Source organism: Nocardia pseudobrasiliensis NBRC 108224 (assembly GCF_001613105.1).
GTDB lineage: Bacteria > Actinomycetota > Actinomycetes > Mycobacteriales > Mycobacteriaceae > Nocardia > Nocardia pseudobrasiliensis.
In genome coordinates, this window is record NZ_BDBS01000069.1 from 1 (window position 1) to 49,520 (window position 49,520).

46 protein-coding genes and 2 pseudogenes are annotated in these 49,520 nt (G+C 67.6%); 20 read left to right on the forward strand and 28 right to left on the reverse strand.

Features of this window, described 5'->3' with window-relative positions:
- The 10 genes from NP4_RS42230 to glf form a co-directional block, all read right to left on the reverse strand.
- The coding region (locus NP4_RS42230; protein ID WP_218024002.1) for a hypothetical protein at positions 1 to 256 on the reverse strand (256 nt) is incomplete at its 3' end.
- Between the two features lie 112 nt (positions 257 to 368).
- Positions 369 to 1,379: an alpha/beta hydrolase gene (locus NP4_RS37275; RefSeq protein ID WP_068008563.1), complete on the reverse strand. Its 1,011-nt coding sequence runs from the start codon at positions 1,377 to 1,379 to the stop codon at positions 369 to 371.
- A 291-nt stretch (positions 1,380 to 1,670) separates the two neighbouring features.
- Positions 1,671 to 2,741: an alpha/beta hydrolase gene (locus NP4_RS37280; RefSeq protein ID WP_068008567.1), complete on the reverse strand. Its 1,071-nt coding sequence runs from the start codon at positions 2,739 to 2,741 to the stop codon at positions 1,671 to 1,673.
- Positions 2,742 to 2,859: 118 nt separating this feature from the next.
- Entirely contained in the window at positions 2,860 to 3,930 is a 1,071-nt protein-coding gene (locus NP4_RS37285; RefSeq protein ID WP_068008570.1) for an alpha/beta hydrolase, read from the reverse strand.
- 162 nt (positions 3,931 to 4,092) lie between these two features.
- Positions 4,093 to 5,160, reverse strand: a complete 1,068-nt coding sequence (locus NP4_RS37290) for an alpha/beta hydrolase (RefSeq protein WP_245998622.1) — start codon at positions 5,158 to 5,160, stop codon at positions 4,093 to 4,095.
- Between the two features lie 173 nt (positions 5,161 to 5,333).
- Positions 5,334 to 7,280, reverse strand: coding sequence for an arabinofuranosyltransferase AftB family protein (locus NP4_RS37295; protein WP_245998620.1), 1,947 nt, complete (start codon positions 7,278 to 7,280; stop codon positions 5,334 to 5,336).
- A 4-nt stretch (positions 7,281 to 7,284) separates the two neighbouring features.
- A complete protein-coding gene (locus NP4_RS37300; RefSeq protein ID WP_068008575.1) occupies positions 7,285 to 8,232 on the reverse strand; it encodes a decaprenyl-phosphate phosphoribosyltransferase in 948 nt (315 codons plus the stop codon).
- 1 nt (position 8,233) lies between these two features.
- Positions 8,234 to 8,833 (reverse strand): phosphatase PAP2 family protein, encoded by a 600-nt coding sequence (locus NP4_RS37305; protein ID WP_082876562.1) that lies wholly within the window; start codon positions 8,831 to 8,833, stop codon positions 8,234 to 8,236.
- Positions 8,830 to 10,866, reverse strand: coding sequence for a glycosyltransferase (locus NP4_RS37310; RefSeq protein WP_068008578.1), 2,037 nt, complete (start codon positions 10,864 to 10,866; stop codon positions 8,830 to 8,832). The genes NP4_RS37305 and NP4_RS37310 overlap by 4 nt, the downstream gene beginning before the upstream one ends.
- Positions 10,867 to 10,868: 2 nt before the next feature.
- A complete protein-coding gene (gene glf, locus NP4_RS37315) occupies positions 10,869 to 12,071 on the reverse strand; it encodes a UDP-galactopyranose mutase (RefSeq protein ID WP_068008581.1) in 1,203 nt (400 codons plus the stop codon).
- A gap of 186 nt (positions 12,072 to 12,257) precedes the next feature.
- On the opposite strand from glf, the gene NP4_RS37320 reads away from it, so the two are divergent.
- On the forward strand, positions 12,258 to 13,484 hold the full coding sequence (locus NP4_RS37320; protein ID WP_068008586.1) for a hypothetical protein: 1,227 nt from the start codon (positions 12,258 to 12,260) through the stop codon (positions 13,482 to 13,484).
- A gap of 1 nt (position 13,485) precedes the next feature.
- Here the strand turns inward: NP4_RS37320 and NP4_RS37325 are convergent, their stop codons facing one another.
- From NP4_RS37325 to NP4_RS37335, 3 genes are all read right to left on the reverse strand, one after another.
- Positions 13,486 to 13,977 (reverse strand): hypothetical protein, encoded by a 492-nt coding sequence (locus NP4_RS37325; RefSeq protein ID WP_068008588.1) that lies wholly within the window; start codon positions 13,975 to 13,977, stop codon positions 13,486 to 13,488.
- A gap of 106 nt (positions 13,978 to 14,083) precedes the next feature.
- On the reverse strand, positions 14,084 to 14,740 hold the full coding sequence (locus NP4_RS37330; RefSeq protein ID WP_068008592.1) for an NAD(P)-dependent oxidoreductase: 657 nt from the start codon (positions 14,738 to 14,740) through the stop codon (positions 14,084 to 14,086).
- A 31-nt stretch (positions 14,741 to 14,771) separates the two neighbouring features.
- Complete coding sequence (locus NP4_RS37335) at positions 14,772 to 15,734, reverse strand: EamA family transporter (protein ID WP_068008596.1); 963 nt, start codon at positions 15,732 to 15,734, stop codon at positions 14,772 to 14,774.
- 106 nt (positions 15,735 to 15,840) lie between these two features.
- On the opposite strand from NP4_RS37335, the gene NP4_RS37340 reads away from it, so the two are divergent.
- Complete coding sequence (locus tag NP4_RS37340) at positions 15,841 to 16,341, forward strand: MarR family winged helix-turn-helix transcriptional regulator (protein WP_068008599.1); 501 nt, start codon at positions 15,841 to 15,843, stop codon at positions 16,339 to 16,341.
- Positions 16,342 to 16,344: 3 nt separating this feature from the next.
- Here NP4_RS37340 and NP4_RS37345 read toward each other — a convergent pair whose 3' ends face one another.
- Entirely contained in the window at positions 16,345 to 17,319 is a 975-nt protein-coding gene (locus NP4_RS37345; RefSeq protein ID WP_068008603.1) for a SpoIID/LytB domain-containing protein, read from the reverse strand.
- A gap of 348 nt (positions 17,320 to 17,667) precedes the next feature.
- Here NP4_RS37345 and NP4_RS37355 point away from each other — a divergent pair, with 348 nt between their 5' ends.
- On the forward strand, positions 17,668 to 19,920 hold the full coding sequence (locus NP4_RS37355; protein ID WP_281277690.1) for an N-acetylmuramoyl-L-alanine amidase: 2,253 nt from the start codon (positions 17,668 to 17,670) through the stop codon (positions 19,918 to 19,920).
- Between the two features lie 3 nt (positions 19,921 to 19,923).
- On the opposite strand, the gene NP4_RS37360 is transcribed toward NP4_RS37355, so the two are convergent.
- Both NP4_RS37360 and NP4_RS37365 read right to left on the reverse strand, forming a co-directional pair.
- Positions 19,924 to 20,763 (reverse strand): HAD family hydrolase, encoded by an 840-nt coding sequence (locus NP4_RS37360; RefSeq protein ID WP_068008615.1) that lies wholly within the window; start codon positions 20,761 to 20,763, stop codon positions 19,924 to 19,926.
- A gap of 28 nt (positions 20,764 to 20,791) precedes the next feature.
- Positions 20,792 to 21,457 (reverse strand): hypothetical protein, encoded by a 666-nt coding sequence (locus tag NP4_RS37365; RefSeq protein ID WP_068008620.1) that lies wholly within the window; start codon positions 21,455 to 21,457, stop codon positions 20,792 to 20,794.
- Between the two features lie 154 nt (positions 21,458 to 21,611).
- Between NP4_RS37365 and NP4_RS37370 the strand changes: the two genes are divergently transcribed.
- From NP4_RS37370 to NP4_RS37390, 5 genes are read left to right on the forward strand one after another with little or no spacing between them, the layout of a single operon-like run.
- Positions 21,612 to 22,589 carry an ABC transporter permease gene (locus tag NP4_RS37370; RefSeq protein WP_062503203.1) on the forward strand — a complete coding sequence of 326 codons (978 nt, stop codon included), beginning with the start codon at positions 21,612 to 21,614 and terminating at the stop codon, positions 22,587 to 22,589.
- Entirely contained in the window at positions 22,586 to 23,557 is a 972-nt protein-coding gene (locus tag NP4_RS37375) for an ABC transporter permease (RefSeq protein WP_068008625.1), read from the forward strand. The genes NP4_RS37370 and NP4_RS37375 overlap by 4 nt, the downstream gene beginning before the upstream one ends.
- 8 nt (positions 23,558 to 23,565) lie before the next feature.
- Positions 23,566 to 25,404, forward strand: a complete 1,839-nt coding sequence (locus NP4_RS37380; protein ID WP_068008696.1) for an ABC transporter ATP-binding protein — start codon at positions 23,566 to 23,568, stop codon at positions 25,402 to 25,404.
- 29 nt (positions 25,405 to 25,433) lie between these two features.
- Positions 25,434 to 27,107, forward strand: coding sequence for an ABC transporter family substrate-binding protein (locus NP4_RS37385; RefSeq protein WP_068008629.1), 1,674 nt, complete (start codon positions 25,434 to 25,436; stop codon positions 27,105 to 27,107).
- Positions 27,104 to 27,763: a hypothetical protein gene (locus NP4_RS37390; protein ID WP_114755886.1), complete on the forward strand. Its 660-nt coding sequence runs from the start codon at positions 27,104 to 27,106 to the stop codon at positions 27,761 to 27,763. Before NP4_RS37385 ends, NP4_RS37390 begins: the two co-directional genes overlap by 4 nt.
- A 1-nt stretch (position 27,764) precedes the next feature.
- Here the strand turns inward: NP4_RS37390 and NP4_RS37395 are convergent, their stop codons facing one another.
- Positions 27,765 to 28,775: an agmatine deiminase family protein gene (locus tag NP4_RS37395; protein WP_068008632.1), complete on the reverse strand. Its 1,011-nt coding sequence runs from the start codon at positions 28,773 to 28,775 to the stop codon at positions 27,765 to 27,767.
- A gap of 117 nt (positions 28,776 to 28,892) precedes the next feature.
- Positions 28,893 to 29,486, reverse strand: coding sequence for a TetR/AcrR family transcriptional regulator (locus NP4_RS37400; RefSeq protein WP_068008635.1), 594 nt, complete (start codon positions 29,484 to 29,486; stop codon positions 28,893 to 28,895).
- Between the two features lie 117 nt (positions 29,487 to 29,603).
- Between NP4_RS37400 and NP4_RS37405 the strand changes: the two genes are divergently transcribed.
- Positions 29,604 to 31,007: an MFS transporter gene (locus tag NP4_RS37405; RefSeq protein WP_068008638.1), complete on the forward strand. Its 1,404-nt coding sequence runs from the start codon at positions 29,604 to 29,606 to the stop codon at positions 31,005 to 31,007.
- Between the two features lie 3 nt (positions 31,008 to 31,010).
- On the opposite strand, the gene NP4_RS37410 is transcribed toward NP4_RS37405, so the two are convergent.
- Together NP4_RS37410 and NP4_RS37415 are read right to left on the reverse strand one after the other, a co-directional pair.
- Positions 31,011 to 31,769, reverse strand: a complete 759-nt coding sequence (locus NP4_RS37410) for a lysophospholipid acyltransferase family protein (RefSeq protein WP_068008643.1) — start codon at positions 31,767 to 31,769, stop codon at positions 31,011 to 31,013.
- 19 nt (positions 31,770 to 31,788) lie between these two features.
- Positions 31,789 to 32,571 carry a lysophospholipid acyltransferase family protein gene (locus tag NP4_RS37415; RefSeq protein ID WP_068008646.1) on the reverse strand — a complete coding sequence of 261 codons (783 nt, stop codon included), beginning with the start codon at positions 32,569 to 32,571 and terminating at the stop codon, positions 31,789 to 31,791.
- Between the two features lie 153 nt (positions 32,572 to 32,724).
- Between NP4_RS37415 and NP4_RS37420 the strand changes: the two genes are divergently transcribed.
- Together NP4_RS37420 and NP4_RS37425 are read left to right on the forward strand one after the other, a co-directional pair.
- Positions 32,725 to 33,537 carry a hypothetical protein gene (locus NP4_RS37420; protein WP_245998618.1) on the forward strand — a complete coding sequence of 271 codons (813 nt, stop codon included), beginning with the start codon at positions 32,725 to 32,727 and terminating at the stop codon, positions 33,535 to 33,537.
- A 44-nt stretch (positions 33,538 to 33,581) separates the two neighbouring features.
- A complete protein-coding gene (locus NP4_RS37425) occupies positions 33,582 to 35,120 on the forward strand; it encodes a Rieske 2Fe-2S domain-containing protein (protein WP_068008649.1) in 1,539 nt (512 codons plus the stop codon).
- Here NP4_RS37425 and NP4_RS37430 read toward each other — a convergent pair.
- The 5 genes from NP4_RS37430 to serS form a co-directional block, all read right to left on the reverse strand.
- Entirely contained in the window at positions 35,113 to 35,448 is a 336-nt protein-coding gene (locus NP4_RS37430; protein ID WP_068008652.1) for a BP74-related protein, read from the reverse strand. The genes NP4_RS37425 and NP4_RS37430 overlap by 8 nt on opposite strands.
- 194 nt (positions 35,449 to 35,642) lie before the next feature.
- A complete protein-coding gene (locus NP4_RS37435; protein WP_068008655.1) occupies positions 35,643 to 36,632 on the reverse strand; it encodes a MauE/DoxX family redox-associated membrane protein in 990 nt (329 codons plus the stop codon).
- 64 nt (positions 36,633 to 36,696) lie between these two features.
- The gene (locus tag NP4_RS37440; protein WP_068008658.1) at positions 36,697 to 37,725 is read right to left on the reverse strand and encodes a Gfo/Idh/MocA family protein; all 1,029 of its coding nucleotides are present in this window, start codon (positions 37,723 to 37,725) and stop codon (positions 36,697 to 36,699) included.
- A gap of 31 nt (positions 37,726 to 37,756) precedes the next feature.
- A complete protein-coding gene (locus tag NP4_RS37445) occupies positions 37,757 to 39,604 on the reverse strand; it encodes a putative bifunctional diguanylate cyclase/phosphodiesterase (protein WP_245998608.1) in 1,848 nt (615 codons plus the stop codon).
- 147 nt (positions 39,605 to 39,751) lie between these two features.
- Positions 39,752 to 41,014, reverse strand: coding sequence for a serine--tRNA ligase (serS, locus tag NP4_RS37450; protein WP_068008660.1), 1,263 nt, complete (start codon positions 41,012 to 41,014; stop codon positions 39,752 to 39,754).
- A gap of 89 nt (positions 41,015 to 41,103) precedes the next feature.
- Between serS and NP4_RS37455 the strand changes: the two genes are divergently transcribed.
- From NP4_RS37455 to NP4_RS37475, 5 genes are all read left to right on the forward strand, one after another.
- Positions 41,104 to 42,204: a septum formation family protein gene (locus tag NP4_RS37455; protein ID WP_068008663.1), complete on the forward strand. Its 1,101-nt coding sequence runs from the start codon at positions 41,104 to 41,106 to the stop codon at positions 42,202 to 42,204.
- Positions 42,205 to 42,209: 5 nt separating this feature from the next.
- A complete protein-coding gene (locus NP4_RS37460; protein WP_068008667.1) occupies positions 42,210 to 42,563 on the forward strand; it encodes a metallopeptidase family protein in 354 nt (117 codons plus the stop codon).
- Between the two features lie 166 nt (positions 42,564 to 42,729).
- Complete coding sequence (locus tag NP4_RS37465; protein ID WP_068008670.1) at positions 42,730 to 43,035, forward strand: PE domain-containing protein; 306 nt, start codon at positions 42,730 to 42,732, stop codon at positions 43,033 to 43,035.
- Between the two features lie 43 nt (positions 43,036 to 43,078).
- Entirely contained in the window at positions 43,079 to 44,269 is a 1,191-nt protein-coding gene (locus NP4_RS37470) for a PPE domain-containing protein (protein ID WP_068008673.1), read from the forward strand.
- The gene (locus NP4_RS37475; RefSeq protein ID WP_082876563.1) at positions 44,270 to 45,100 is read left to right on the forward strand and encodes an ESX secretion-associated protein EspG; all 831 of its coding nucleotides are present in this window, start codon (positions 44,270 to 44,272) and stop codon (positions 45,098 to 45,100) included.
- A gap of 6 nt (positions 45,101 to 45,106) precedes the next feature.
- Here the strand turns inward: NP4_RS37475 and NP4_RS37480 are convergent, their stop codons facing one another.
- From NP4_RS37480 to NP4_RS37490, 3 genes are read right to left on the reverse strand one after another with little or no spacing between them, the layout of a single operon-like run.
- On the reverse strand, positions 45,107 to 45,766 hold the full coding sequence (locus tag NP4_RS37480) for a histidine phosphatase family protein (RefSeq protein ID WP_068008675.1): 660 nt from the start codon (positions 45,764 to 45,766) through the stop codon (positions 45,107 to 45,109).
- Complete coding sequence (gene pheA, locus NP4_RS37485) at positions 45,763 to 46,683, reverse strand: prephenate dehydratase (RefSeq protein WP_068008677.1); 921 nt, start codon at positions 46,681 to 46,683, stop codon at positions 45,763 to 45,765. The genes NP4_RS37480 and pheA overlap by 4 nt, the downstream gene beginning before the upstream one ends.
- A gap of 53 nt (positions 46,684 to 46,736) precedes the next feature.
- A complete protein-coding gene (locus NP4_RS37490; protein ID WP_068008711.1) occupies positions 46,737 to 47,156 on the reverse strand; it encodes a hypothetical protein in 420 nt (139 codons plus the stop codon).
- Positions 47,157 to 47,261: 105 nt separating this feature from the next.
- Between NP4_RS37490 and NP4_RS37495 the strand changes: the two genes are divergently transcribed.
- From NP4_RS37495 to NP4_RS42235, 4 genes and pseudogenes are all read left to right on the forward strand, one after another.
- A complete protein-coding gene (locus NP4_RS37495; protein WP_068008681.1) occupies positions 47,262 to 48,023 on the forward strand; it encodes a DUF2470 domain-containing protein in 762 nt (253 codons plus the stop codon).
- Between the two features lie 131 nt (positions 48,024 to 48,154).
- Positions 48,155 to 48,385 (forward strand): annotated as a pseudogene (locus NP4_RS43495) (hypothetical protein); the annotation flags it as partial.
- A 127-nt stretch (positions 48,386 to 48,512) separates the two neighbouring features.
- Positions 48,513 to 49,271 (forward strand): CPBP family glutamic-type intramembrane protease, encoded by a 759-nt coding sequence (locus NP4_RS37505; RefSeq protein WP_068008686.1) that lies wholly within the window; start codon positions 48,513 to 48,515, stop codon positions 49,269 to 49,271.
- 55 nt (positions 49,272 to 49,326) lie between these two features.
- A pseudogene (locus NP4_RS42235) lies at positions 49,327 to 49,520 on the forward strand (LCP family protein); the annotation flags it as partial.

The window sequence follows — 49,520 nt, forward strand, 5'->3', positions numbered from 1 at the left end:
CTTGTGCGGGCGCCGGAGCGGGCTGAACCGAGGCCGGTGGGCCCGCGGCCGGGGCAGGTGTCGGAGCGGCCTGCGCGGGCTGTCCGGGGGCCGGGGCGGGCTGCGCGGCAGCGGGTGGCGCGGGCTCGGCCGCGGCGGGTGTGGAAAGTCCTGCGGTGAGCGGCAATACGATCGCCGCCGCCAGTACCGCCAGCCGCCCACGAGCTATCCGAGCGCGGCGCGCGCTCCCCCATCTCTCGCTTCCCTCACCAGCCACAGGTGATTTGTACCGCGCGACGGGCCGTTGCCGGGGTAGGACGCGCGGGGAGGCGGGGATAACGAAAGGCACCGCCCCTGCGGGACGGTGCCTTTCGTGCGGATATGTCCTACTAGCCCGCGTTCAACGCGGCCAGGATGCCCGGGCGGGCCTTGCCGAGCTCATCGATCCAGTAGTTCCAGCTGTGCGTTCCCTGCACGGGGAAGTCGTAGTTGGCCGGAATGTTCAGCGAGGCCAGCCGCGACTGGAACGACTTGCTGCTGATGAACGAGATCGCCTCGATACCCATGGCGTTGGCGGTGTTGAAAACGCCGACCGCGGAGTTCGGGTGGTCGTACTGACCGGGCACGCCGGTGGCCGAGGAGATGAACATCGGCAGCCCACGAAGCTGCGGCGCGAACACCATCGGATCCGAGCGCAGCCACTGCGGGCTCCACGGCGCTGCCATGGCGTCGACGTTGTAGTGACCGGCGTCGAGCATCATGACCCGGATCGCCTCGCGCATACCCGGAGCGTTCCAGTTCAGCGGGCCCGAGAACGACGCCGCGTACTTGAACTGATCGCGGTGGAACGCCGCCAGCCGCAGCGCGGCGGGACCGCTCATCGACAGACCGGCCACCGCGTAGTTGTTGCGCGCCACACCGTAATTGGTGAGGAAGTCGGGGAGCTCCTTGGTCAGGAAGGTCTCCCACTTGTAGGTGAACTTCTGACCGTTGAGGTTGCTCGGCTGCATCCAGTCGGCGTACCAGCTGGACTGACCACCCACCGGCATGACCAGGGTGACGTCGTCGTTGGCCCACTGCGCGGGCGCGTTGACGTCCTTGGTCCAGGCGTTGTAGTCGTCGCGGGCGCGCAGGCCGTCGAGTAGCAGCAGCGCGGCGTTACCGCCGTGCGCGGCCCACTGCACCTGAACCTTGACCGGGCCCATGGACGACGGAACCATCAACTCTTCGAAGCCGCCGGCCGGGGTGCGATGCACCGGGGCGCTGACCGGAGCGGCCAGCGCGACCGTCGGGGCGGCCACCCCCGCCGCGAGCGGAAATGCGAGAGCCGCGGCGCTCAGCGCGAGAAGACGTGAGCGCCAGCCGAGCTTCTCCGGCGCGGCGGACCTGCCGAAACGCATTGATACTGCTCTCTTTCTGCTGCTGTAAGTCTGCTGTTGTAGCTGTACCGCGCGTCGGCGTCCACCGGCACGGCACGATCAGCGCCCACCTCGGATCCCGACCTCCGATGTGAGCGATGGCGCGTCTACGAACTGGTCACACTTGCGCTCGCTGGACGATATGCGACAGCTCAATCGTTAGCAAGACGGGATGATACCCGTGACCGAAATCCGCCCGTGCACCTTTCGTAATCGTGCGGTGACCCTATCGCGTTCGCTCGGTGATGTCGCCCGAACGTGAAATCTCTTGCGCTAGCCGAGATTCGCACTCAGATCCGGAAGCATCTTGTAGACCTGATCGATCCAGTAACGCCAGAAGTGAACGCCGATCGGCGTGTAATCGAACACCGCGTTACCGCCGCCGAGACTGTCCCAACGAGCCTGGAATGTCCGGGTATTGGTGAATGCTATGGATTCCAGTACCGCCGCATTGGTCAGGTGGTAGGCGTCGACCGCACTGCGCAGTGGATCGCGCGGGCCCGGAATGCCGTTGCCGGAGGAGATCCACAGCCGCGTGCCGTGGTCGTGCAGCAACTGCGCCGAGTTGGTCGGATCGTTGCGCTGCCAGCGCGAATCCCAGGGCGGACCCCACATGGCGTCGATGTTGAAGCCGCCCGCGTCCACGAGCGCCGCGCGCAGGGCCTCGGGCATCCCCGGCCCGCTCGGATTCAGATATCCGGAATAGGATGCGGCATAACGGAATTGATCCGGATGATAGGCGGCCAGTGTGAGCGCGGCACCGCCGCCCATCGACAATCCGAATATGCCGTTGCCGGTCGGGGAGAACCCGAGCCGGTCGCGCAGCGCATTGCGCAGGTCCCGGGTCAGGTAGGTCTCCCATTCGTAGCGATAGCTCTTACCCGGCCCGCCCGACAACGCCTGGGTGCCACCGGATCCGGATACCGGGGCCCCGACCGGCGGCAGCGTCAGGAACGAACTCGGCGCGTTCCAATCCGAATAGAAGCTGGACTGCCCGCCGATCGGCATCACGACGTTGATGCCGGCCTGGGTCAGCGCCCGCTCGACATCGGTATCGATCTCCCAGCCGGACAGATCGTTTCGGGCCCGCAGCCCGTCCAGCGCGTAGACCACGCGGCGGGTGTTGCCGTCGGCGGCGCGAAAAATCCGGTTCTTCATCGGTCCCATACCCGAATCGACCCAGAAATCGAATCCGGCCGGATCATAGGCCGCGACGGCCGGACCCGTCGCGCCCACGATGAGCCCCAATGGCATCGAAATAGCCAGGGCCAGACCGGCGAACGCTCGGCGCAGTCGCCGGGCGCCGGTTACAGCAACTTTTCCGCACACCACTCGGGGATGCATTCGATCCGACCTTTCGCCCGCGCAATCACCATTGACCGTTCGGTATTTTCGACTCTCTTCTATATGCGGACAGGTCGAAACGGGCGCGTGCGAAAACGCGCCCTACACCGAATCGTGATCAACCGATATTGGCGGACATATCCGGAATCATCCGATATGCCTCGTTCTGCCAGTTGAACCAGTCGTGCACACCGACATCCGGGAACGAGTAGACCGCGTTCTGCGCGCCCAGGGTGAGCATGCGAACCTGGAACGCGCGAGTGTTGGCCAGCGCCAATGCCTCCAGCGGCGTACCGCGCACGATGTGGTCTGCGGCGGCCAGCGGCGGCAGGGCCAGATCCTCCGGTGAGGGCACGCCACTGCCCGCGGCGATCCACAGCCGGGTGTTGTTGGCGATCAAACGCGGTGCGAATACGAATGGATCCATCCGCAACCAGGACGGTCCCCACGGCGGCGCCATCGAATCCACGTTGTAGCCACCGGCATCGATCATCGCCACCCGGATGGCCTCGCGCATACCGGGTGCGGAGATATTGAGATAGCCGGAGAACGAACCGGCGAAGCTGAACTGATCGGGGTGATAGGCCGCCAGCGTCAACGCCGCGCTACCTCCCATGGACAGACCGAACACGCCGTTGCGATCGGCCCGGAATCCGAGTCTGTCGCGCAACGCGTTCCGCAGTTGCACGGTCAGGAAGGTCTCCCAGTCGTAGCGGTAGCTCTTGCCCGGACCGCCCAGGAACGTCTCGGTCGCACCGGATCCGGTGGCCGAACCGAATCCGGGCGAACCGATGCCGAAGAACGAACTCGGCGCGTTCCAGTCGTAATAGAAACTGGACTGGCCGCCGATCGGCATGACCGCGTTGATATTCCAGGAGGCCAGCACCTCGGCCACATTGGTCTCGTGCTCCCAGCCGCTGATGTCCTGCGTGGCGCGCATACCGTCGAGCACGTAGGCGACGCGATCGGTATTGCCGTCGGCGGCGCGCAGGACACGGGTCTTGATCGGCCCCATCACCGGGGAGTCGACCCAGAAGTCGAAGGCGGCGGGATTGAACGCGGCCCCGGCCGGGGCCGCGCCCAGACCTCCGATCGCGATCGGCAGCATCACCATCGCCGCGATCGCGAGCACCGATCGCCGCAGCCACCTCGCCCCTGGGGAGCCGGCCTCACTTCGCGCATATCGCATCGCTGTCGACCTTTCGCCCAGCGACCGGCACGCACACCTCGCACCGCACGATCCGGCCGCTCGATCCGGAACCAAGCTGTAGTTCGCTGAACTGGAGTATTACGGATGTCCGGTTGGTTCGCGGGCAGGCGAGCGGAATAAAACCGAAAAGTGATCTTGGAATCAGCCGATATTGGCGGACAGATCAGGAAGCATGCGGTAGACCTCGCTCTCCCAGTAGCGCCAGTTGTGCACGCCGACGTTGGGGAAGTCGTAGGTCACATTGCCCGCGCCCAGGGTGGCCATGCGGACCTGGAAGGCCCGGGTGTTGGCCAGGGCCAGTGCCTCGAGACCCATCGCGTTGAGGGTATTGAAGTTCGGGCCGTCCACCGGGCCGGGCAGGCCGCTACCGGCGGAGATCCACAGGCGGGTGTTGTTGTTCTTCAGCCGCGGCGCGAATACGAACGGATCCATCCGCAACCAATTGGGGCCCCACGGCGGCGCCATCGAGTCGATGTTGTAGCCACCGGCGTCGATCATCGCGATGCGCAGCGCCTCGCGCATACCGGGCGCGGAGACGTTCAGATAGCCGGAGTAGGAACCGGCGTAGCTGAACTGGTCCGGGTGGTAGGCCGCCAGCGTCAGCGCCGCGCTGCCGCCCATGGACAGGCCGAATACACCGTTGCGGTTGGCGTTGAAACCCAGCCGGTCGCGCAGCGCGTTGCGCAGATCGCGGGTCAGGAAGGTTTCCCAGTCGTAGCGGTAGCTCTTACCCGGACCCGCGGCCAGCACCTGGGTGGCGCCCGAACCGGAGGCCGAACCCGAGGACGATCCGGTGATCGGCGGCAAACCGAGGAACGAACTCGGCGCGTTCCAGTCGGCGTAGAAGCTGGACTGCCCGCCGATCGGCATCACGACATTGATATTGGCCTGGGTGAGCGCGCCGGCCACATTGGTCTCGTGCTCCCAACCGCTGATGTCCTGGGTGGCGCGCATACCGTCGAGCGCGTACACGACCCGGCTGGTGTTGCCGTCCGCGGCGCGGAAGATCCGCGACTTGATCGGTCCCATGGTCGGAGAGTCGACCCAGAAGTCGATGCCCGAGGGGTCGAACGCGGCCGCCGCGGTGCCCGCCTCGGCCACCGACGCTCCGAAGGGCACCAGCATCGCCAGCGCCAATCCGAGCACCGACCGCCTCATCCAGCCGGCCCGACGTTTGGTCTGCGCCCCGAGCACAGTTGCGCCTCGCATATTCTGTTCGGCCTTTCCCTTGTGCGGCCGGGGTGGCCGCGTACCGCTGTTGATCGCCCCCGCGCATGCCGAGATGCGCCCCCGACGGACGTACTCATGGGAGCTTATCGCGTCGGCTCCAGCGCGACGTTACCGAATCGAGACAAAGTGGCGAAGGCCTCGAGAGCACATCACTAATTCGGAGCCGTCGGGGCGGTCGGATCGACCAGCTTGCAGCGCTGGATCTCGTACTTGGGCACCCGATCGATGCGGTACTTGGCGAAGTGCAGCGATTGAATCAGATTGTGCCGGAATCGCTCCCAGGTCAGCGGCGCGCGTGAGCTCGCGAGCAGGTCCTGGGTGGCGGGACAGCTCAGTGCGGTACGGGCCTGGGTGACCCATTTCTCGTCCAGGAACCACGGCATCCAGGGGTGGCGATCGACCATGCCGGTATCGACGAGCACCCAGTCCGGATAGAGGTTCTTGTCGTGGCCGATGCGGCCGTCCTCGAGCCGGTCGGTATGCGCGGCCAACGGATATGCCAAGCCCTCTTGATCGATGACCCGGACGTTCAGCGGCACGTTCATGCTGGTCATTCCCAGATTCAGGAAGTAGACCGTATGGCCGGAGCCGCCCGGCGGAATGGGCAGCGGCGGCGGGGCGACGTACCACATCATGAACGACGGCGAGGTGATCAGCAGACCGCCGTCCGGGGTGCCCGCGATATCGCGAACCATGGCCCGCATGCGCGGATAGTCCAGATAGTCCTCGGCCAGGATCGGATGCGAATGACCGCTGTTGAGGACGTAGTACACGCGCTCGTCGACGATGCCGGTATCGCTGATTCCCGCGCCCGCGTTGGTCGTGGTGGTATTGGCGGCGAACAGGGACCAGCCCAGGGCCACCAGCCAGGCCACCACCGGAATCGCGACCAGCAGCAGCGAGCGCGGTGTCCGGTTCGCCCTGGCGGGCAGGCGAATCGGCAGCACCGAGACCGGCAGCATCAGGATGAACAGCTGCGGCAACAGCATTCGGCCGTGCATGAAGTCGCCACCGACGCGCAGATTGAACGCCACCAGCAACACGCCCGCGAAGATCATCAGCGTCACGACCGCGCGGGGTGAACGCAACCGTCGCCATTTCGCCACGGGGGCGGCCTCGTCGGCGGTCTCGTCGGCGGCCTCGGAACGCCGCGCGCGCAGGATCAGCACCGTGGCCACTACGAGCAGCAGCAGCGGCAGCCACAGGTAGTACGGGCCGACCAGATCCCACAGATAGGTGAAGCCCTGCTTCCACTTCGCACCGCCCGCCTCCTTGGCGACCGCGGTGTTCGGATAGGGCAGGCCGTAGTAGCCCATCCGCCAGATCTGATAGCCGACCGGCACCAGACCGCCGACCAGCACCAGCAGGGCCCGGGTCACGAACGGCCGCAGGCGGGTCCGCGGCATCGGCGCGAAGAACACCAGCAGCAGCGCCAATCCGCCGAGGATGGTCATCTCCGGCCGGATCACCCAGCACAGCCCGGCCCAGAACGTCACCCCGAAAAGGGTGGTGAGCCGGACCTTTTCGGCCTGACTCCAGCGCATCAGCAGCCACCACAGCACGCCCAGCCAGAAGATGACCAGGCAGTTCTCCAGTCCGGAGGTGGCGTAGTCGCGGGCCGGGGGCACCGCGATGTACACCAGCGCGCCCGCGGGCAGCAGCAGCTGTCCGGCGGCGCCGCCCCACAGTCGCGCCGCGCCGAGCATGGCGAACACGATCGCGAGTAGCGACAGCGTCAGGGCCACGGCCAGCACCACATACTCCAGCCGAGCCTGGGTGAGCCAGCTGAAGAACCAGACGACGTAGGTCCACGCGGCGCTGGTGTTGGTCTCCACCCGCTCGCCCGCGTTGAACACCGGTCCGTTGCCGGCCAAAAGATTACGCACCGTGCGCAATACGATCAGGCCGTCGTCGGCGATCCAGCGCCGTTGCCAGGCGCCGACGCCGAACAGGACCACGGTGAGTGTCACCCCACCGACGAAGGTGGCGCGGGACAGCAGCGAGACACGCCGCGCGGCTAGGGCCTGGCGCAGCGCTGCGCCGACCGGTAGGGCCGTCGTGGGCGTGTCCTCGTTCTGCTTGTCTCCCGCTACCACCATCTCGTCAGGTGAGATAGACAGCGACACCTACCGCTCCGATCCACGCTATGGCCAGGAACTGCAGGATGCGGTCTCCCAGCGCGATCTCTTCGGGTTCACCGGCCTCGCCGCCATCGACGTCGACCGCGTAGCGCAGGATCGCGACCGTGAAGGGAATCATCGAGATCGCGAACCACTGGTTGTTCTTGTGATCGTTTTCGAACGCCCACAACCCGTAGAACACGACCACCGCGGTGGCCGACAGGGTCCAGATGAAACGCAGATAGGTTGGTGTGTAGTACTGCAGCGACTTGCGGATCTTGGCGCCGGTGTCGAGCGCGATCTTGAGCTCGGCGTAACGCTTGCCCGCGGCCATGAACAGCGAGCCGAAGGCCATGATCAGCAGGAACCACTGCGACAGATGGATATTGGCCGCCGCGCCGCCCGCGACCGCGCGCAGCAGGAAGCCCGACGACACGATGCAGATATCGAGTACGGCCTGATGCTTGAGCCCGAAACAGTAGGCCAGCTGGATCACGATGTAGACGGCCATCACCGCCGCCAGCTGCCAGGCCGCCGCGAACGAGAGCAGAATCGAGGCGCCCAGCAGCACCACCGACAGCGCGTACGCCAGATTCACCGGCACCACGCCGGCCGCGATCGGACGGAAGCGCTTGGTCGGATGGGCCCGGTCCGCCTCGACGTCCAGGGCGTCGTTGACCAGGTAGATCCCCGAGGCCGCCATGCAGAACACCACGAAGGCGATGGCGATGTGCCAGTCCCGCGTGAAATCGGCGATGGCGTAGGTGTCGGTGCCGGGAATCTTGCCCGCGGCCAGCGGCGCGGCCAGCACCAGGACGTTCTTGACCCACTGACGCGGCCGCACGGCCTTGACGAGGCCGCCGACCAGAGTCTTGGGCGGACCCTTGATGACAGCCTCGTCCAAATCGACGCTGGTCGGTTCTTCACTCATATCAGCGAGGGTTCTTTCCTGTGCGGTCACTGGTGAATCTCTTTTCGACGGCTAGCACTGCGGCTGCGGACGCGGCGCCCAGCGCGGAACCGGCGAGCACGTCGGAAGGGTAGTGCACCCCGAGGACGACCCGGGACAGCAGCATCGGAGGTACGAGTACCGCAGGCAAGGGTAGCCCGGTGAGCCGTCCGAGCAACACCGCAGCCGCCGTAGTGGAGGTGGCATGCGAGGACGGGAAGCTCAGCTTGCTGGGGGTCGACACGTTGACCTGCACCGACGGATCGTTCGGGCGGGGCCGCCGGACAACGCGTTTGATGATCACCGAGGCCGCGTGCGCGCCGAAGGCGCCGACCGCGACGCCGGCCCACTCGCGGCGGCGCGGCTTGTCGAGCAGGGCGCCGACCGCGCCGATGCCCATCCAGCCCAGCGCGTGCTCACCGAAATGCGACATGCCGCGAGCGGCCTTGATCACCTGCGGGTTTCGCCCGATCGTGCCCTGAACCGCATTGATGATCTTGACCTCGGCGGGTGCGGGCGACGCGGGATCGGGCACCACGCGCAGATGCGGCGAATCGGCCGATTCCGGTGCGGTGGCGGTCATTTCCCCTCGCTTCCGATGCCGAAGGCATTCTCCCAGGCGGCCGTGCTGGTCAAGTACGGATGTGCGGCACGATACTGCGCGCGGATTTCGCCGAACCGGGCGGCCAGCTCTTTGCGCAACCGCATGGCCTCTTTGAACAGTGCGAGCGCCTGGCGCGGATCGCGTTTGCGGTACACCACGCCGCGGCCGTCGGCCGTCGTCACCGTGACGCCGTCGACCTGCGAGAGCAGGAACCACCGGGCGTCGAGGGTCGGCACATTGAGCTGCGGGCGCTCATGATGTTCGGGCTTGGCCGGCCGCACACTGTGCACCAGACCCTTACCCAGGCGCACGATCTTCGCGATCGGATTGGCCGGTTCGCCGACCGCGCCGACATCCGCGCCGCTGGCGAACGGCAGCTCCGTCGAGGACGGCAGGACCACCGCGTCGGGGAAGTCCTTGCGCATCTTCGCGACCGAACCCAGTGCGGTCGGCAGCAGCTGGAACAGCCGGTCCGGACCCGCCAGGAAATCGCGGATCGCCTGGTTCTGGATGGCGACCGTCGAATACTCCAGGCACAGTAGATGTTTCAGGGTCGCCTTGATGGTGTTGACGACCATCGGCCGCCCGTCGCCCGGCAGGTGCAGCGCCGCGACCACCAGGCGGTTGCGCAGGTGGAAGTAGGCCTGCCAGTCGATGGCGTCGTCCTTGTCGCTCCAGGCCATATGCCATACCGCCGCGCCCGGCAGGGTGACGGTCGGATAGCCCGCCTGCTTGGCGCGCAGCCCGTATTCGACGTCGTCCCACTTCAGGAACAGCGGCAGCGGCTGACCGATCTCCTCGGCGACCGAGCGCGGGATGACGCACGTCCACCAGCCGTTGAAATCGACGTCGATGCGCCGGTGCAGCAGTTTGGAGTTGTCGCGGTCGCGCAGCGGATACTTCGAGAAGTCGTGGTCGTATTCGACATTCGGCGCGGCGGTCCACATCCAGATGCCGCGGTCGACGACCTCGCCCATGGTGTGCAGATGCGAGCGCTCCTGCAGATTCAGCATCTGCCCGCCGACCAGCGTGGGCGTGCGGGCGAAGCGGGCGAAGGCCAGCGCGCGCAGGATGCAGTCCGGCTCGATCTCGATATCGTCGTCCATGTAGACGATGTACTGCGCGTCGGTGGTCTTCAGCGCCTCGTACATGACCCGGCTGTAACCGCCGGAACCGCCGAGATTGGGCTGATCGTGCATCGCCAGCCGGTCGCCGAGCACCGCGGCCGCCTCGTCGAAGCCCGGCTCGTCGCGCACCTTGCGGTTGCCCTGATCCGGAATGATCACGGCCTTGACCTTCTCCAGCACCAGCGGGTCCGAGCCCAGGGCCGCAAGGGTTTTCACGCAGTCGGTGGGGCGGTTGAAGGTCGGCATGCCGACCGCGATGCTGCCCTCACCCGGAGCCTCGACCGGCGCGTACCAGCCGCCGCTGCGCAGTTCGACATGTGAGTCGGTGGTGATGTCGAACCAGATCCAGCCGCCGTCCTCGAAGGGGGCGAGGTCGACCTCGAATTCGACCGTGACGTCGGCGAAGGAGCCTGCGAGTCCGTCCCCCTTGTTCCCGGCGAGCCCACCCTCCTTGTCCTTGTTCCCGGCGAGCCCACCCTCCTTGTCCTTGTTCCCGGCATGCTTTTCGCCGGGATTCACCACCACGTCGGTACTGAACTCACTGCCCTGCACATGAATTCGCGAACCGTCGGCCTTGGACCGATACACGTCCACCCGCCCGTGGCCGGACAGTTCCAGCCGCAGCACAACGGATTTCAGAATCGACCAGCGCCGCCAGTAGGAGGCGGGCACGGCGTTGAAGTAGGTGCAGAACGACACCTCCGACTCCGCGCCGATCGACAGCGAGGTCCGCGAGGTGGCGTGGGCGCGACGGGCATTCGTCGCGGACTCCTCCAGATAAAGGGTGCGCACATCCAGCGGTTCACCCGGTCGGGGCAGGATGATCCGCTGCAGTAGCGATTTCGCGCGGGTTTCGGTCGTGGTCTGTTCCAATGTCGCCTGCATCGTCACTCGTTGTCGTCCGAATCCACCAGCGGCGCACCGGATTCCAGGTGCGGGCGCAGCACATTGTCGAAGGTGCTCAGCGCGCTGCCGATGGCCATGTGCATGTCGAGGTATTTGTAGGTGCCCAGTCGGCCACCGAAAAGCACCCTGGCCGAGGCGGTTTCGGCCTTGGCCCGCTCGCGGTAGGCGAGCAGTTTGGCACGGTCCTCGGGGGTGTTGATCGGGTAGTACGGCTCGTCGCCGGTCTGGGCGAAGCGCGAGTATTCGCGCTGGATGACCGTCTTGTCGGCCGGGTAGTCGCGCTCGGGGTGGAAGTGGCGCGGCTCGATGATGCGGGTGTAGGGCACATCCGCGTCGTTGTAGTTCATCACCGAGGTGCCCTGGAAGTCACCGGTCGGCAGCACCTCGGTCTCGAAATCGATGGTGCGCCAGCCCAATTCACCCTCGGCGTAGTCGAAGTAGCGATCCAGCGGGCCGGTGTAGACCACGGGGGCGTCCGGATTCTGCGCGCGCAGTTCCTCGCGCACCTCGAACCAGTCGGTGTTCACCCGAACCTCGATGAGCTCGGATTCGGCCATCTTCGACAGCCACGCGGTGTAGCCGTTGCGGGGCAGACCCTCGTAGGTGTCGTTGAAGTAGCGATTGTCGAAGGTGTAGCGGACCGGCAGGCGGGTGATGACGCCCGACGGGAGCTCCTTCGGATCGGTCTGCCACTGCTTGGCGGTGTAGTCGCGGATGAACGCCTCGTAGAGTGGGCGGCCCACCAGCGAGACGGCCTTCTCCTCGAGGTTGGCCGCATCCTTGGTCTCGATCTCCGCGGACTGCTCGGCAATGAGCTTGCGGGCCTCGTCCGGGGTGAAGTAGCGGCCGAAGAACTGCGAGATCAGACCCAGGCCCATCGGGAACTGGTAGGCCTGCCCCTTGTGCATGGCGAACACGCGGTGCTGGTAGCCGGTGAACTCGGTGAACTCGTTCACATAGTCCCAAACCCGCTTGTTGGAGGTGTGGAACAGGTGTGCACCGTATTTGTGCACCTCGATACCGGTTTCCGGATCCGCCTCCGAATAAGCGTTGCCACCCAGGTGGTGGCGGCGTTCGATCACCAGCACCCGCTTGCCGAGCAGGGTGGCGGTGCGTTCGGCGATGGTCAGCCCGAAGAAGCCGGAGCCGACGACGATGAGATCGAAGGGGGATGCGACGGTCACGGGAGCCCAGCGTATCGGAAGTCGCGCGGTGGTCCCGGTCGAGTGTGACAGTCCGTGAACGTGGGTGGGGTTTTCGCGCAATGTTCACCGAAACGGGCCCGCACCCGTCATCGAGCCGGTATTACATACGGCACCTGAATTGAACGTACGTCCAGTTCAATGCCGCCAGAACCGGAAGAACTTCAGATGCGGATCTCCCGTTCCCTGCGCCCGCTGCTCGGCGCATTCGTCCTGACCACCGCCCTGGGCGCGGGACTGCTGACCCCCTCGCCCGCCCGCGCCGACCAGCCCGCATCCCTCGCCGCCGCACCCGTGGCCGATGCCGCCGGACTCTGCGGCGCACAGGCCCCGACCTTCGACGACATCGTCACCTCGGCCGCCACCGCCCTGCGCGGTGTGGTCCCGGCCGCGCAGGTGGCCGACTTCGATCGACGGGTCGAGGACTTCCGGCACGACATCGCGACCCTGCGCGTCCACCGGGACGGACTGCCCGTCGATCCGGCCACCCTCGGTGGGCGACCCGAACAGCTCGACGATCCGATCGTGACCTATCTGGTCAACGGGCTGGACGCCGTGCGGACCGGCCGCCTCGATCAGACGGTGTCGGTATCGCGACTGACCGTGAACGATGTGATCGAGGTGTTCATCCTCGCCACCCGGATCGTGAAGATTCCGGCGCAGTTGGCCGCGAGCCTGGTGCCGACCGCCGGATTCTTCCTCAAATTCATCGTCGGCGGGGTGTTCAGCGGGGTGAAATGGCTGGCCCGCAAGGTGCAGGACCAGTTGCGAGCGACCTGTCCGGGCCCGAATGCGTATGGCGCGCTGGATCTCGACCCGTCCGACTTCCCGAGCGAACATGTCGCGGTGCCCGCGCCTATCGCCGATCTGGCCCGCCAGCTGGTGCTGGCCGACGGGCACTGCACGCCGATCGCGGATCTGACGACCGGCGCCCTGGTCGAACGCACCCGCGATTTCCTCGCGCACACCGATCTGCCGATCGATCGAAATGCCCTGAACGCCACCGCGACCGGAGTCCAGGACTTCCTGCACGGCAACCGAATCGCCAAGCTCGCGCTGCTACGCAAGACCGATGAACTCGGCCCGATCGTGGACTACATCGACTACGGCCCGATCACCTTCCTGGCGAATCTGGGCTTCGACATCTACGAGGGCAAGGCGCTGGACACCGTCGCCCTGTCCGATATCACCGTCGAGAACGCCTACGACCTCACCACTTTGGTGCTGGATGTGACCAGTCTGCTGCTGACCGCCGCCAATCTGGTCGCCGGATGGACCGGCGTCTCGTCCACCGTGCTCACCCCGCTCGGCATGGCCGAGACGTTGGCCTTCGCCCCCGCGACCTACGGCGCGCCGATCCTGCGCGGGGTGATGCAGTCGATGTGTGCGGTGTAGCTCAGTAGTACGGCTGCGGTGGCCGCCGCCCGGCGGCCACCCAGCGACCGGTGGAGCCGAGTATCGCGAAGCACAGCACCAGGGCCTGCACGGCGACGAAGACGCTCAGCACCGCGGCCATCGAGGGCAGATCCGAGGTGTGCACGCCCCAGCGAACGCTGCCGTAGATCATCCAGCCCGACATGTAGAGCATCGCGAACAGCGGCGTGCCGATCAGCAGGGCACGGCCGGCCCTACGCCGGGCGAACAGCAGGATCGCGCCGATGAACAACAGGATCGCGGCCGGACCCGCGCCCAGCCCCATCGACAACGCTATGCCCGCGTCGTCGGAGCCGACCGCGCTCTCGCGCCGCTCCTCGGAGTAGGCGATGGCCGCCCCGCCCGTGACGAGCGCGAGAAAGATCCCGTCGAGCAGGGCCAGCAATCCCGCCGTAATCGCGGTTCCGGCACCGGGTTTCGGCTCCGGTCCGCCGTAGTCGTACGGATATGCCATGGCGGACCTCATCAGTAGTTGGGCTGTACCCGCCCCGGCGGTAATCCGTCCCCTCACACGCTCGGGCGCGAACTCTACCGCCCGGACGCCGATCTGTCGTCGGATCTCAATAGCCGACCGTGAAGCGAGTGCGGTGGTATTTCGGATGTTCGGCCTCATCGAGCAGGGCGACCGCGAAATCCTCCAGCGAGATGAATGACGCACCGGTGTCGGTGGTCACCAATTCGTTTGTGCCCGTTCGGTATTCGCCGGTTCGCTCGCCGGGTTCGAGTTCGGCGGGCGGGCTGAGATAGGCCCAGTCCACCGGGCCGCCGTCGGGCTCGGCGGCCGCGGCCTGGAACAGTTGCAGCTGGGCGTGGCAGGCCAGGGCGATGGGGAGCAGATGCGGTGGGAAGTCGGGCATTTCGATCAGGCAGCGGCCGTCGGCGCCCGGTACGGTCAGATGTCCGGCGCCACCCACTACCAGCAGGCGCACTCCGGTTCGGGTCAGGCCGGTCAGCAATCCCGCTGCGACATCGGCCAATTCGTATTCCCGGCCCAGCGACGGGCGGGTGGCGCTGATGACCAGATCCTGGCCCGCGCTGAGTTCGGCGACCTGATCCGGGTCGGTGGCATCGCCCGCCCGCAGTTCGACCGCCACGGGAAGCCCGCGCAGTCGGTGTGGATCGCGCGAGACCGCGGTGACGTGATGGCCGCGGGCGACGGCCTCGGCCACGACTCGCCCGCCGACCGCACCGGATGCTCCGAAGACGGTGATACGCATGGTTATTCGTTCTCCTTGTCGAGGGCTGGCTTCAGGCGACCTGGTCCACCGAGGCGGACGGCGCCGGTTGGGTCACCGAGACATTGCGCACGGCAGGCTTTTTCGAATCGTCGGGCTTACGCGCCGCGCCGGTCTGCGCGAGCAGCGTGCCCGCCAGGGCGATGACGATGCCGAGGATCTGCAGCGGCGACAGCGCTTGGCCGAGCCAGGCCCAGCCGATGACCGCCGCACCGAGCGGGCTCAGCAGGCCCAAGAAGGCGATCGAGGTCGCGGGCATCCGGGACAGGCCGCGGAACCAGAGCACATAGGCCGCGGCGGTGCCGATCAGGCCGAGGTAGAGGTAGCCGCCAATGGCCGGGACATCCATTGCCGGCGGCGCGCCCTCGACGAGCAGGGCCAGCGGCAGCAGCATCAGCCCGCCCGCGGTGAGCTGCCAGCCGGTGAAGGCGACCGGGCCGACGCCCTCGGGTCGTCCCCATTTACCGGTGAGCACGGCCCCGGCGGCCTGGGACGCCGCGCCGACCAGACCGGCAGCCACACCGATGACGTCGAGTGTCGCGTTCGCGCGCAGCACCACCAGCGCCACACCCGAGATCCCGATGATCGCGGCGATCACCTTGCGGCTGGTCGGCCGCTCGCGCAGCAGCATGGCCGCGAAGCCGAGGGCGAACATCGGTGTCGCCGCGCCGAGTACGGCCGCGACGCCGCCGGGTAGCCGGTAGGCGGCCAGGAAGAGCAGCGCGAACCACACGCCGATATTCAGCACGCCGAGCAGTCCGGCGCGCCAGATCCAGCGACCGTGCGGCAGTCGCCGGGTCGCGGCGATCAGCAGCAGTCCGACCGGCAGCGCCCGCATCAGCGCGGTGAACATCGGCCGCTCGGACGGCAGGAATTCGGAGGTCACGGCATAGGTCGTGCCCCAGACCAGGGGTGCGAGCCCGGTGAGAGCGAGGGTGCCGACACGCGAGGAGGTCGCGGCGGGGATGGTTGTCATGTCGGTCTCTCCTGATTCATAATCTCAACATTGAGATAAGACAGCACGATTCATCTTCATGTCAAGTATCTTCATATTGAGATTTTAGACATCGAGAGGACAGCGGATGAGTGACGCCGTGGATCAGGTGGTGGCCGCGTGGGCGAAAGTGGATCCGGATCTGGACGTTTGGCCGACCCACGTGATCGGCCGGCTCAAGCGCCTGGCCCGCCTGCTCGAGCGGCAGATGAAGGAGTTCTTCGCGCCGCACGGGCTGGAGTACTGGGAGTTCGACGTACTCAGCACGCTGCGGCGCTCCGGCGGTCCGCACGGGCTGACCGCGGGCGCGCTGATCAAGGCCACGATGGTCACCTCGGGCGCGATCACCAACCGCATCGATCGGATGGCGGCCAAGGGTCTGGTCCAACGCGAGGCCGATCCCGCGGATCGCCGCACGATCCGCATTCGGCTGACCGATCGGGGCCGCGCGCTCATCGACGAGATCATGCCGCTGCACGTCGCCAACCAGGCCCGGGTGCTGGGCGGAATGAACCGTCCCGATCTCGACCAGCTGATCGTGCTGCTGCGCGAACTGTCGGAATCGCTGGGCGATACCGAGTTGGACTGAGCCCTAGCGGGCGGGGCCCACCGCGGGTCCGACGTCGAGGGTTCGGATATCGACGGGCTGACCGCCGCCGGGTGCGGCCGAATATTCGGTGCGCAGAATGCGTCCGTCGCGCAACAGGACCTGTCCGGCCGTCGCGTGCACGGCCGCGGTGGCGCGCGGATCCTCCTTCTCGGTGCCCGGATACTGCTGGCAGTCGGTCGTATCGCAGGTCTGGGCATAGGGATAGCGATGTTCGGCCAGGGCGTAGGAGCGGGCGGCGACGGCCTGTGCGCGCAGCGCCTCGACTCCGCCGCGATCGGCCCAGTTGGCCTGCATCTCGGCCGGGACGACGCCCAGCAGATAGTCCTCGACATCGACCTCGTCGACCGTGCGTGGCTCGCCGTTCTCGAGTGTCACCCCGAGCGCGCCGCGGAAGGTCGCGCCGTCGCAGACCTTCAGATGTTCGGCCGCCGGACGGTCCGAGCCCGGATCGATCGGATAGGCCCAGGGATCGTCGGTCGAACCCTCCCAGACCTTTTCGCCGTCGCAGCCCAGCGTCACCGTGACGTGTGCGCCGCCGTCCGGAGTCGGGGTCAGATGCGCGGCCTGACCGGCGACCACGCGTCGCCCGGCGACCGCGAGGCCGCTGTCGGAGTACACGTCGAGGGTCTGATTGTCGTATACGGTCAGCCGGACGCGGACCGGGGTGGGCGCGATGGTGGCCTCGGTCGCGCCCGGATAGTAGGCCAGGAGAATGCTCTGCGCCGAAGCGCCCGCGGCCGCTCGTTCCAGCGCGCCGAACTGGCTCATACCCCGGCCGTGACCGGTGGCCGACAGCGGCCGATAGGCGGCCTCGACCGGGCGGATCAGCGGATAGGCCAGGGTGACGACGATGGTGCCGCCGGTCAGCGCGATCGCGATCCCCGCGATCGCTATTCGTCCGCGCCGTCGCCGACGCCGGCGTAGGTCACCCTCCCGTGCTGCGGTCGTACCTGCCATGCGGACTCCCCAGGGATGGCGGGGCGGCATGTCCTCCCCGCGTAGCGGCTACCGGAAAGTTACATTTCAGCTATCGCGACTCTCAGTCTCGAGTGAAGCTTTAGTCTTGTGACATTTGTGACTATTGTGACTATTGATCCGTCAGGAATCAACCCGCATCGCTGCTGACGGTCGCCGGCTCTAACCGAATGGGAGACGATCGTGCCGTACCGCAGACCGCAACGCTCGTATCTACTACCGGTGGTCACGACCCTCGCGGTCGCGGCGCCCCTGGCGACAATCCTGCTCCGGGATTCGCCGGAATACCGGCCGGCGACCGACAGCAACTTAGCCGCGATTCCGGCGCAAATGGCCGAGGTGGCCCTGGCCTCCGCCCCCGACGTAATCCTGCCGCTGCGCGAACTGACCGGCCTGGACCTACCCGACCTGCACCTGTCGGACCTGCGCAAAATCCCCCTGCCCCGGGCCATCCCGATCCCCGCGGGCCTACCCAACCCCCTCGGCGGCGAACTCCCGACCGAGATCCCCCTCCCCCAACTGAACAGCCCCCAATCGGGTTCGACGCCAATGGGTTCCACCCCCGCGGGCTCAGCACCGGCGGGCTCCCCCACAACACCCGCGGCTCCGGCACCCGCGAACCCCGCACCGGCGGGTTCGGCGATGGGACCCGCACCCGCAGGTTCCGGACCCGCGAACCCCGCACCCGCGGCTCCGGACCCCGTGAACTCCACTCCGGCAGGTTCGGCGATGGGACCCGCACCCGCAGGTTCCGCGCCCGCGAACCCCGCACCCGCGGCTCCGGACCCCGTGAACTCCACTCCGGCAGGTTCGGCGATGGGACCCGCACCCGCAGGTTCCGCGCCCGCGAACCCCGCACCCGCGGCTCCGGCCCCCGTGAACTCCACTCCGGCGGGCTCGGCCACAACGGGATCCGCGCCCACGGGCGTGGCGATCGCGAGCCCCGCGCCCAATGCCCCGTCTTTCATTGCGGCACAGAGTGATTCCGGCGATCCGGCCCAGATCCCGGGGGCCGATCCCAATACGCCCGCGCTCACGCCGGGCGCGGTCTCCTCCGATCTGACCGACAAGCTCGGGGCCGAGGTCAAGGAGTTGAGCCGGGATACGCCGTTCAGCATGGTCGCGCTCACCTCGAAGGATCTGGCCGGGACCAAATCGCTGGTGCGGGCGCGTAAGGACGATGGCGGGTGGGGGCCCTGGTACACCACCGATCGGGTGGAGAGCTCGCGCGATGATCACGTCCGAGACGAGAAGACCGGCACCGAACCGATTTTCGTGGGGAGGACCAAGGCCGTTCAGGTGCTGGTGACGCACAAGGCCGCCGCGGCGGTCCCGCACACCGACGATCCGGCTCAGCTCGCGGCGGCGGGACTGTCCGCGGTGCTGATCGATCCCGGCCGCGGCGTGGCCGATCGGAATCTGGCCGATGTGGCCCAGGCGCTGCCGGGTAACGGGCCCCAATTCATCAGCCGGGCGCAGTGGGGCGCGGATGAATCCCTGCGCGACAACTGTCCCGAACAGCAGCCGACCTACGACGACGGCCTCGGCGGAATCACCGTGCACCACACCGCCGGTCGCAACGACTACACCCGGGAGGAGTCCGCGGGCATCGTGCGGGCGATCTACTCCTATCACGCGAAGACGTTGGGCTGGTGCGATATCGGCTACAACGCCCTGGTCGACAAGTACGGCCAGATCTTCGAGGGCCGCTTCGGCGGGATGGACAAGCCGGTGCAGGGCGCGCACGCGGGCGGATTCAACGAGAACACCTCCGGCGTGGCGATCATGGGCGACTTCCAGACCGAGCCGCCCACCGATGCGGCCGTGGAGGCCGCCGGACAGCTGATCGGCTGGCGGGCCAGGATGGCCGGGCTGGATCCCAAGGGCCACACCACGATGTATTCCGAGGGCACCGACTTCACCCCGTATCCGGAAGGCGCCGCGGTGCAACTGCCGATCGTCTTCGCCCATCGCGACGTGGGCAGCACCACCTGCCCCGGCGACGCCGCGTACGCGCTGATGGATCGCATCCGCGATATCGCCGCCGGGGCGGCGGGCGCACCCGCGCGCACCGATGTGCGAACCAATGCGGGTGCGAACGAGTCGAAGACGATGCCCTCCCCCGCGCCCGGGACCCGGCAGTCCCAGCGCAGTCAGCCCGATCTCGCCGCGCTGGCCACCCTCACCACCCGGATCCTGAATCTGCTGGATCAGAACACGATCGCGAAATACTATGCGGCACAGGGCGGTCCGAACGGCCACCTGGGCGCGGCCGCATCCGAGCCGATCGCGACCCGCGACGGCGGCCAGTACGTGAAATTCGTCAATGGCTACGTCTACTCCGCACCGGACGGCACCATCACCGAGGTGGTCGGCCGCGTCCTCGACCGATTCCTCCAATTGGGCGCGGAGAGCGGCATTCTGGGCCTGCCCGCGAAGAACGCCTATCCGGTGCCCGACGGCATGCGGGCGGACTTCCAGTACGGCTCGCTGATCCTCAACACGGCGACGGGCCTGATCACGACGCTGCTGAAGTCCTACAGCGATACCCGCGGCGCGGCCACCATTCCCGCGCCGCGATAGCGCTCAGCCCCACCAGCGTTCGAGGACCTGGGCCACGCCGTCGGCGGAGTTGGAGGCGGTGATCTCGTCGGCGGCGGCCCGCGCCTCGGCGTGGGCGTTGGCCATCGCCACGCCGTGCCCGGCCATGCGCAGCATCGGAACGTCGTTGGGCATATCGCCGAAGGCCACGATCGCGGTGTCCTGCACGCCGAGGCGTTCGGCGACCACCGCCAGGCCCGCGGCCTTGGTGATACCGGGCGCGGACAGTTCGATCAGCCCGTTATTGGTCGAATAGGTGATGTCGGCCCGGCCGCGCAACTGCGGTTCCAGCGCCGCGCGCATATCGGCGCTGCTGGCCCCGCGTAACCGGATCAGCATTTTGATCGCGGGCGCCGCGAAGACCTCACCCCGCGCCACCTGCGTGTCGTCGGGATTGAGCCAGGCGTGCTCGTACTCCGGCGAACTCACGAACTGCGGTGTGGCCGCATCGTGCGCACTCGCGCCGACCCGCTCGGCGGCCAGCCCACAACCGGGCAGGATCCGCTCGGCCAGATCCGCGATCCAGGCCAGGCTCTCCGCGTCCAGGGTGGTGCTGTGCAGGATGCGATCGGCGGCGCTGTCGTAGATGACCGCACCGTTGCCGCACACGCTCAGCGGCGCGTGTCCCAGCCCCTCGACCACGGGCGCGATCCACCGCGGCGGCCGCCCGGTGGCCAGGACGAAGGGCACCCCGTCGGCGACCAGCGCGGCCACGGCGGCCCGGGTGCGCGGCGTCACCCGCTCCTGCTCGTCGATCAGCGTGCCGTCGACGTCGGTGGCCACCATCTTCGGTTTGGACAGGTGCAGACGAGTCACCCATTCCATCCTGCCGGAAACGCTGCCCGGACCGTAATCACGATTCGGGGCGACCCCAGGGGTTATCGGTCGGCGCAGGGCCCGGTTGCGGGGCCGGGGGCTGCGGCGACGGCGGTTGACCCGGGTAGGGCTGTGACGGATACGACTGTGGCGAATAGGGCGCGCCCGGATATCCGGGCGGATAGGCCCCGGTCGGGCGGTGTGCCAGCCATCGCCCGGTCGCGGGGACCAGGGCGAGGACCAGCGTCACGACAGGGAAGGCCAATCCGACCAGACCACCCACGGTTCCACCGACCGCACCGGCCGCGGAGTCGAAGGCTCCGGCACTCGCCGACACCGCGACGCCCACGAGGCCGATCAGAAGCGACAGCACCGTGGCGACCACGATCAGCGACCGCCCGATCGGCTTGCGCAGGAAGATCGCGATCGCACCCCAGGCCAGCAGCGCGCCGATCACGAATCCCGACACGCCGATCGCCATCAGATAGGACCCGGCCCAACTCCGTGTGTACACACCGGAATCGACGTACTCGCGGCCGAATCCGGTCGCGCCCAACGCCACATCAACCAGTCCGCCGAGCAGCTCACTCACCGCCCCCAGCGCCGCCAGCACACCCGCGGCAATGGCCGTCCCGCCGCTCGGCGCGGGTTGCCATGCCTGCGGGTACGGGTCGTAGCCGCCCGGATACTGCGGAAGATTCATCGATCAGCCCCCTTGTTCGAACCTGAACTTCGTCCGTAACGATCGGACCGATGCACGATATCTCCGATTCGGGCATGTCACCCGCCGTGCATAACACGCCACCAACCCCATGTGTCCCTATGATCAGGGGCTAGTAACCGACCCGAGGGGACCGATGACCGGCTTTCTGCTACGACGTGCGCTGAACTATGTCGTGCTGCTGGTGCTGGCGACGTTCCTGACGTTCAGCCTGGCCTCGTTGACCTTTCATCCGCTCGACAGCCTGCAACAGCGCAATCCGCGGCCCCCGCAATCGGTGATCGACGCCAAGGCCGAGGAGCTGCACCTCAACGATCCGATCCCGCAGCGCTATCTGACCTGGGTCGGCGGCATGGTGCACGGCGACTTCGGCAAGACGCTGGGCGGCCAGCCCGTCAGCGAGGAGCTGCCGCGCCGGATCGGTGTCAGCCTGCGCCTGTTGATCGTCGGATCGATCGTGGGCACGGTCCTCGGTGTATTGATCGGTGCGGCGGGGGCCATCCGGCAGTACAGATTCAGCGACTACTTCACGACGATCGTCTCGCTGCTGATTCTGAGCACCCCCGTGTTCCTACTCGCTACCATCCTGAAATATGGTGCGCTGGAAGTCAACTCCCTGACGGGTCAGCAGATCTTCCTCTACACCGGCGAAACCTCGGCGAATGCCGTGCACGGACTGTGGAATCAGCTGGTCGACCGCCTCCAGCACATGGTCATACCCAGCCTCGGCCTGGCCTTGGGCTCGATGGCCAGTTACAGCCGCTACCAACGCAATGCGATGCTCGACGTGCTGCAGAGCGATTTCATCCGCACCGCCCGCGCGAAGGGGCTCACTCGCAACCGCGCACTGTACAAACACGGCCTGCGCACCGCCCTGATCCCGATGGCCACCCTGTTCGCCTACGGTCTCGGCGCGCTGATCACGGGCGCGACCTTCACCGAGAAGATCTTCGGCTGGCACGGTGTCGGCGAATGGCTGGTGGACGGCATCAATGCCCAGGACCTCTACATCGTGGCAACGGTCACCGCGTTCGCCGGTTTGGTGGTGCTGGTCTCCGGTTTGCTGTCCGATATCGTCTATGCCCTCCTCGATCCCCGGGTGCGTGTGTCATGAGCGAAGCGGAGATCATCGTTCAGGGCGCGCCGGAACCCGCCGCGGCCGGACGCCGGAAACTGGTGTTGCGCCGGTTCCTTCGCAACAAAGCGGCGGTGACGGGCCTGATCGTCCTGCTGCTCATGCTGATTCTGGCCTTCGCGCTGCCGCCATTGCTGAAATACGACTACGAGCAGCTGGATTACACGGCGTTGCTGAAGCCGCCGAGCCCGGATCATCCGTTCGGCACCAATCAGATCGGCCAGGACGTCCTCGCCCAGACGCTGCGCGGACTGCAGAAGTCACTGGTGATCGGCTTCAGCGTGGCGATCTTCACCAGCCTCATCGCCGTGGCGACCGGATCGGTCGCGGGCCTGCTCGGCGGCTGGACCGACCGGGCCATCATGTGGCTGGTCGATCTGCTGCTGGTGGTGCCCAGCTTCATCGTCGTCGCGATCTTCGCACCGCGCACCAAAGGTAGCGGTTCGATCATCCTGCTGATCGTGCTGCTGGCGGCGTTCAGCTGGATGATCAGCGCGCGGATCGTGCGCGGGCTGACCCTGAGCCTGCGCGATCGCGAATTCGTCCGGGCCGCACGGTATATGGGCGCCTCGACCTGGACCGTCATCACCACCCACATCGTCCCGAACATCGCCTCGATCCTGATCATCGACACCACGCTCTCGGTCGGTTCGGCGATCATCGCCGAGACGGGCCTGAGCTATCTGGGCTTCGGCGTACAGCCGCCGGATGTGTCCCTGGGCTCGCTGATCGCCGCGGGCACCAAATCCGCGCTGACCTATCCGTGGCTGTTCCTGTTCTCCGGTGGCCTGCTGGTGATCACGGTGCTGTGCGCGAATCTGGTCGGCGACGGCCTGCGCGACGCCTTCGATCCGAGCTCCAGGCGAGCGCGGTCGCGGCGTAGGCAAAACGACGATCCGCAAGGTCCGGCCGCGGTGCCGACTGATGGAAAGGCCGCCGCAGCATGAGTGAGGCGATGCGTGCGACAACCGCACCGCTGCTGGAGGTTTCGGACCTCCACGTGTCGTTCCCCTCCGAGGAGGGTCGTATCGACGCCGTGCGCGGGGTGAACTACACCGTCGCCGACGGCGAGGTGCTGGCCATCGTGGGTGAATCCGGTTCGGGTAAATCGGTGTCCTCCCTGGCGGTGATGGGTCTGCTGCCCGATCAGGCGCGGGTGCGCGGGTCGATCCGATTGCGCGGTAAGGAATTGCTGGGCATGGGCGATCGCCAGCTGTCCAGCCTGCGCGGCAGCCGGATCAGCATGGTCTTCCAGGATCCGCTCTCCGCGCTTACCCCGGTGTACCGCATCGGTGAACAGATCGCCGAAGCCCTGCTGGCCCACGGGAAGATGGGCAAATCCGAGGCCGCGCGTCGGGCGGTGGAGCTGTTGGATCTGGTCGGCATTCCCGATCCGGAATTGCGCGCCAAGGCATTCCCGCACGAATTCTCCGGCGGTATGCGCCAGCGCGTGGTGATCGCGATGGCCATCGCCAACGATCCGGAACTGATCATCTGCGACGAACCGACCACTGCGCTCGACGTCACCGTGCAGAAGCAGATCCTCGGCCTGCTGCGCAAGGCCCGCGACATCACCGGCGCGGGCGTGGTGATGATCACCCACGATATGGGCATCGCCGCCACCCTGGCCGATCGGGTGGCGGTCATGTACGCCGGGCGAATCGTCGAAACCGCGGGAGCCACCGAACTTTTCAACTCCCCGCGCATGCCCTACACCGTCGGCCTGCTCGGCTCCATCCCGCGCATGGACGGCCCGCCGCGCGCCCCGCTGATTCCCATCGTCGGCGCGCCACCGGCCATGCACGCGCTGCCGCCCGGCTGCCCGTTCGCCCCGCGCTGCCCGGTCTCGATCGATGACTGCCGCGCCGCGGAACCACCGCTGCAGGACACCAATCCGGGCCATCGCGCCGCGTGTATCCGCACGGCGGAGGTCGGCGCCGACGCGCTGTTCGCCGCCTACCGCCGCGAGATCACCGAGCCGGAACGCGAGGTCGAGCCGGATCCCCGTGTGGTACTGCGGGTTTCGGGACTGACCAAAACCTTCCCGATCACCTCCGGCGTGGTGTTCAAACGCCGCCAGGGCGAGGTGCGCGCGGTCGACGGTATCGACTTCGAGGTGCGCGCCGGACGCACCCTGGCGCTGGTCGGCGAGTCGGGTTCGGGTAAATCCACCACGCTGACCCAGATCCTGGATCTGATCCGGCCGGAGGCGGGCGTCATCGAGGTGCTCGGCCACGACGTGACCACCCTGACCAAGGCGCAGCGCCGCGAGATCCGCCGCAAGATGCAGATCGTCTTCCAGGATCCCTCGGCCTCCCTGGATCCGCGCCTGCCCATCTTCGACGCGCTGGCCGAACCGCTGCGGGTCGACGGCCGCTCGCGCGACGAGATCCGCAGGCGGGTACCGGAATTGCTGAAGCAGGTCGGCCTGCGCAGTGAACACGCCGACCGCTACCCGGCCGACTTCTCCGGCGGACAGAAACAGCGCATCAATATCGCCCGCGCGCTGGCGCTGGATCCGGAACTGCTGGTGCTGGACGAACCGGTGTCCTCGCTGGACGTCTCGATCCAGGCGGGCGTGCTGAATCTGCTGCGCGAGTTGCAGGCCGAGCGCGGACTGTCGTATCTGTTCGTCTCGCACGATCTGTCGGTGGTGCGCAACCTCGCCCACGACATCGCCGTGATGTATCGCGGCAAGATCGTCGAATCAGGCCCGGCGGAACAGATTTTCGCCGCTCCCCGCGACGAGTACACCCGCGCCCTCATCGACGCGGTCCCCGTTCCGGTTAAGTAGTACCCCTGTCCCGACGGAAGGAGCGATCCATGCGGATTCGTTCGACAGTGATCCGAGCCGCGATACCCGCGGTCACGCTAGGTTTGATCGTGTCCGGCTGTTCGAGCTCGGATTCCGGCGGCACCGGAACGTCCGCGATCGGGACAACCAACGACATCAATCCGCACGATGTGGCAGATCTGCGCGACGGCGGCAATCTGCGGCTGCCGATCTCGGCGCTCCCGGTCAACTGGAACACCCTGTCCGTCGACGGCAACGACATCGAGATCACCAACGTCGAACGGCCGATGATGCCGCAGGCGTTCCGGATCGACGCCGCGGGCAACACCTCCGTGAACACCGACTACTTCACCGATGTCCAACTCACCAATACCAATCCGCAGCAGGTCACCTACACCATCAACCCGAAGGCGGCCTGGTCCGACGGCACCCCCATGAGCTGGGAGGACATCGCCGCCGAGGCCAACGCGCTCAGCGGGCGCGACAAGTCGTACCTGATCGCCAACAACAGCGGTTTCGATCGGGTGGAGAAGGTCGAACGCGGTAAGGACGACAAACAGGCCGTCATCACCTTCAACAAGCATTTCGCGGAGTGGAAGGGCCAGTTCGCGGGCAACAGCTTCCTGCTGCCCAAATCCGTCACCGGTAACCCCGAGGCGTTCAACAAGAGCCAGGTCGACGGCATCACGGTGACCTCGGGCCCGTTCCGCGTCCGCTCCACCGACCGGGCACAGGGCCGAATCGTGCTGGAGCGCGATCCGAAATGGTGGGGCGCCACCCCGAAATTGGACACCATCACCTTCAGCGTGCTGGCCTCCGAGGCGACCCTGCCCGCACTGCAGAACAACGAGATCGATGCCGATGGCATCGGCAACCGCGACGAACTCAAGACCGCACAGGGCATTCCGGATGTGGCGATCCGCCGTACGCCCGCGACGCAGTGGTCGCATCTGACCTTCAACGGCGCGCCGGGCTCCATCCTGTCCGATCCGGCGGTGCGCGTGGCCATCATCAAGGCCATCGACCGCCAGGGCATCGCCACCGCGATCGATAACGGCCTGGTGGCCAATCCCCACGCGCTGAACAACCACGTCTACCTCGAGGGTCAGGCGGGCTTCCAGGACAACAGCCTGCCCTACGATCCCGACGCCGCAGCCAAGGAGCTCGACGCGGCGGGCTGGAAGCTCAACGGCGACGTGCGCGAAAAGAACGGGCGCAAGCTAGAAATCCGCGATGTCATGTACAACCAGGACATCTGGGTGCAGATGGCGCAGATCATGCAGCAGAATCTGGCGCGCGTCGGCGTGAAGCTGAATATCGAGACCAAGCCCGGCCAGGGCTATTTCAGCCAGGTGATCCAACCCGGCGATTTCGATGTGGCGCAGTGGTCCTGGGTCGGTGACCCGTTCCCGCTGGGCAGCCTGAACCAGATCTGGGGCTACGACCCGAAGGATATCCAGGGCAATTACGGTCGCATCGGCTCACCCGAACTCAACGATCTGATCGAGAAGACGGTCTCGGAGCTCGATGAGAAGAAGGCGATCGAACTGGCCAACCAGGTCGACAAGAAGATCTGGGAGGAGGGCCATTCCGCGCCGCTGATCCAGTCGCCGGGCATCCTGGCCGTGCGCGCCGGGCTGGCCAACTACGGCGCCCGCGGTCTGGCCACACTGGACTGGACCAAGGTCGGCTTCCTGAAGTGATCTCCGGTTCGGGCCATCCGCTGGCCTATCCGGCTCTGACGACGTTCGGCGTCCTGGCGATCTGTCTCGCCTGGGCGCCGTTCGGCGATGTGGAGCTGATCGGTCTGGTAGCGACGGTGGCGCTGGTCGTCCTGGGCTACAGCGGATTTCGTTTCGCGGTCGCCGTCGGTGCGCTGCGGTGGCGGGTCGTACAGGCGGGGACGGCGGCGGGTAAGCGGGTGCGGCAGCAGCATCGGCTGTCGAGCCGGTCCTGGCTGGAGTTCACCGCGGGCGGGCGAACCCGTTGGCTGCCGGTGTACTTCGATCCGGCGTTGGTCACGCAGGCGGAGGCGGCGGTCGAATTCGGCGCTGGGACAGTACGTCTGGGCGAGCGGCGGCTGTATCCGTCCGGACCGCCGCGAGATTCGGAGCCGGTGGGCAGGCTGATCGACAATCCGACGCGGCCGGATCCGGACGGTCCGGCCCATGCCGCCCGTGCCGAGCGGCCCGCTCGCCGATTACTGCTGGACGCCCAGTCCGCGGTCGCCGCGCCCTTCGCGGGATTGTTCTGGGTGTACGCGGTGGGCGGCGGCCTGGTCGCCTTCGCCTGCGCGAGTACCGTTTTCGCGGGTACGGCGATCTGGTTGGCCGCGATCCGGGGGTCGGATCCCAGCTGAGTCAGATCGGCTGCTGCTGGGTGCAGCAGTGGATGCCGCCGCCGCCCTCGGCGACCGCGTTGTATTCGATGCGCACCACCTCGCGGCCCGGGAACTGTTCGGCGACGATGCCCGCGGCCCGGTCGTCGCTGCGGCGGTCGCCGTAGGCGTGCAGGTAGACCGCGTCGTTGCCGACGTAGAAGTTGGCGTAGGAGTAGAGGAAGTCCATGCCGCGCTCGCCGGGCATATCGGCCCGATTCGGTTGCGGCAGTTCGACGATCTCGAAAGGGCGGCCCGTAACGTCGGTGGCCTCGGCCAGCCGGGAGCGCGCCTTGGCGGCCGCCCGGGCGAAGACGTCGGCGGGGTCCGGATCGACCGGCCAGTCCAGCAGAATGACGCCCGGGCTGGCGAACCGCGCGAACGCGTCGACGTGACAATCGGTCACATCCTCGTCGGCCACCCCCTGCAGCCATACGATCTTGCCGATGCCCAGCAGATCGGCCACGGCCCGTTCGATGTCTTCGTGCCGCAGATCCGGATTGCGATTCGGATTGATCAGCGAACTCTCCGTGGCCAGCATGGTGCCCGCGCCGTCGACCTCGAGCGCGCCGCCCTCGGCCACGATGGGGGCGATCACGCGCTCGATTCCCGCATTCTCCAGAACCTTTCGGGCCACCTTGGCATCCATGTGGAATTCGGCCTTCTGGCCCCATCCGTTGAAATTGAAGTCGATTCCGATGAGCGAGCCGTCCGCGGCGCGGGCGAAGGTCGGACCGGTATCGCGCAGCCACAGATCGTCCAGCGGCGCGGGGATGACCTCGACCGCCGAACCGCAGGCCAGCCGGGCCTGATCGACATGTTCGCGCCGGGCGATCACGGTCACCGGCTCGCGTTCGGCGATCGCGCGCGCCAGCCGCGCCACATCGTCGCGCACCAGCGGCAGCAGGTGTTCCCACACCGATTCCTTGGCCGGCCAGGCCAGCCAGGTCCGAGCATGTGGAGCGGATTCCGCCGGCATCACATAGCGCGTCATGATTCCGAACGGTATCTAGTCCGAACGCGACACGCAGGAAGGGCTGTGTGTCGGCTGGTCACCCGGGCGCGCCGACCGGCGTGTCGGATACGGACGCCTGACCAGCAGATCCCCCGGTCAGCGCTCGGATCCGAGTACGCCGTCGAGTAACCGGCGCAGCGCCCATTCGAACTCCGCGGCGGGATCCTCGGCGAGCAGATGCGACCGGACCGTGGTGAGCGCGGGATAGTCCAGCGGATCGACCTCGAAACCCGGATGGCCGAGCGGATGCTCGTTGACGACCTGGCCCAGCAGCAGATGCCAGGCCGCGCGATAGGTGCGCGCGGCGGTCGCGGCGTCGAGTCCGGCCTCCAGCAGGGAGGCCATCGCCCCCTCGGTGAACGGCAGCGCGGTCGGGGTGACCGAGGCGGCGTCGACGATCACGCGCGCCGCCCACGGATGCGCGAGCAGGACGCGATGCGCGGCGCACCACTGCTCGACGAGCCGTTCGCGCGGGGTTCCCGCGCGCGGCACCGGAAACGCCCGCGCGAGATCGTCGTTGAGCAGGGCCAGCAGTTCGCGCCGATCGGCGATGTGGCGGTAGAGCGAGGCCTGGCCGGTGTCGAGCTCCTGCGCGATCCGGCGCAGGGTCAGCGCGGCCAGACCCTCCGCATCGGCGACGCGGCGCGCGGCGATCACGATCGCCTCGCGGCTCAGGCGTTCCGCGCGCATTCCGCTCCTTCCGTCGCCGCTGAGCCTAACCAACCGCGACACAGGGCCTTGCGAACGTTGTTCGCAAGTAGTTAGGGTCACCTAACGCGAACGATGTTCGCATAATTGGGAGGTGCTGTGCACTCGGATATCTCGTCCACTCGGCGTATCGGCGCGATGGTCGCGCTGAGCTTCGGCGTGCTGTCCTACGGGCTGATGCAGACCATGCTGGTCCCGGCTCTCGGCGTATTGCAGCGGGCGCTGCACGCGAGTACGAGCGCCGCGACCTGGGCGGTGCTCAGCGCACCGCTGCTGGCCAGCGCGGTGCTCACACCGGTGATCGGGCGGCTCGGCGATCGGTACGGGCGGCGGCGCACGCTGCTGACGGTGCTCGCGGTCTACCTGATCGCGACCGTGATCGCCGCGGCCGCACCGAATATCGGCGTCTTGATCGCGGCCCGCGCCGCACAGGGCATCAGTCTCGCCATCCTGCCGCTGGCCTTCGGCTCGGTTCCGCGCGTGCTACCGCCGGAGCGCGTGCACGGCGGGCTGGGCCTGCTGGCCGGGTTGGTCAGCGGGGCCGCCGGTATCGCACTGGTCTGCGGCGGGCTGATCGTCGACCACGCCTCGTGGCGTTGGCTTTTCGTATCGGGCGCGGGATTGATCGCGGTCACCGCCGCGCTCACGTATGCGTTCGTACCCGAGGGGCGGACGACCCGTACGGGTGGACTCGATCCGGCCGGGACCGTACTACTGGCCGGCGGGCTGTCGGGAATTCTCCTGGCGCTCACCTTCGGACCCACGGCGGGCTGGCTGGCGGCGCGGACACTGGGCACGGCCGTGCTGGGCGCGGCATCGCTGGCCGGATTCCTCGCGCTCGAACGCCGCCTGCACGCACCGCTGATCGATCCGGATCTGGTGCTGCATCGCCGGGTCGGCGTCGCGCATCTGGCGATCTTCGCCCTCGGCGTGGTGCAGTTCCTCTACTACGTGCTGGTACCCAAGCTGGTCGAACTACCCCGGCCCGCAGGCGGTTTCGCGGGTTCGGTGACCACCGCCGGGCTGGTGATGCTGCCGTCGACGCTGATCATCCTGCCCGCGGGCGCGCTGGCCGGACACCTCATCCGCCGCCACGGTCCCCGGCTGCCGATGGCCGCGGGCCTGCTCGCCGCGGCGGCGGGTGCGGCGCTGCTGGCGCTGGCGCACGGCGACCTCGCGCGGCTGGCGATCTGCGCGCTGCCCATCGGGCTGGGCACGGCCCTGGTCATGGCCGCCGCCCCCGCGCATCTGCATCAGGTGGTCGATCAGGCCCACGGCGCAACGGCCAACGGCATCAACACCGTTGCTCGCACTGTCGGCGGCGCACTGGGAAGTCAGCTCGCCGCCGCGCTGACGGCGACCTCCCTGACCGTCGGCGTACCCCGGGCGTTCTGGCTGGCCGCGGTCGTCGCGATCGTCGGCGCGGCGATCGTATTCGGCCGTACCGGCCCGAGTGCCGACTCGAGCGTGACTCCGAAACAGCCTGTGGCCCTTGCCGATTGACGTCTATTCGTCGGCGGCCCGGCGCTGGGCGGCCGCGCGGCGACGGGCCAGCTCCTCCTGCTCGATGACCGCCGCCTGGTCGAGGGTGGGAGCGGCGCCGCCGAGGCGCGCCGGAACCCAGCGGGCTCCGGCGGGCATCTCGTAGTTCCGCTGGGCCCTTTGCAGGAGTTGTTCCATGCTGGAACGCAATTCGGCGGTCAGCGCGTCGGCGGGCTCGTGCGGTGGAATCGGTGCGCCGATCCGGATGTGGATCGGAAAGCGATGGCGGCCCAGCTGTTTCGGAATGTCCTTGGTCCACACCCGCTGTGCGCCCCAGATCACCATCGGCACGATCGGCGTCCCCGCCTCGAGCGCCATCCGGGCCGCACCGGATTTGAATTCCTTCAATTCGAAACTGCGGCTGATGGTCGCCTCCGGATAGACCACCACGATCTCGCCGTCGCGCAGCGACGTCACCGCGCGACCGAAGGACTGCGCCCCGGCGCTGCGGTCCACGCCGATCGCCTTGCACTGCTTCATCAACCAGCCGACAATGCCGTGCTCGAGTTCGGCCTTCATCATGTAGCGGACATTGCGACCCGAATTGCGGCCCACCAGACCGACTTCCATGAAATCCAGATAGGCCGTGTGATTCACCGCCAGCACGGCCCCGCCGGTGCGCGGAATATGCTCCTGCCCCTCGATATCGATCCGCAGCCCCTGCACGCGAAAGATCGTGCGCACCAGGCCGGTGAGAACGTCGAAGACCAGTTCCCGCGCCATACCCGAACTCCCGTACTACCTATTGCTCGGCCGCGTCGGATCGACGCTTGGCCGCCTTCTCCGCCGCCTCGGCGGCATCCATCGCATCGGCCTGTTCCAGTGTGGGGGCAGCGCCGCCCAGGCGGGCCGGAACCCAGTACGCGCCGGGCTCGTGTACATAGTCCTTCTGCAGTTCCAGCAGCAGATCCTGCATGACCGAGCGCAACTCGCGGCTCAGCTCCGCGGCGGGTTCGGCGATACTGCCGCCCGATTCCACCACCGGCGGCTGGATCGGCTCGCCGACCGCGATGGCGATCGGAGTATTCGTACGCCCCAGCCGCTTCGGATACCCCTTGGTCCACACCCGCTGCGCACCCCAGATGACCATCGGGACGATGGGCACCCCGGCCTCGATGGCCATCCGCGCGGCGCCGGACTTGAATTCCTTGATCTCGAAACTACGGCTGATGGTGGCCTCGGGATACACACCGACCAGCTCACCGCGCCGCAGATAGTCCACGGCCGCCTTGTACGAATCCGCCCCCGCGGACCGATCCACGGGAATGTGCTTCAGCGCGCGCATGATCGGCCCGGAGATCTTGTCGTCGAAGACCTCCTTCTTGGCCATGAAGCGGATATACCGCTTCGGCGTGCGCGCGGGCAGCCCGGCATAGGTGAAGTCCATATACCCCGTGTGATTGATGGCGATGACCGCGCCACCCTCGGCGGGGACGTTCTCGGCCCCCTTGACGTCGAATTTCAGGCCCTGGACAAAGAAGACAGTACGGGCCAAGCCGATGATCGTCCGGTAGACGGGTTCCACAATTCCGCTAGCGTAGTCGCTGTCACACCCGGTAACGAGTACCGCATACGAAAGAGGTTCACCACAGTGGAACGCCCCCGACCAGCTGTGTGGGAATCCATCAGGCACAGTGCACAATTCACCCGTATCGCACTGGTGGCCGGAATCGCGGTGGTGAGCGCCGGGCTCCTGACGGGCTGTGACTCCCGCGCCGGAATCGAGGGCACCGACTGGTCGAAGGAGCCGCCGACCACGCGGACACCGAATTCGACCTCGGTCGCGGCGGCCGTCCCCACGCCCGTGGTGACCGCCCGGCCGGGCGAGGTGGCCGTGACTGTCACGCTGACCAGCCCCGACCCCGCGGCGGCCGATGCGCTGACCCGCTGGGCGATGGATCTGCAGCAGGCGCCGCAGCCGACCCTCGAACGCCGCTGCTGGACCCTCGCACCGCGCAATATCGCCGCGATGTACGCCGACAAGCAGGCGATTCTCGCGGCCCTGGCCCAGCCCGGCGTGGACGACGGCACCCAGATCGTGTGGAAGAACGCGCGCCAGAACATCAGCGTCGTGGCCCTGCGCGAGGATATCGACACCGGATACGCCTGCCCGCGCGTCGTACCCACCGGCGGTGACACCTTCAACGACGCCGATGCCCGGCACACCGTGCGCCGCTATCTGTCCCGATTGCGTGGCGCCCCGCTGGACCCGGCCGATACCGAGACCGCGCATCCGCTGCTGTGCGCGGCCGGGACGAGCTGGGATCCCACCGGCAGCGGCCGCACGGCCGCGGCGCCGCTGGCGACCGACCCGAGCAAACTCGGCCCGGTGCGCTCGTTCGTCGACGATTCGCTGTCCTCCCAGGCCCTGCGCGGGGACTACCTCACGGTCTCGGCGCCGGTCACCGGGACCACCGGCGCCCAGCGCGAGCGCACCTTCACCCTGAAGTCGGATGAGCGGGGTTACTGCATCGGCGACGTTTCCGCCTAACCGCTACCCTGGGTGGCTGGCAACGGTTCAGGAAGGGCTTCTTCGTGCAGATCACCAGCGTCGGACACGCCGGATTCCATATCCGCACCGCGGCCGGGACGATCCTCTGTGATCCCTGGGTCAACCCGGCGTACTTCGGCTCGTGGTTCCCCTTCCCGGACAACACCCAGCTGGACTGGGACGAGCTGGGCGACTGCGATTTCCTCTACGTCTCGCATCTGCACCGCGACCACTTCGACGCGAAGAACCTCGCCGAGCACGTGAACAAGGACGCGACGGTCCTGCTGCCGGACTATCCGGTGCCGGATCTGCGGCGCGAGCTGGAGAAGCTGGGCTTCACCAAATTCTTCGAGACCGAGGATTCGGTCAAGCACACCGTCACGGGTCCGGGCGGCGAGCTGGACATCATGATCATCGCGCTGCGCGCGCCCGCCGACGGGCCGATCGGCGATTCGGGTCTGGTCGTCTCCGACGGTGAGACCGTGTGCTTCAACATGAACGACGCGCGGCCGGTCGATATGGACGTGCTGCACGAGGCGTTCGGCCATGTCGACATCCACCTGCTGCAGTACTCGGGCGCGATCTGGTACCCGATGGTCTACGACATCCCGAGCCGCACCAAGGCGAACTTCGGCAAGCAGAAGCGCCAGCGCGGTATGGACCGGTGCCGCAGCTATATCGAGCAGGTCGGCGCGACCTGGGTGGTGCCCTCGGCCGGACCGCCGGTGTTCCTCGACGACGAGCTGCGCTATCTCAACGACGATCACGGCGACGAGGGCAACATCTTCCCCGATCAGATGGTGTTCCTCGAGCAGATGCGCATCCACGGCAACGAGGGCGGGATCCTGATGATCCCCGGCTCGGTCGCCGACGTGCGCGGCCGCGAACTCGACCTCACCCATCCGTTCGAGCCCGGACTGATCTACGACAACAAGGCCGAGTACATCGAACTGATGGCGCGGCGCCTGGCTCCGGCGCTGGAGGCCGAAAAGGCCTCCTGGGCAACGGGTGACGGCCCGCTGCTGCCGCAGCTGAAGGAGCTGTTCGAGCCGATCATGGCACAGAGCGATCTGATCTGCGACGGTATCGGCTATCCGGTCGGACTGGTCCTCGGCGACGAGACCGTGGTGCTGGACTTCCCCAAGCGCGTGGTGCGCGGCCCGATCGACGGAGAAGGTAAGTACCGCTACGGTTTCCGCATCGATCCGCAGCTGGCGCGAACCGTATTGCGCGACAACGAACCCGACTGGGTCAACACGATCTTCCTGTCCACCCGCTTCCAGGCGTGGCGGATCGGCGGCTACAACGAATTCCTCTACACCTTCTTCAAATGCCTGACCGACGAGCGCATCGCCTACGCCGACGGCTGGTTCTCCGAGGCGCACGACGATTCGGCCTCCACCGAACTCGCCGGCTGGGAAGTGCAGCGCCGCTGTCCGCATCTCAAGGCCGACCTGTCCAAATTCGGTGTGGTGGAGGGAACCACCCTCACCTGCAATCTGCACGGCTGGCAGTGGGATCTGGAGAGCGGACGCTGCAAGACCTCCAAGGGTCACGAACTGCGGGCCCGCAAGCTCACTTGATTTCCCTGGTCAGCTTCGACGACCACGGACACCAGAAGCAGCCCGGCAGAAACGCTCCGCACGCCTCGTCGAGATGATCGTCGACGTAGGTGATGCTGGCGTCGCACACCTCGATGGCCATGGTGAAGAACGTGACCGTATCGGGATCGAGGTGGAAGTTCCAGCCCGGGTTGTAGTCGGCCTGTTGTTTGCGAATGCGGCCCATCACGTGGACCGACATCGTCTCCTCACCGGAGAGAATGCGGCGCGCCTCGGCGATGCGCTGCTCGTTTTCCAATCGGATGACGAATTCCTTGCCGGAGTAATCAGTGAATGCGAAGTCCGCCATGGTGTTTCACCTCGAGAACTGATACAGCGGGAGAACTGGACATCTCGATGGTAAGGCGCGAAAACCGCCCTTAACAGCGAAATCGATTGCGCGACAGTATATTTGGAGGACCGACCCGTTTCCTGCGGAATATCACGGCCGTCCGGGTGAAATGCCTGATTTCTCCGGACAAGTCGCCTGATTACCGCTGGCGATTACTGTCGGGCAGCTGTTTTCGCGCGCCCGATCAGCTCACGGATCGCCATCGCACCGCGTGCCACCGGTGCCGCCACGCGTCCCTCGGCATCGATCAGGACACCCGACGGTGTACCGCGCACCCGGTACCGCAGTGCCGCCTCGTTGCCCTGCTGGACCAGGACCGGGATCTCCTCGATGCCGTGGCGCCGCCGCCAGTGCGCATGCTCGTCGACCTCGCCGTTGCCCACCACCGCGATGGTGAGCGCATCGGCCGCGCGAGCCTGCCAGCGCGGCAGCTCGCGTGCCAGCGCCGCGCACATCTCGCAGGACGGATGAACGAAGACCAGCAACAGATTTCGCCCGTCGCGCTGCAGTGTCTCGAGCGACGCCCGACCACCCCGGGTATCGATCAGTTCGAATTCCGGCGCGACCGCACCGACCGGCAGCCCCTCGCCCCCGAGCGTGGACAGCGCCTGCTCGTCGACCCGCCGTCGCACCGCCCGCAGCTCACCGAACAGCAGAACCAGCAACGTCGCCAGCGCCACCGCGACGGCCGAACCGATCGAGCGATCCACCGTGATACCGCCGGGCCCGCGCGGGTATGCCATCGATCCGGCCAGGGCCGCGGCGGCGAGGACGATCAGTACCGCGTTGCGTAGCACGGTCCGCCGCCCGATCGGGCCCGTCCCGATCGCCCCGAAACACGAGCAGGACGGATGTTTTCCGCGCGCCAGCAGCCGCAGCACCGCCGCGGTGAACACGATCAGCAGCACCAGCGCCAACGTGGCCGCCCCCACGGCCACCCACGGCACGAGCAGTCCGACCGCGACCATCGCCTCGATCAGCGGCAGCGCCCGGGCGGCCGGTGGGGCCCACCGCACCGGTACCCCGAATTCCGTCATCGCCTGACCGGTCCCGCTCCGATCCGCGAATTTCCCCCAGGCCGACAGCCCGAAAACCCCTGCCATGGCCAACCGCAGCACCCACACCCCGTATTCGATCAGCATGTCCGCACGATGACACAGCACCGGTGCGGCGAAAGCCGAATCGGCGGAACGGCTTTCGAACGGCTCACGTCAGGGCGCGCGCCCGCTCCAGAATCCGCAGTACCGCCACGGCATCGCGCGGATCGACCGGCACGGGAGCGCCGTCGAGCAGCGCGTCGGCCATCGCCGCGTAGAAGGCCGGATAGTCGCCGGGCTCGCTGGGCACGCGCCGGGTGTCGCCGTCGACTCCGAGCAGCCCCCAGCCGTCGGATTCCACCGCGCCCCAGGGTTTCCCGTCGTCGGGGCGGCGGCCCGAGCGCAGCGCCGCCTCCTGCGGGTCCAATCCGTAGCAGACATATCCGCTCTCGGATCCGAGTACGCGCAGGCGCGGGCCGAGCTGCGGGGTGACCGCGCTCATCCACAGATGCGAGCGCACCCCGGAGGCGTGGGTGAGGGCCAGGAACGCGTCGTCGTCGGTGCTCACCTCGGCTCGGCGGGAATCCAGTTCGCAATAGACGTCGGTGACCGGACCGAACAGATACAGGGCCTGGTCGACCAGATGACTGCCGAGGTCGTAGAGGATGCCCGCACCCTCCTCGACGCCGCCGACCTCGCGCCAGCCGCCCTTGCTCACCGGCCGCCAGCGCTCGAAGCGGGATTCGAAGCGGCGCACCTCGCCCAGCTCGCCCTCGGCGATCAAGCGGCGCAGCGTGCGGAAGTCGCTGTCCCAGCGGCGATTCTGGAATACGCTCAACGCCCGGCCCGCGGTCTCGGCCGCGGCGACGACCTCCTCGCCCTCGGCGGCGGTCAGCGCGAACGGCTTGTCAACCACCACCGGCAGACCCGCCGCGAGCGCCTGCCGGGCCAGCGGGGCATGCGTTCGATTCGGGGTCGCGACGACCACCAGATCAATACCCGCGGGATCGGCGAACAGCTCCTCGGCCGCGCCGATCACCCGCACCCCGGCATATTCGCGCTCGGCCTGCGCGCCCCGCTCCTCGGACGAGGTGACCACCGCGGCCACGCGCATTCTCGGTTCGGCGGCGATCAACGGTGCGTGGAAGACCGATCCGGCCAGGCCGTACCCGATGACGGCAACGTTCAGCGATGTCATCCCACCATTTTGCCGGTCGGCGACCGGGCGATCAGTTCCGCCCGGGATTGTCCATGGGAATCCAGCCGTTACCGGAGAATTCGTGTTCGGGAACACCCGCGCCGACCAGGCCGCGGGCCTCGTTGAGATCACTGATCAGCGCGGACACCGGATGGGAATCGCTGTAGTGATAGCCCTGGGCCAGGGCGAAGCCGAGTTCGGTGAGCACCGCGGCCTGATATTCGGTCTCCACGCCCTCGGCGATGACCTGCAGATCCAGCGATTTACTCAGGGCCGCAATGACTCCCAGCAGCGGCGGGGCCGGGGAATCGGAACGAATGGCCGCGACGAAGGACTGGTCGACCTTGAGGATATCGCTGGGGATGGTGGCCAGGCGGCTCAGCGAGGAGTAGCCGGTTCCGAAATCGTCGATGGCGATCCGCACCCCGCGCTCGCGCAGCTTGTGCAGATTGCCGATGGCGGTCTGGGATTCGGCGGCCAGCTCGCTCTCGGTCACCTCGAGCACCAATTGTTCGGCGGGCCAGCCGGTATCGGCCAGGATGCCGGAAACCCGGTCGGCGTAATCGGATTCGGCCAGTTCCAGGCCGCTGACATTGACGTTCAGCGTGAGATCGAGCTGGGCGAAGGTCTCCTGCAGCCGCGCGGCGTCGGCACAGGCGCGCCGCAGCACCAATTCGTCCAGATCGGAGATGAGGTCGTATTCCTCGGCGACCCGGATCAGGCCCTCGGTGGTCACATCCGGCTGTGCGTTGGACGACCAGCGCAGCAACGCCTCCACGCCGACGGCCTTGGTCCCGCCCTCGGTGAGGCTCACGATCGGCTGGTAGTGCACATCGAGCGCGCCGGTATCGATCGCCTCGCGCAGTTCCACCGCCAGCGGCAGCTGCCGCGAGGATTCCAGGACGGTCCGGTTGCGCCCGGCCTGCTTGGCCCGGTACAGACCCACATCGGCGCGACTGACCAGCAGCGAACCGGATTCGCCCGGCTGCCACGAGGTGACACCGGCCGAACAGCCGGTGGTGACCGCCGCGCGCAGTTGCTCGGTGAGCAGGATCGCGGCCTGTTCGGTGGTGCTGGGCAACAGCAGCGCGAACGCGTCCCCGCCGTAGCGGGCCAGACGCTGATCCGGCTGCAGCAGTTTCTGCCAGGTGTCGGCCACCCGCTGCAGTACGGCGTCACCCGCGCGGTGGCCGAGATGATCGTTGATCTTCTGGAAGCGATCGAGGTCGACCAGCACCAGCGCCAGGCCCTGTCCGGTCCGGGTGGCATGGGCGATGGCGCCGTTGAGCGCTCGATCGAAGCCGCGCCGGTTCAACAGTCCCGTCAGCACATCGATATCGGCGTCCGACGCCATCCGGGTGAGAATGCCGACCACGATGCCGACGCCCACGGTCACCCCGGCCGGAATCATGCCCGACCACCACGGCAATCCGCGCGAGGGCACCACCCATAAGCACAGCAGCACCGCGAACGCCACATGCGCCGCAACCCATTGCCACGCAAAGAAGATCGCGGCATCGCAGGCGATGAACACGTAGAACGCGGCGAGGCTGATCGCGCCGACGGTATTCGGAAACCAGTGCACCGCAACGGTCACCAGAACGGTCGCCATGGCGACGTACCCGTGATGGATCGAATGCGGCAGCCGCGGACCCCAGATCAGCAGGCTGATACCGAGCATCAGCGCGGTCGCCGCCGCCGCGCCCACGAGGGGACGATTGCCCTCGCCACCCGGGGCGATGGCAGTGATGAGCAGTCCGAGCACGCCACCCATGACGTAGAACGCCCCGGTCGTCCGTGCCATGACCATTGCCGTCGCCAGCGCCGATGCGGCCCGCACTCGCGTGCGGGTATCGCCGCGAGACCCGATTCCTCGCACGATGCATAGCCTAGAGCCAACCGACCTGAGCAGTAGTCACATCCGCAGGAATCGGCGGGCAAAGTCACGGATTCGCCTGCTCGGCAGCACATCGGCCACCGGGTGTTCGCTATGTCCGTAGCGCACCGATTGCTCGCGAATTATCAGCTATCGCAACGGTTCCAGCACCTCGCGTCCGACGAACGGCACGAGCGCGGCGGGCACGCGTACCGAACCGTCGGCGCGCTGATGGTTCTCCCACAGCGCCACCAGCCAGCGCGTGGTCGCCAGCGTGCCGTTGAGGGTCGCGGCGATCTGCGGCTTGCCGTTCTCGTCGCGGTAGCGCACCGAGAGCCGACGGGCCTGGAAGGTGGTGCAATTCGAGGTCGAGGTGAGCTCGCGATAGGTCTGCTGGGTGGGCACCCATGCCTCGCAGTCGAATTTGCGCGCGGCCGAGCTGCCGAGGTCGCCACCGGCCACATCGATCACCCGGTAGGGCACCTCGATCGCGGCGAGCATGTCCTTCTCCCAGGCCAGCAGTCGCCGATGTTCGGCATCGGCGTCCTCGGGCTTGCAGAACACGAACATCTCGACCTTGTCGAACTGGTGTACGCGAATGATGCCGCGGGTGTCCTTGCCGTAGCTGCCCGCCTCGCGCCGGAAGCAGGACGACCAACCGGCGTAGCGCTTGGGACCCGCGCTCAGATCCAGGATCTCGTCGGCGTGGTATCCGGCCATCGGAACCTCGGAGGTGCCGACCAGATACAGATCGTCCTCCTCGAGGTGATAGACCTCGGCCGAGTGCTGGCCCAGGAAGCCGGTGCCCGCCATGACCTCCGGGCGCACCAGCACGGGCGGGATCATCATGGTGAACCCGTTGGCCGTCGCGCGCTGCGCGGCCAGCTGCAGCAGGGCCAGCTGCAGCAGCGCGCCGTAGCCGGTGAGGAAGTAGAACCGCGAACCGGACACCTTGGCGCCGCGTTCCATATCCACCAGGCCCAGTGCCTCGGCCAGTTCCAGATGGTCCTTGGGTTCGAAGTCGAACCGCGGTGGCGTGCCCACGGTTTCGAGGACCACGTAATCGTCCTCGCCGCCCGCGGGCGCGCCGTCCTGTACGACATTGGAGATCGCGCGATGGGCGGCGTCGAGTGCGGCGTCGGCGGCGGCCTCGGCGGCCTCGGCCTCCTTCACCTTCGCCGACAGTTCCTGTCCGTGGGCCAGCAGTGCCGGGCGCTCCTCCGGAGACGCCTTGCCGACCTTCTTGCCGAGCGCCTTGTGCTCGGACCGCAGGTTGTCGGCGGACGCCACCGCGGCGCGGCGGGCCGCATCGGCCTCCAGCAAGGCATCCACCAGGGCCGGGTCCTCGCCGCGGGCTCGCTGGGAGGCACGCACGGCATCCGGGTTCTCGCGCAGGAATCGCAGGTCGATCACGAGTAAGCAGCCTATTACCCGTACTCGGTGGCCGCGGATCCGGATCCGATCGTGGCGGCGCCCGCCCCGCGCTGCCATCATGGAGCGCGATGTCCTCCCACGATGTGCCGTCCCAGGAGCCCGATCCCGGAGCCGAGCCGCCCGCCGGCGCCGGATCCTCGTCCGCGCGCAGTAAGGCCGGACGGATTCACCTGCCGGCACACAAATTGCGCTGGGGGCTGCTGGCCGTGGCGATCGGCGCGGTGGTGGCGGCGCTGGTGACCATGCTCATCTCCGGCTTCCGCAGTTCACACGGACTCGAGGCGCATGATCCGGCCGGACCGGCGCAGCCCGGCCGGGCCAATACCGCCTTCGGCACCGCGCGCTCGGGCGACTGCCTGAACTGGAGCAGCGCCAAGACGCTCGATCTGAGCAAGACCAACTGCGCGGACAAGCATCTGTTCGAGGTCACCGCCGATATCGACCTGAGCGCCTATCCGGGCCGGGAATTCGGGCCGGGCTCACGGTTTCCCGATTCGCTGCGCTTCCAGGAATTGCGCGACGAGCACTGCACCCCGGCCGCCACCGCCTATCTGGGCGGCAAATTCGATCCGCGCGGGCGGTTCGTGGTCGGCATGATCAATCCGGGCGACGACGGCTGGCGCAAGGGCGATCGCACGATCCGCTGCGGCCTGCAGTTGGTCAGCGCCAACGGCAATGCGACGCAGCAGACCGTCGGCCGGGTCCGCGACAGCGATCAATCCCGCACCTTCGATCCGGGCACCTGCATCGGCATCAATCAGAACCTGCCGACCAACGAGCCGACCGATTGCGCGAAACCGCATGCGTACGAGGTCATGTCGGTGGTCGATCTGGGCGCGCACTTCACCGGCGGCCCGCCGAACAGCGACGACCAGGACAAGTTCATGCAGGACGAGTGCGCGCGGGTGGCCGGCGACTACCTGGGCGGACAGGACGCGCTGATCAACAAGACGCTCACCATCTTCTGGGACAATATCGACGCCCGCAGCTGGCTGATCGGCAGCCACAAGCTGAACTGCCTGGTGGGCAAGGGCACTCAGGGCGGCTTCTCGACCATCACGGGTTCGGCCAAGGGCGACATCATGATCGACGGCCAGGCGCCGGTGCCGCCGCCGAGTTCGGGCCGCTCCACCCCGCAGCCGCTTCCCGGCGCGGCGCCCCCGCGGTAATCGCGGTGGCGGTGCGTATGCCGGACGATCGGTTCGAGGAACTGGTCTCCGACGCCCTGGACATGATTCCGCCGGAATTGGCGCGCGCGATCGACAACGTGGTGGTGTTGATCGAACCCCGCAACCCGGAGGATCCGCAGTTGCTCGGGCTCTATCAGGGCATCTCGCTCACCGAGCGAATCGATAGCCATTACGGCGGAGCGCTTCCCGATACGGTCACGATCTATCGCGATGCCATTCTCGAGATGTGCCACAGCGAAGACGAGGTGGTCGAGGAGGTCGCGATCACCGTGATCCATGAGATTGCTCACTACTTCGGGATTGACGAAGACCGCCTGCATCAGCTGGGATGGGGCTAGTCTTGACCCGCGGAGCGGGTCAAGACGAAAGAAACTGGGCTCGAGGGAACCGGAAGCGGCGACATCGCGTCCAACTACTCGTAGGGGGAATTCTCGTGGTTCCACCGAAGGGCAAACCTACGTCTGCCCGACAGAGCTGCAGCCGCCACTAGAAGGAGTTCGAGTAATGGTTGGCCTCGTCAATATCTCGCCCGAAATCGTCCTCGCAGCCGCCGCGGAACTCGATCTGCTGGCCGAGCGTCTGGCCGCCGTCTCCGGTTTGTCCGGTCCGGCCACCCATGTCCTCCCGTCCGGGGCCGAAGAGGTGTCCTTCCTGGCCGCCAATCATTTCAACCAGGCCGCCGTCAGCCACGATCGCGCCGTGGCCCAGGGCATCCTCGAGTTGAATCACGCCGCCATGACGCTGCGTCAACAGCTGGCCCAGTTCATCGCCGACGATCTCGGGAACGCCGCCGGCGTTTCGGTGATCTGACCGGGACCGGATCCGCCACCACCATTCGTTAAGGGGAGTAACAATGACCGCAGGGATCACCGGAGTGTTCTGGTTGCCCCGCATGGCCGAGGCGAACTCGATCTCGCTCAATGCCGGCGCGCACGCCATTCCGATCTCCGCCGCCGCGACCGCCTGGGGCGCCCTCACCGCCGCCTGGGTCGACGCGACCGCGACCGTTGCCCGCGTGATGGCCGAACTCGGCGTCGGCATGCAGGGCGTCAACGGTATCGCCGCACTGGCCCGGCTCACCGGTTTCACCAGCTGGGCCGAGGGACAGAGCGTGCTGGCCGCCGCCATGGGCGCCAAGGCCGCGGCGAACGCCACCGCCTACACCGTCGCATCGCTGGCCATGCCCAGCCTGCCCGAGATCGCGGCCGTCGAGGCACTGCGCGTCGCCGCGCATGCGCACGGCGGCGATCTGGACGGCAGCGCCGAGGTCGCCGAGGCGGCCAAGGCCGCCATGGATCTGCGCGCCGCGCTGGTGATGGAGACCTATGAGGCCGCGACCTCGGCCGCGGTCGTCACGCCGAATCAGTTCCTCATGCCCCCGCCCATCGCCAATGGCGCGGGCTCGGCCGACGGCGGCGCACAGAACACCGAAACCGCCTTCCAGGAGGGCGGCGCGGTCGATCCGGTGCAGGCCGCGGTCGGCGCCGCACAGGCGTTCCTGTCCAATCCGGGCGTCGCGGGCGCGGCAACCCAGGCCGCGCAGTTCGCGGGTTCGGTGGCCAGTACGGGCGTCACTACCGCCGGACATGTGGCCAGTGGCGCCATCGCCGCGGTCACCAATGCCACTGCGGCCCCGGCGGTTACGGCCGGCACGCCGATGATGGCCGGTATGGGCGCGGTCGCCGCCGGTGGCGGCGCGGCGGCCACCCGGGCGGTGTCCTTCGGTGGTTCGGTCGGCATCGGCAACGGCGCGGGCAGCCTCAAACTGCCCGAGGGCTGGGGAGCGGGCAATGTGCTGGGTGGGAGCAACCCGGCCGTGGCCGCCGCCGCGCCCGAACCGTCGGTGGTCCAGATGAGCGGCGGCCCGGCCCCCGCGCGCACCAATGCCACCGGCGGCAATCCGCTGCTCGGCCACCAGGTCCGCGAGGACGAGGAAGAGGACGGCCAGCACAAGAGCGCCGACTACCTGCGCGGCGAGCATTTCGCCGACGGCCGGGTCATCGCGGAGGGCGTCATCGGCGGCGCGCCGACTGGGGAACGCTAAGTGACGGTGCTCGGCGCGGGCCGCGGCCCGTCGATGCTCGAGGCGGTCCCGCTGTCGCTGGACGAGATGCAGTTTCTGCTCGAGAAGCTGGAGATCGACGAGGTACCCGTCGTGCTGGACGCGATGGGTCGCTACGACAATGTGACCGACCACGATGCGGCGATGGCCGCGGCCGCCGAATCGCTCACCGCGCGTGAGCTACTCGTCGACGGCGTCGTGCACCGGGACCTCGAGGATCGGCTGCGCGCGCTGTACCGGCCGCACTGGGTGATCGCCCTGCGCTGGTACATCGCCGACCGGGTGAACCGTTTCTGTCTGGCGAAGGGCGACGAGCTCGAGGTCGTCGCCCTGCGCGGGCCGGACTCCTATGTCATCGACGAGGCGGGCCACGATCTGCCCGGCACGGTGATGGCGGCGCTCGGCCCGGCGGATCCGCTCGAACTACACGGCATGAATGTCCTCACCGAGGAGCTCAAGCCCATCTTCAACGACGCGGGCGATGCCGCGGCCACCGTCGAGCGGCTCACCAAGGTGGGCAAACCGGCGCGTGACGCGCAGGCGCTGGGCTCGGCGCTGGTCGAAATCCATTCGCACGCCTCGGTTGTCGGCGTGATCTACGGCGACGGCACCCGCGATATCACCGACGGTATGGTCTCGGTCTACAACACCCGCGGCGGACGCTTCATCGCGACCACCACGCGGTCCGAGGAGGATGTGCTGTGGACCTCGCTGGCCAGCGGCACCCCGGCTCGGCTGCGCACGGCGCTGAAGGATCTGATCGATAAGCTGCCGCTGCGCGAGGATTTCACGCCCAAGGCCGGACCAGCCTGAGCCCGGTCAGCCCATCGGATCGTCGGCGGTGGGCTCGACCTCCTGGCCGAAGGGCGGCGTATAGCGCCCCCACCGCAGGCAGTCCCAGCCGCCGTCGGCGCGCGGCGCCAGTTCGATCGTCTCGGTGTTGTCGAGATGATTGTTCGTCGTGAACGGGGCCGCGACCCCGCTGATCGCCGCGGCGGCCAGGCGCATCGCCGCGCCGTGGCTCACCAGCAGGATGTCACCCGCCTCGGCATCGGTCAGATAGGCGGCCCGAAGTTGTTCCAGTACGGGCAGATACCGGTCCAGCACCTCCGAGCCCGATTCCCCGCCGGGCGTGCGCACGGTCAGATCGCCGCGATGCCAGGCATGGTAGATCCGCTGGAAATGTTCGTGCGCCGCATCGGAATTCAGTCCCTCGAGCTCGCCGACCTGCACCTCGTAGACGCCTTCGAGGACCTGTGCGGGCACCCCGGTGACGGCCTCGATATGGCTCGCGGTCTGCCGGGCCCGCAGCGCGTCCGAGCTGAACAGCCGCCGCGGCGGCGCGGCCAGATTCGCGGCGAACGATTTCGCCTGTGCCACACCGCGTTCGGTCAGCGGCAGCCCCGGCACCCGGGTGTCGAGGATCTTCGCGACATTGCCTTCGGTTTCACCGTGGCGCACCAGAACGAGTTTGTTCACAGGTCTGCCACCCCCTTCTTCAGATCGGTCAGCCAGGCGGCGGCCGGTTCATCGGGCGGCGGAGCCGAACCGCTGGGTGAACTCGCGGGCCAGGATCCCAGGTAGCGGATCCGACCGGCGGTGCGGTGCAGCGCCTTCAACGCCTCGGCGACGGCGGTGTCGTCGATATGGCCGACGCAATCCAGATAGAAACGATAGGTGCCCATACCCGTTCGGGTGGGCCGTGATTCGATTCGGGTGAGATCGACTCCGCGGGTGGCGAATTCGGCGAATACCCGCATGAGCGAACCGGGCTCGTTGGGCAGTTCCAGAATCACCAGCGAGGTGCGGTCGGCCCCGGTGCGCGGCGGCGCGGTGCACGGCCGGGTGACCAGAACGAATCGGGTCGTCGCCTGATCGTGGTCGGCCACGCCCGACGCGAGTTCGACCAGCCCGAGCCGCTGTCCGGCCAGCGCGGTGGATACGGCCGCGTCGGCATGTCCGGCGGCCACATCCTCGGCGGCGGCGGCATTGGAGGCCGAGGTGTACAACCGCGCCCGGGGCAGCCGGTGCGCCAGCCACATTCGCACCTGCGCGGCCGCGACCGGATAGGCCGCGACGACCTCGACATCGGCCAGCGCGATACCCGGGCGGGCGACGATGGTGAACGCGACATCGAGTTCGGTCTCGGCCACGATCTGCAACCGCGGCCCGACCGCGAGCGCGTCGAGTGTGGTCGAGATCGAACCCTCGATGGAACTCTCGATCGGGACGACCGCGCCCTCGACCTCACCGGCACGGATCAGTTCGAGGGCGTCGCCCTGACTGGGCGCGGCGATCCGTTCCACCGGCCCGTCGAAGGCGGCGGCGGACTCGAGCTTGGCGAGGGCCATCTCGGTGAAGGTTCCCGACGGCCCGAAATAGGCGATACGCGGCACGGATACGACATTACCGAGCGGTCGGGAACACGCCGGAAGTTTGCACGATTGTCCTAGGCCCGCAGCACGGCCAGACCCGCGGCCACGGCCTCGGGCGCGGCGGTCTCCACGGCCAGCAGCACCTCGCGCAGCGCCGCCACCGCCGGACCGCCCAGCGCCCGCAGGAATTCCAGATCGGGCCTGGTGAGCGCGGTGCGAATATCCTCGCCGCACAGGGCCGCGGCGGTGGCGGCGAGTACGGCCAGCGCTCGCTCGCCCGAATCGGTACGGATCACGAAACCGGTATCGGCGTGAGCGATCCCGGCCAGGAACGCGGCGATCCGATCCTCGGGCTCGGCCGGGTCCAGCACCGGCACATTCGGGATCGCGCCGATCGGTCTGATCAGGCCGTCCACCAGATCGGCGGGCTGGGGAACCGGCAGACCCAACGACAGGGGAACCGGTCCGGAAACGGAAGTCGAATCGTGCGGCACGGTTTCCACCGTAGCGATCGCAATGCTTGCGCAGGCGGCGTTCGTCACTTAGCTTAGGGTTACCTAATTCCCATTCGGCACGGATTGTTCCCTCGGAGGTACTACATGCGCCGCCCGTCCACGACCGTCGCACCGACGACCGCAGAACGGGTGCGCAGCGCCTGTGCCCATGCCGATCAGGCGATGCTCGCCCTGCCCGGTACCGATACCGTCCGCACACCCGTCCATCACCTGCGCTCATGCGGCGATGCCGTGATCACCGTTGCCCTCGATTCGCCCGCGGCCCGCGCCGCGGCCGAACCCAACGGCTCCCCCGCGGTCCTGGAACTGACCGATCACGCGCCGCTGGCCCTGCGCGAACCGGTCCGCTCGCTGGTCTGGCTGCGCGGCCGGGTACACGCCGTCCCCGATTACGCCCAGCGCGCGCTGGCCACCGAGGTGGCCAAGGAGAATCCGCATCCGAATCTGCTCGATGTCGGCCACACCACGACCGTGCTGCGCCTGGTACTCGACTCCGCCGTCGTGGCCGATTCCAGCGGCGCCGCCGCGGCCTGCCTCGGTGAACTGCGCGATGCCCGCCCCGATCCGTTCTGGGAGCTGGAATCGGCGTGGTTGCAGCATATGGATTCCGACCACGCCGATGTCATCGCCCGCCTGGCCCGGCATCTGCCGGTCCGCCTGCGCGGCGGTTCGGTCCGCCCACTGGCCATCGACCGCTACGGCGTGACGCTGCGCGTGGAGGGTCACGAGGGTGACCACGACGTGCGCCTGTCCTTCGAGCATCCCGTCGACGACGTGCAGGCGCTGAGCAAGGCCGTGCGCATTCTCGCGGGCTGCCCGTTCCTGCACGGCACACGTCGCCTCTGAGCTTCCGGGGGAACCTCGGCCGATTCCCGCCAGCGCCAAGGGGTTTCGGGCCCTGGATTCGCGTTCATGGGCGACAACGCGATATCGTCCGATCCGCCTGGCGGGCCTTCGCAACGCACGACGCCGAACAGATAGCGCCGCATTTCACCCGGACGCCGAATGGCTTGCCCCGGAGGGCAATGCGGCCGCGACAGCCTCGGCGGGCCCGGTCACCTGATCGGGACGGAGGCGATCACCCGCTTTATCGCCGAGGTTTCTCGCGGCTGTTCGTGTGCGAGGTGGCGATCCAGTGCCACGGTTTCTACAGCGACGGCGATCGGGTCATCGTCGAGGAGACCATGAGCGCGACCCTGGCCGACGGCAACCCCTATCGCAATGATTACCGCTTCGTCTTCGAATTGCGCGATGGGCTGATCCACCGGGTCCGGGAGTACATCGACACCGCGCGGTGTTCGACGCCGCGTTCGGAGGTCCGCATAGATTGGCGCAATGATCTCTCCCGTCGACGAACGCCGCTCGATTCGGATCGAAATCGCGGTCGTGCTGGTCGTCACGTTCGGACTCAGCGGGGCGAATGCGGCACTGTCGCTGCTCGAGAGCGCGCTGGCCCCCGGTGGGGTGGGCGGGCAGACGGTGGCGCTGAATCCGTCGCGGGCGGCGCAGTCGACGATCGATCTGCTGTTCCAGCTGTTGAGCGTGGCGCGGCTGATGGGATGGGGCGCACTCGGGCTGTATCTGCTGTGGCGCAGCGGGCTCGGGCCGCGAATGATCGGATTCGCGCGGATTCGGTTGCGCGGGGACGTGATTCCCGGACTGGTGCTCGCGGCGGTGATCGGGCTGCCGGGCCTCGCGCTGTATCTGACCGCGCACGCGCTGGGTATGAGCGTGACCATCGTGCCGAGCTCACTGGGTGATCACTGGTGGCGTCTACCCGTATTGATCCTGTCGGCGCTGGCGAACGCGGTGGCCGAGGAGGTCGTGGTGGTGGCCTATCTGCTGACCCGGCTGCGGGCGCTGGGCTGGTCGGACAATCGGTCGCTGACCGCCTCGGCCCTGCTGCGCGGCAGTTATCACCTCTACCAGGGCCTGGGCGGTGGTCTCGGAAATCTGGTGATGGGCCTGATCTTCGGCCGGTTCTGGCAGCGCACCGACCGGCTCTGGCCGCTGGTCCTGGCGCACGCCACGATCGATACCGTGGCCTACATCGGATACACATTGCTGCACGGTCACGTGTCGTGGTTGCCCTGACGACTATCGAATCGAGATGAACCGGAGGGTCGCCGGGATCAGTAGCATCACGGTGATGAACGGCGACGACCCCCGGCAGTACCCGCGGACGCGCCGGGTCCCGCCGCCGGGCGGGCCCGGACCGCACCGCCCGCCACACCCTCAGCGCCCACCCGGCGACGAGACCACTCGCGTCGAACCGACCCAGGTCATTCGGCGCGGCAATACGCCCGGACGCCCCCTGGCCTGGTCCGAGGCGCCGCAGAACCG

Coding starts and splice junctions, on each gene's coding strand:
- NP4_RS37335 (WP_068008596.1), bottom strand. CDS start 15,734: ATGACAACCATCCCCGCCGCGACCTCCTCGCGTGTCGGCACCCTCGCT.
- NP4_RS37465 (WP_068008670.1), top strand. CDS start 42,730: ATGGTTGGCCTCGTCAATATCTCGCCCGAAATCGTCCTCGCAGCCGCC.
- NP4_RS37305 (WP_082876562.1), bottom strand. CDS start 8,833: ATGACCGCCACCGCACCGGAATCGGCCGATTCGCCGCATCTGCGCGTG.
- NP4_RS37430 (WP_068008652.1), bottom strand. CDS start 35,448: ATGGCGGACTTCGCATTCACTGATTACTCCGGCAAGGAATTCGTCATC.
- NP4_RS37375 (WP_068008625.1), top strand. CDS start 22,586: ATGAGCGAAGCGGAGATCATCGTTCAGGGCGCGCCGGAACCCGCCGCG.
- NP4_RS37290 (WP_245998622.1), bottom strand. CDS start 5,160: ATGCGAGGCGCAACTGTGCTCGGGGCGCAGACCAAACGTCGGGCCGGC.
- NP4_RS37275 (WP_068008563.1), bottom strand. CDS start 1,379: ATGCGTTTCGGCAGGTCCGCCGCGCCGGAGAAGCTCGGCTGGCGCTCA.
- NP4_RS37300 (WP_068008575.1), bottom strand. CDS start 8,232: ATGAGTGAAGAACCGACCAGCGTCGATTTGGACGAGGCTGTCATCAAG.
- NP4_RS37470 (WP_068008673.1), top strand. CDS start 43,079: ATGACCGCAGGGATCACCGGAGTGTTCTGGTTGCCCCGCATGGCCGAG.
- NP4_RS37355 (WP_281277690.1), top strand. CDS start 17,668: ATGGCCGAGGTGGCCCTGGCCTCCGCCCCCGACGTAATCCTGCCGCTG.
- NP4_RS37495 (WP_068008681.1), top strand. CDS start 47,262: ATGCGCCGCCCGTCCACGACCGTCGCACCGACGACCGCAGAACGGGTG.
- NP4_RS37410 (WP_068008643.1), bottom strand. CDS start 31,769: ATGGCGCGGGAACTGGTCTTCGACGTTCTCACCGGCCTGGTGCGCACG.
- NP4_RS37295 (WP_245998620.1), bottom strand. CDS start 7,280: ATGGTGGTAGCGGGAGACAAGCAGAACGAGGACACGCCCACGACGGCC.
- NP4_RS37285 (WP_068008570.1), bottom strand. CDS start 3,930: ATGCGATATGCGCGAAGTGAGGCCGGCTCCCCAGGGGCGAGGTGGCTG.
- NP4_RS37320 (WP_068008586.1), top strand. CDS start 12,258: ATGCGGATCTCCCGTTCCCTGCGCCCGCTGCTCGGCGCATTCGTCCTG.
- NP4_RS37340 (WP_068008599.1), top strand. CDS start 15,841: ATGAGTGACGCCGTGGATCAGGTGGTGGCCGCGTGGGCGAAAGTGGAT.
- NP4_RS37395 (WP_068008632.1), bottom strand. CDS start 28,775: ATGACGCGCTATGTGATGCCGGCGGAATCCGCTCCACATGCTCGGACC.
- NP4_RS37360 (WP_068008615.1), bottom strand. CDS start 20,763: ATGGAATGGGTGACTCGTCTGCACCTGTCCAAACCGAAGATGGTGGCC.
- NP4_RS37505 (WP_068008686.1), top strand. CDS start 48,513: ATGATCTCTCCCGTCGACGAACGCCGCTCGATTCGGATCGAAATCGCG.
- NP4_RS37435 (WP_068008655.1), bottom strand. CDS start 36,632: ATGCTGATCGAATACGGGGTGTGGGTGCTGCGGTTGGCCATGGCAGGG.
- NP4_RS37380 (WP_068008696.1), top strand. CDS start 23,566: ATGCGTGCGACAACCGCACCGCTGCTGGAGGTTTCGGACCTCCACGTG.
- NP4_RS37280 (WP_068008567.1), bottom strand. CDS start 2,741: ATGCATCCCCGAGTGGTGTGCGGAAAAGTTGCTGTAACCGGCGCCCGG.
- NP4_RS37365 (WP_068008620.1), bottom strand. CDS start 21,457: ATGAATCTTCCGCAGTATCCGGGCGGCTACGACCCGTACCCGCAGGCA.
- NP4_RS37325 (WP_068008588.1), bottom strand. CDS start 13,977: ATGGCATATCCGTACGACTACGGCGGACCGGAGCCGAAACCCGGTGCC.
- NP4_RS37455 (WP_068008663.1), top strand. CDS start 41,104: ATGTCCTCCCACGATGTGCCGTCCCAGGAGCCCGATCCCGGAGCCGAG.
- NP4_RS37310 (WP_068008578.1), bottom strand. CDS start 10,866: ATGCAGGCGACATTGGAACAGACCACGACCGAAACCCGCGCGAAATCG.
- NP4_RS37385 (WP_068008629.1), top strand. CDS start 25,434: ATGCGGATTCGTTCGACAGTGATCCGAGCCGCGATACCCGCGGTCACG.
- NP4_RS37330 (WP_068008592.1), bottom strand. CDS start 14,740: ATGCGTATCACCGTCTTCGGAGCATCCGGTGCGGTCGGCGGGCGAGTC.
- NP4_RS37400 (WP_068008635.1), bottom strand. CDS start 29,486: ATGCGCGCGGAACGCCTGAGCCGCGAGGCGATCGTGATCGCCGCGCGC.
- NP4_RS37370 (WP_062503203.1), top strand. CDS start 21,612: ATGACCGGCTTTCTGCTACGACGTGCGCTGAACTATGTCGTGCTGCTG.
- NP4_RS37440 (WP_068008658.1), bottom strand. CDS start 37,725: ATGACATCGCTGAACGTTGCCGTCATCGGGTACGGCCTGGCCGGATCG.
- NP4_RS37345 (WP_068008603.1), bottom strand. CDS start 17,319: ATGGCAGGTACGACCGCAGCACGGGAGGGTGACCTACGCCGGCGTCGG.